The 57,671-nt window shown below is 66.6% G+C and carries 51 protein-coding genes and 1 pseudogene (1 of these 52 cut by a window edge); 19 read left to right on the top strand and 33 right to left on the bottom strand.

Annotation, left to right across the window (positions count from 1 at the left end; genetic code table 11):
• The first annotated feature begins 530 nt into the window (after positions 1-530).
• Entirely contained in the window at positions 531-1,649 is a 1,119-nt protein-coding gene (locus AC069I_RS17845) for an erythromycin esterase family protein (RefSeq protein WP_478265867.1), read from the top strand.
• A 175-nt stretch (positions 1,650-1,824) separates the two neighbouring features.
• Here the strand turns inward: AC069I_RS17845 and AC069I_RS17850 are convergent, their stop codons facing one another.
• Together AC069I_RS17850 and AC069I_RS17855 are read right to left on the bottom strand one after the other, a co-directional pair.
• Entirely contained in the window at positions 1,825-4,794 is a 2,970-nt protein-coding gene (locus AC069I_RS17850; protein WP_478225957.1) for an AfsR/SARP family transcriptional regulator, read from the bottom strand.
• Between the two features lie 86 nt (positions 4,795-4,880).
• On the bottom strand, positions 4,881-5,591 hold the full coding sequence (locus AC069I_RS17855; RefSeq protein WP_478225956.1) for a DJ-1/PfpI family protein: 711 nt from the start codon (positions 5,589-5,591) through the stop codon (positions 4,881-4,883).
• Positions 5,592-5,689: 98 nt separating this feature from the next.
• Between AC069I_RS17855 and AC069I_RS17860 the strand changes: the two genes are divergently transcribed.
• Positions 5,690-6,667, top strand: coding sequence for a GlxA family transcriptional regulator (locus AC069I_RS17860; RefSeq protein ID WP_478225955.1), 978 nt, complete (start codon positions 5,690-5,692; stop codon positions 6,665-6,667).
• A gap of 41 nt (positions 6,668-6,708) precedes the next feature.
• Positions 6,709-8,115: a YibE/F family protein gene (locus tag AC069I_RS17865; protein WP_478265868.1), complete on the top strand. Its 1,407-nt coding sequence runs from the start codon at positions 6,709-6,711 to the stop codon at positions 8,113-8,115.
• 339 nt (positions 8,116-8,454) lie between these two features.
• Here the strand turns inward: AC069I_RS17865 and AC069I_RS17870 are convergent, their stop codons facing one another.
• A complete protein-coding gene (locus tag AC069I_RS17870) occupies positions 8,455-9,111 on the bottom strand; it encodes a hypothetical protein (protein ID WP_478225953.1) in 657 nt (218 codons plus the stop codon).
• A complete protein-coding gene (locus AC069I_RS17875) occupies positions 9,111-9,719 on the bottom strand; it encodes an MBL fold metallo-hydrolase (RefSeq protein ID WP_478225952.1) in 609 nt (202 codons plus the stop codon). Before AC069I_RS17875 ends, AC069I_RS17870 begins: the two co-directional genes overlap by 1 nt.
• Positions 9,720-9,875: 156 nt before the next feature.
• Here AC069I_RS17875 and AC069I_RS17880 point away from each other — a divergent pair, with 156 nt between their 5' ends.
• Positions 9,876-10,733, top strand: a complete 858-nt coding sequence (locus AC069I_RS17880; RefSeq protein WP_478225951.1) for a peptidylprolyl isomerase — start codon at positions 9,876-9,878, stop codon at positions 10,731-10,733.
• Between the two features lies 1 nt (position 10,734).
• The gene (locus AC069I_RS17885; protein ID WP_478265869.1) at positions 10,735-11,520 is read left to right on the top strand and encodes an aminotransferase class IV family protein; all 786 of its coding nucleotides are present in this window, start codon (positions 10,735-10,737) and stop codon (positions 11,518-11,520) included.
• A gap of 87 nt (positions 11,521-11,607) precedes the next feature.
• On the opposite strand, the gene AC069I_RS17890 is transcribed toward AC069I_RS17885, so the two are convergent.
• The 9 genes from AC069I_RS17890 to ruvC all read right to left on the bottom strand — a co-directional run bounded on the left by AC069I_RS17890 (position 11,608) and on the right by ruvC (position 21,391).
• Entirely contained in the window at positions 11,608-12,387 is a 780-nt protein-coding gene (locus AC069I_RS17890) for an enoyl-CoA hydratase/isomerase family protein (RefSeq protein ID WP_478265870.1), read from the bottom strand.
• Between the two features lie 30 nt (positions 12,388-12,417).
• Positions 12,418-14,748 carry a RelA/SpoT family protein gene (locus tag AC069I_RS17895; RefSeq protein WP_478225948.1) on the bottom strand — a complete coding sequence of 777 codons (2,331 nt, stop codon included), beginning with the start codon at positions 14,746-14,748 and terminating at the stop codon, positions 12,418-12,420.
• A 78-nt stretch (positions 14,749-14,826) separates the two neighbouring features.
• Positions 14,827-15,345: an adenine phosphoribosyltransferase gene (locus AC069I_RS17900; protein ID WP_478225947.1), complete on the bottom strand. Its 519-nt coding sequence runs from the start codon at positions 15,343-15,345 to the stop codon at positions 14,827-14,829.
• Between the two features lie 107 nt (positions 15,346-15,452).
• Positions 15,453-16,595: a protein translocase subunit SecF gene (gene secF, locus AC069I_RS17905; protein ID WP_478226161.1), complete on the bottom strand. Its 1,143-nt coding sequence runs from the start codon at positions 16,593-16,595 to the stop codon at positions 15,453-15,455.
• A 56-nt stretch (positions 16,596-16,651) separates the two neighbouring features.
• On the bottom strand, positions 16,652-18,349 hold the full coding sequence (gene secD, locus AC069I_RS17910; protein WP_478225946.1) for a protein translocase subunit SecD: 1,698 nt from the start codon (positions 18,347-18,349) through the stop codon (positions 16,652-16,654).
• Between the two features lie 232 nt (positions 18,350-18,581).
• On the bottom strand, positions 18,582-18,980 hold the full coding sequence (gene yajC, locus AC069I_RS17915) for a preprotein translocase subunit YajC (RefSeq protein ID WP_340681465.1): 399 nt from the start codon (positions 18,978-18,980) through the stop codon (positions 18,582-18,584).
• A 145-nt stretch (positions 18,981-19,125) separates the two neighbouring features.
• The gene (gene ruvB, locus AC069I_RS17920) at positions 19,126-20,202 is read right to left on the bottom strand and encodes a Holliday junction branch migration DNA helicase RuvB (RefSeq protein WP_478225944.1); all 1,077 of its coding nucleotides are present in this window, start codon (positions 20,200-20,202) and stop codon (positions 19,126-19,128) included.
• Between the two features lie 8 nt (positions 20,203-20,210).
• Positions 20,211-20,810, bottom strand: coding sequence for a Holliday junction branch migration protein RuvA (gene ruvA, locus AC069I_RS17925; RefSeq protein ID WP_125683140.1), 600 nt, complete (start codon positions 20,808-20,810; stop codon positions 20,211-20,213).
• Positions 20,807-21,391 (bottom strand): crossover junction endodeoxyribonuclease RuvC, encoded by a 585-nt coding sequence (gene ruvC / locus AC069I_RS17930; protein WP_340681463.1) that lies wholly within the window; start codon positions 21,389-21,391, stop codon positions 20,807-20,809. The genes ruvA and ruvC overlap by 4 nt, the downstream gene beginning before the upstream one ends.
• 78 nt (positions 21,392-21,469) lie before the next feature.
• Here ruvC and AC069I_RS17935 point away from each other — a divergent pair, with 78 nt between their 5' ends.
• Positions 21,470-21,922 (top strand): cupin domain-containing protein, encoded by a 453-nt coding sequence (locus tag AC069I_RS17935; RefSeq protein ID WP_478225943.1) that lies wholly within the window; start codon positions 21,470-21,472, stop codon positions 21,920-21,922.
• Positions 21,923-22,004: 82 nt separating this feature from the next.
• Here the strand turns inward: AC069I_RS17935 and AC069I_RS17940 are convergent, their stop codons facing one another.
• From AC069I_RS17940 to AC069I_RS17960, 5 genes are all read right to left on the bottom strand, one after another.
• Entirely contained in the window at positions 22,005-22,535 is a 531-nt protein-coding gene (locus tag AC069I_RS17940; protein ID WP_478225942.1) for a DUF4262 domain-containing protein, read from the bottom strand.
• 67 nt (positions 22,536-22,602) lie between these two features.
• A complete protein-coding gene (locus AC069I_RS17945; protein WP_470226705.1) occupies positions 22,603-23,352 on the bottom strand; it encodes a YebC/PmpR family DNA-binding transcriptional regulator in 750 nt (249 codons plus the stop codon).
• 51 nt (positions 23,353-23,403) lie between these two features.
• Positions 23,404-24,033 carry a pyridoxal 5'-phosphate synthase glutaminase subunit PdxT gene (gene pdxT, locus AC069I_RS17950; protein WP_478265871.1) on the bottom strand — a complete coding sequence of 210 codons (630 nt, stop codon included), beginning with the start codon at positions 24,031-24,033 and terminating at the stop codon, positions 23,404-23,406.
• 54 nt (positions 24,034-24,087) lie between these two features.
• Entirely contained in the window at positions 24,088-24,408 is a 321-nt protein-coding gene (locus AC069I_RS17955; RefSeq protein ID WP_478225941.1) for an AzlD domain-containing protein, read from the bottom strand.
• Positions 24,408-25,121, bottom strand: a complete 714-nt coding sequence (locus tag AC069I_RS17960) for an AzlC family ABC transporter permease (RefSeq protein ID WP_478225940.1) — start codon at positions 25,119-25,121, stop codon at positions 24,408-24,410. Before AC069I_RS17960 ends, AC069I_RS17955 begins: the two co-directional genes overlap by 1 nt.
• Positions 25,122-25,189: 68 nt before the next feature.
• Here AC069I_RS17960 and AC069I_RS17965 point away from each other — a divergent pair, with 68 nt between their 5' ends.
• On the top strand, positions 25,190-25,756 hold the full coding sequence (locus AC069I_RS17965) for a helix-turn-helix domain-containing protein (protein ID WP_034308044.1): 567 nt from the start codon (positions 25,190-25,192) through the stop codon (positions 25,754-25,756).
• On the opposite strand, the gene AC069I_RS17970 is transcribed toward AC069I_RS17965, so the two are convergent.
• Complete coding sequence (locus tag AC069I_RS17970; RefSeq protein WP_478265872.1) at positions 25,757-27,133, bottom strand: APC family permease; 1,377 nt, start codon at positions 27,131-27,133, stop codon at positions 25,757-25,759. It lies immediately after the preceding gene.
• Positions 27,134-27,275: 142 nt separating this feature from the next.
• On the opposite strand from AC069I_RS17970, the gene AC069I_RS17975 reads away from it, so the two are divergent.
• Both AC069I_RS17975 and AC069I_RS17980 read left to right on the top strand, forming a co-directional pair.
• Entirely contained in the window at positions 27,276-27,887 is a 612-nt protein-coding gene (locus tag AC069I_RS17975) for a TetR/AcrR family transcriptional regulator (RefSeq protein ID WP_478225938.1), read from the top strand.
• Positions 27,884-28,954: a DmpA family aminopeptidase gene (locus tag AC069I_RS17980; RefSeq protein ID WP_478265873.1), complete on the top strand. Its 1,071-nt coding sequence runs from the start codon at positions 27,884-27,886 to the stop codon at positions 28,952-28,954. Before AC069I_RS17975 ends, AC069I_RS17980 begins: the two co-directional genes overlap by 4 nt.
• A gap of 309 nt (positions 28,955-29,263) precedes the next feature.
• Here AC069I_RS17980 and AC069I_RS17985 read toward each other — a convergent pair whose 3' ends face one another.
• From AC069I_RS17985 to AC069I_RS17995, 3 genes are all read right to left on the bottom strand, one after another.
• Positions 29,264-31,936, bottom strand: coding sequence for an AfsR/SARP family transcriptional regulator (locus AC069I_RS17985; protein WP_478265874.1), 2,673 nt, complete (start codon positions 31,934-31,936; stop codon positions 29,264-29,266).
• Between the two features lie 88 nt (positions 31,937-32,024).
• Positions 32,025-32,525, bottom strand: coding sequence for a peptidase inhibitor family I36 protein (locus AC069I_RS17990; protein ID WP_478265875.1), 501 nt, complete (start codon positions 32,523-32,525; stop codon positions 32,025-32,027).
• 123 nt (positions 32,526-32,648) lie between these two features.
• Positions 32,649-33,065, bottom strand: a complete 417-nt coding sequence (locus AC069I_RS17995; protein WP_478265876.1) for a DUF6892 domain-containing protein — start codon at positions 33,063-33,065, stop codon at positions 32,649-32,651.
• 384 nt (positions 33,066-33,449) lie between these two features.
• Here AC069I_RS17995 and AC069I_RS18000 point away from each other — a divergent pair, with 384 nt between their 5' ends.
• From AC069I_RS18000 to AC069I_RS18030, 7 genes and pseudogenes are all read left to right on the top strand, one after another.
• Complete coding sequence (locus tag AC069I_RS18000) at positions 33,450-34,658, top strand: 3,4-dihydroxy-2-butanone-4-phosphate synthase (protein WP_478265877.1); 1,209 nt, start codon at positions 33,450-33,452, stop codon at positions 34,656-34,658.
• Entirely contained in the window at positions 34,658-35,083 is a 426-nt protein-coding gene (locus AC069I_RS18005) for a PaaI family thioesterase (protein ID WP_478225932.1), read from the top strand. The genes AC069I_RS18000 and AC069I_RS18005 overlap by 1 nt, the downstream gene beginning before the upstream one ends.
• Before the next feature lie 1,639 nt (positions 35,084-36,722).
• A complete protein-coding gene (locus AC069I_RS18010) occupies positions 36,723-39,101 on the top strand; it encodes a DNA topoisomerase (RefSeq protein ID WP_478265878.1) in 2,379 nt (792 codons plus the stop codon).
• 92 nt (positions 39,102-39,193) lie between these two features.
• A complete protein-coding gene (locus tag AC069I_RS18015; protein WP_478265879.1) occupies positions 39,194-40,093 on the top strand; it encodes a hypothetical protein in 900 nt (299 codons plus the stop codon).
• A 51-nt stretch (positions 40,094-40,144) separates the two neighbouring features.
• Complete coding sequence (locus AC069I_RS18020) at positions 40,145-42,403, top strand: glutathione S-transferase family protein (RefSeq protein ID WP_478265880.1); 2,259 nt, start codon at positions 40,145-40,147, stop codon at positions 42,401-42,403.
• On the top strand, positions 42,400-45,555 hold the full coding sequence (locus tag AC069I_RS18025; protein WP_478265881.1) for a hypothetical protein: 3,156 nt from the start codon (positions 42,400-42,402) through the stop codon (positions 45,553-45,555). Before AC069I_RS18020 ends, AC069I_RS18025 begins: the two co-directional genes overlap by 4 nt.
• A gap of 27 nt (positions 45,556-45,582) precedes the next feature.
• A pseudogene (locus tag AC069I_RS18030) lies at positions 45,583-46,176 on the top strand (RNA polymerase sigma factor); the annotation flags it as partial.
• A 202-nt stretch (positions 46,177-46,378) separates the two neighbouring features.
• Here AC069I_RS18030 and AC069I_RS18035 read toward each other — a convergent pair.
• Together AC069I_RS18035 and AC069I_RS18040 are read right to left on the bottom strand one after the other, a co-directional pair.
• Positions 46,379-46,933: a hypothetical protein gene (locus tag AC069I_RS18035; RefSeq protein ID WP_478265882.1), complete on the bottom strand. Its 555-nt coding sequence runs from the start codon at positions 46,931-46,933 to the stop codon at positions 46,379-46,381.
• A gap of 136 nt (positions 46,934-47,069) precedes the next feature.
• Entirely contained in the window at positions 47,070-47,666 is a 597-nt protein-coding gene (locus AC069I_RS18040; protein ID WP_478265883.1) for a hypothetical protein, read from the bottom strand.
• A 271-nt stretch (positions 47,667-47,937) separates the two neighbouring features.
• Between AC069I_RS18040 and AC069I_RS18045 the strand changes: the two genes are divergently transcribed.
• Both AC069I_RS18045 and AC069I_RS18050 read left to right on the top strand, forming a co-directional pair.
• Entirely contained in the window at positions 47,938-48,135 is a 198-nt protein-coding gene (locus AC069I_RS18045; protein WP_478265884.1) for a hypothetical protein, read from the top strand.
• Between the two features lie 34 nt (positions 48,136-48,169).
• Positions 48,170-49,753, top strand: a complete 1,584-nt coding sequence (locus tag AC069I_RS18050) for a recombinase family protein (protein WP_478265885.1) — start codon at positions 48,170-48,172, stop codon at positions 49,751-49,753.
• A gap of 6 nt (positions 49,754-49,759) precedes the next feature.
• On the opposite strand, the gene AC069I_RS18055 is transcribed toward AC069I_RS18050, so the two are convergent.
• The 8 genes from AC069I_RS18055 to AC069I_RS18090 all read right to left on the bottom strand — a co-directional run bounded on the left by AC069I_RS18055 (position 49,760) and on the right by AC069I_RS18090 (position 56,308).
• Positions 49,760-50,335: a DUF4238 domain-containing protein gene (locus AC069I_RS18055; RefSeq protein ID WP_478266125.1), complete on the bottom strand. Its 576-nt coding sequence runs from the start codon at positions 50,333-50,335 to the stop codon at positions 49,760-49,762.
• Between the two features lie 39 nt (positions 50,336-50,374).
• Positions 50,375-51,907 carry a hypothetical protein gene (locus AC069I_RS18060; protein ID WP_478265886.1) on the bottom strand — a complete coding sequence of 511 codons (1,533 nt, stop codon included), beginning with the start codon at positions 51,905-51,907 and terminating at the stop codon, positions 50,375-50,377.
• Positions 51,908-52,001: 94 nt separating this feature from the next.
• The gene (locus AC069I_RS18065) at positions 52,002-52,169 is read right to left on the bottom strand and encodes a hypothetical protein (protein ID WP_478265887.1); all 168 of its coding nucleotides are present in this window, start codon (positions 52,167-52,169) and stop codon (positions 52,002-52,004) included.
• Positions 52,170-52,179: 10 nt separating this feature from the next.
• On the bottom strand, positions 52,180-53,016 hold the full coding sequence (locus tag AC069I_RS18070) for a hypothetical protein (protein ID WP_478265888.1): 837 nt from the start codon (positions 53,014-53,016) through the stop codon (positions 52,180-52,182).
• Between the two features lie 374 nt (positions 53,017-53,390).
• Entirely contained in the window at positions 53,391-54,311 is a 921-nt protein-coding gene (locus AC069I_RS18075; protein ID WP_478265889.1) for a hypothetical protein, read from the bottom strand.
• A 125-nt stretch (positions 54,312-54,436) separates the two neighbouring features.
• The gene (locus AC069I_RS18080; protein ID WP_478265890.1) at positions 54,437-54,850 is read right to left on the bottom strand and encodes an Imm1 family immunity protein; all 414 of its coding nucleotides are present in this window, start codon (positions 54,848-54,850) and stop codon (positions 54,437-54,439) included.
• Between the two features lie 283 nt (positions 54,851-55,133).
• On the bottom strand, positions 55,134-55,556 hold the full coding sequence (locus AC069I_RS18085) for an Imm1 family immunity protein (RefSeq protein ID WP_478265891.1): 423 nt from the start codon (positions 55,554-55,556) through the stop codon (positions 55,134-55,136).
• The gene (locus AC069I_RS18090; RefSeq protein WP_478265892.1) at positions 55,550-56,308 is read right to left on the bottom strand and encodes a DddA-like double-stranded DNA deaminase toxin; all 759 of its coding nucleotides are present in this window, start codon (positions 56,306-56,308) and stop codon (positions 55,550-55,552) included. The genes AC069I_RS18085 and AC069I_RS18090 overlap by 7 nt, the downstream gene beginning before the upstream one ends.
• 100 nt (positions 56,309-56,408) lie before the next feature.
• Between AC069I_RS18090 and AC069I_RS18095 the strand changes: the two genes are divergently transcribed.
• Positions 56,409-56,963 (top strand): hypothetical protein, encoded by a 555-nt coding sequence (locus AC069I_RS18095; RefSeq protein WP_478265893.1) that lies wholly within the window; start codon positions 56,409-56,411, stop codon positions 56,961-56,963.
• A gap of 316 nt (positions 56,964-57,279) precedes the next feature.
• On the opposite strand, the gene AC069I_RS18100 is transcribed toward AC069I_RS18095, so the two are convergent.
• Positions 57,280-57,671, bottom strand: the 3' portion of a protein-coding gene (locus AC069I_RS18100; RefSeq protein WP_478265894.1) for a GIY-YIG nuclease family protein. 235 nt of this gene lie beyond the right edge of the window; only the last 392 of its 627 coding nucleotides appear in the window; its start codon lies beyond the right edge, outside the window; the stop codon is at positions 57,280-57,282.

Here is a 57,671-nt window from a genome sequence, read left to right on the forward strand (position 1 = left end):
GAGGGTCCTTGTAGGCTGGGGGTGGGGGGGGGGGGGGGTGGGGGGTTTTTTGGGTTCCAACCCAAAACCCCCCCCCACGACCCCCTCGTGAACGCAGTCGGCTCCCGTCGGCCAGGACAACCGAGCGCGTGACCTGCGGCAACCCTCACCGCTTACGACCAAGACCCCCATCCACGATCAACTTAAGCCACGTGACATTGCGCTCTAACCGTCCTTGCCACTCACGGCAGTGACCCTCCACGTTCCGGCGCCCTAGGTACCTGACGGACCCCTTCATGTATTGCGGAAGGCGCGAAGGTCGAGTTTCCTCGGCTGAGCCGAGGGAAGGGGCCATTCACGCGCCGCTGGGCGCAGGTGGGGCGAACGTGACGATCGTCGAGTCCGTGAAGGCCTCCTTCCCAACTTTCAGGGTAGGGAAGGAGGCCTTCACGGACAGACATCCTGACGCCACGTTTGAAGCTTCTGAGACAGATCACCAGGAGAGAGCGACCGAAGTTTCAACCGAAGAATCAACGATACGCTTGAATCTCATGAGTCAAGACATCCGAGACTTCGTGACCCCCTCCTGCGACCTGCTCGCCCTGGGCGAGCCGACGCACGCGACCCCGGTCTTCGCGGACGTCCGCAACGCGCTGTTCGCCCAGCTGGTCGACCGCGGCTTCCGCTCGATCGTCCTCGAAACGGATCGCGTGGCCGCGCTCGTCGCGAACGACTTCGTCCGGAATGGCACCGGAACCCTCGACCTCGCGATGAGCGAAGGCTTCTCGCACGTCTTCGGCACTGTGGAGGCGAATAGGCGACTGATCGCCTGGATGCGCGAGTTCAACGAAAACCGGCCGCCCGAGGAGCGGCTTTCGTTCCACGGCTTCGACACCCAGACCGAGAACACTTCCGCGCCCAGCCCGCGGCCCTACCTCGAGTACGCCCGCGATTTCCTTGGCTTCGACATGGACATCGCGGGCCCGGCGGGCGACGACGAACGCTGGGGCCGCACGGAAGCCGTCATGGACGCGGCTTCGTCGCCCGGTGCCACGGCCGACGCCTACCGGCTGCGCGCGATCGCGGCCGACCTGCTCGCCGCGCTCCGCTCCCGGAAACCGGAACCGGTCACGGACGACTGGTCGCGGGCGGAGATCCACCTCATGGCGGGCATCGATCTGCTGCGCTATCACCGGCAATGCGCCGAACCGCTGGAGCCGCACGAGCGCTACGCGCCCCTCGTCGCGACCAGGGACGCCATCATGGCGCGGAACCTGCTGGACATCCGCGCCGCCGAAGCCTGCCGAGGCCGGACGCTGGTCTTCGCCCACAATCTGCACCTGCGCCGCCAGGCGAGCACGATGCGGGTGGCGGGGACGGAGACCACCTGGTTCCCCGCCGGTGCGCTGGTGGCTCCGCTGCTCGGTGACCGCTACGTCTTCGTCGCGACGAGCCTCGGCCGAAGCGAGGCCATAGCGCTTGAAGAGCCGGAGCCCGATACCTACGAAGGGTTCCTTCAGAAGCACGTCACCACGGACTGGGGCCTGCTCACCGCATCCGAAGTCCCGCCCGCGAGCGTCCGGACCGACCCCACCCCGCGGCAGGGTTACTTCCCGCTCGACCAAGGGATCCTGAACGACGCGGACGCGATTCTGCACGTCCGGTCCTAGCAGTCGAACCGGGTGACGCCTCCTGCCCTCGGAAGGCGTCACCCGGCCACGAGTACGCGCCGCCACCCCCAGTGCCGCTAATCCGGGGCGGCGCGAAGTCCGCTCACTTGAGCCGGAGTCAACACTTCGGTGCCATAACTTCGCCAAACGCCGCGGCCGGCGGTCGCCCCCCGGGCTAGGCCGAGGTCGCCCCGAAGCGGATCTTCGTCAAGGCTTCACGAGCCCGGTCCCGCTGGCGTCCGCTCTGATCCACGGCGGAAAGGTCCTTGAGCGCGCGCAATTCCCACACCGGGAAGCCCAGTTCCCGGAACAGCCCCGCCGCGGTCCGGAGCCCTTCGGCGGCTTCGGTCGCGACGCCTTCGTCGGCCCGCAGACGCCCGAAGCTGAGCAGGGCGTATCCACCGCCCCGGCGGTCTCCGAGGTCACGGAAGGTGCTCATCGCCAGGCTCAGGTGCTCGGCGGCGCGGCCGTGTTCACCCGCCAGGCGTAGCGATTCGCCGAAGCTCCGGTGCGTATAGGCGGCGGCATGCCGGTGCCCGACGTATTCGAACAGCTCCAGCGACCGCGAGAGGCATCGTTCGCTCTCCCCCGCGTCACCGGTCTTCGCGTGGAGATCGCCGAGGCTTCGGAGGACGTGCGCCTCCCAATGGCGTTCACGCGAGCTGCGCGTGCCGATCAGCGCGCTCGTCAGCAGCTCGCCTGCCTCGTCCATGCGGCCGTTCCGGCGCAGGACGTCGGCGTACCGCTTGGCGGACCTGTCGTGCTGCCGCCCGTCCTCACAATGGAGCGCGAGCAGCAGGCTCGCGTCGAAACATTCCTTCGCCCGGCGGAATTCGCCGAGGTCGTCCCACAGCGAGCCGAACTGGGCCGACGCCGTCGCCTGCCCGGCGAGGTCACCGCAATCCCGCAACAGGTCCAATGCCTCTCGCAGCGCGCGGACCGCCGCGCCAGTCCGCCCGGAGTCCGCGTCGACGTCGGCGAGCGCGATGAGCGCGGCCCCGGTGCCCGGATGGTCACCCACGGAGCGGAACCTGCCCTCCGCCAACGAGAAACAGGTCCGCGCCCGCGCCAGATCCCCCGCGTCGGCGTGGGCGTGCCCGAGCTTGAGCAGTTTCCCCGCCTCCGCGGGGAGATCGACACGATCACGCACGATGCCGAACCCGAGCCACGCCGGAGATCCGCCCTTCCTCGGGCCGACTAGATCGCTGTAGGCGTCGGCCAGCCGCATGGCCAGCTCGGTCCAACCGTGGTTCTTCGCGGTTCGGACGGCGAGCGCGAGGTTCGCGGATTCCACGTCACGCCAGCCGATCGGGTCGGCCGCGACGCGGTCCGAAACCGCCGCCGGGACGTCCGCTCGCCGAGACGGCGGGTACTTGGCGCCGAGGGCGGCGGAAGCGTGTTCGGCCGACGCCGCCATGACCGTCAGCGCGCGTCGGAGGGCTCCCGGATCCGGCGGTTCCCGGAGCGCGAGCCGGATCAGGCCCGGTAGCCGGTACCGGAGGACGCCCATTCGATCGGGCTCGGCCTGCAGCAGGTGGTCGTCCACCAGTTCATCGAGCAGTTCGGCCGCCTCGACGGCCGAACGGCCGAGCATGGCGGCCGCGAACCAGCCTGCGAACTCGGTGGCACCGGGGAAACCGAGTAATCGCAAGGATTCCCGCTGTCGTGGCGACAGCTCGGCGAGAGCGTCGGCGAGCACCGGCCGGACGGCGAGATCACCGGCGGCGAGTTCGTCGAGACGCAGGCGCTCGTTCTCCAGGCGCGCCGCGCACTCGACGACGCTCAGCCTCGGCCGCTGCAGCAGCTTCATTCCCGCGGCCCGCACCGCCAGCGCGAGACCGTCGCAGCAGGCCAGCACCCGGCGGACGGCTTCGGGTTCAGCGGACAACCGGGCCTCTCCGGCGATCGCGCCGAGCAGGTCCCGTGACTCCGCGTCGGGCAGCGCGCCGACTTCGACGGGCCTGGCGCCGACGAGCCCGGCCAGCCGCCGCCGCGTCGTGACGATCGCCGCGCAGCCGGGGCCGCTCGGCAGCAGCGGCCGCACCTCGGCCTCGGACCGGCAGTTCTCGAGGATCACCAGCAGCCGCCGGTCCGCGGTGTGGCTCTGCCACAACGAGATCCGCCCCGCCCGGTCGGCGGGGATCTCCGCTTCGGCGAGGCCGAGCGCGCGGAGGAACCCGGCGAGCACGTCGCCGGTTTCACGCAAATCGGCGACGAGCTGACCGTCCGGGAACCGCTTGCGCACCCGCCACGCGACTTGGACGGCCAGCGCGCTCTTCCCCGACCCCGCCGCGCCATGGAGCACGACCGGCGCCGGACCGCGCAGCGCGCGTCCCACGTCCGCCAGTTCCCTGGTCCTGCCGGTGAAATCCGGCGTCGCCGACGGCAGACGGCACGGCGCGCCGCCGCCCGCGGACCAGCCGGTGCCCGCGATCCGGCGACGGACCGCGAGCAGGTCCTCCCCCGGCGAGACACCGGCGTGTTCCCACAACGCCTGACGGCACCGGTCGAGGGCGGCCAGCGCCGCGTCCCGCCGCCCGAGCCCGTGCAGCGCCTCGGCCAGCCATCCGGCCAGGCGCTCGTCACCCGGCCGGGTGGCCAGTTCGGGTCCCAGCCGGTCGGCGACCGCTTTGTGGTCACCGGCCGCCAGTTCCAGCTCCACGAGCTTGCCCAGTACCGAACACCGCTGGTCCTCGAGCCACAGCCGGTGCGCCTCCACCAGCGGGCCGGCCGGAACGTCGGCGAAGGCCCGGCCACGCCACAACCCCAGCGCCCGTTCGAGCAACACCCTGCGCTCGGCACCGGTCGCCTTCGCGGCCGCGGCGGTCAGTTCGGAGAATGCCGTGACGTCCAGCTCCCCGTCCGAGACGGTCAGCCGGTAGCCGCTCCGGCCGGACCGCAGCCGCTGCCGGACGTCGTCCACCGGCACGCCGGGCGACAACGCCTTGCGCAGCTTGGAGACCGCCATCTGCACGACCGCGGCGGCACTCGACGGCGGTCCCTGCGGCCAGAGTTCGTCCACGAGGGTGTCCCGGTGGACGAACTCGTTCGGCCTGGCCAGGAGCACCGCGAGCACCCGGCGGGGCTGAGCCGCCGAAGGCAGCGGGACCGAGGCCGCGAGCGGGCCGAGCACCTTGAACTCCACGAACCACCTATCACCTGGACGGATGACCCAGAATGTAACCCGGCGCCGTCCCCGTGACAGCGACTTCTCACCCGGATGGCCGCCTTCTACTTTCCGGTGTGCGCGAGCAGCCTGTCCCGCAACGCGGGCTCGTCCGCGAGTGCCTCGTTCACCGTGTGCTCCAGAAGAGGCTTGAGATCCCCGTACGGCCGCTTAGACCAGTCCAGCGGCCCCTGTGGCGGCTCCGGGTCGTACTCGATGACGAACTGGATCGTCCGGGCGATCTCGGCGCCGACGAGCCGCTCGACCAGGTGCAGCGCGAGGTCGATTCCCGCCGACACCCCGGCGGCGGTGATCACGTTCCCGTCCTCGACCCAGCGCTCGGCGACGGGCTCCGCGCCGAAAGCGCCCAGCAGTTCACGGAACATCCAGTGCGTCGCGGCTTTGCGGCCCTTCAGCAGTCCGGCCTGCCCCAGCAGCAGCGATCCCGTGCACACCGAGGTCACGAGTTCCGCGTTCGCCGCGGCGGTCCGCAGGTACCCGACCAGTTTCTCGTCGGCGAGCGCCTTCAGCGTCGGCGCGGCGCCACCGGGCACGAGCAGCGCGTACGGCGACGGGACTTCGTCGTAGGTGTGGGTCGCCACGAGCTTCAGCGGGTTGTCGGTGGTGACCGCGTCCTTCGTCTCACCGACCACGACCGTCCGGTACTCCTGTGCCGTGCTCGCCATCCCGTCCAGCACGGTCAGCGGCCCGACCATGTCCAGCGGGGTCATCCCCGGGTACACCACGAACGCGATCGTCTTCTTGTCGTCTGTCATGGGACAACGGTGTCGCAGGCGCGGGACCGCGGCGGCCCGGATGTCCGGATTCCTGCGAACAACGTCCGACGGCCGGGCACTACTGGTAGCGTTCGATCATGCCGGGTTCACCCAGACGAGTGTTGATCGTCGGTTACAGCAACGCCGAGTTGCTCGACATCGCCGGTCCGTCGGACGTCCTGGACGCCGCGACCAAACTCGGCGGCAAGCCGGGGTACGAGATCATGCTCGCGAGCGTCGACGGGCGCGGTATCCGCTGCGAATCCGGGCTGACGCTGCAGGCCCAGCACCGGCTCGACCAGGTGACCGGCGAACTGGACACGCTGATCGTCGCGGGCGGCACCGGGCACGAGGCGGCCGCCGCCGACCAGAGGGTCGTCACCCATGTCCGCAGGCTCGCGCAGCAGAGCCGTCGCGTCGCTTCGGTGTGCACCGGCGCCACGGTCCTCGCCGCGTGCGGGCTGCTCAACGGGCGGCGCGCCACCACGCACTGGCGGTTCGCGAACCGGCTCGCGACGAGCTACCCGCAGGTGAACGTGGATCCGGTGCCGCTGTACGTGCGCGACGGCAACGTCTACACGGCGGCGGGGGTCACCAGCGGGATCGACCTCACCCTCGCGTTCGTCGAGGCCGACCACGGCCCGAGCGTGGCCAGGGAGGTCGCCCGCATGCTGGTGACCTACCTGCAGCGGCCGGGCAACCAGGCGCAGGTGAGCATGTTCCTGTCCGGCCCGCCGCCCGAGAACCGGCTCGTCCGCGACATCACCGCGTACGTGGCGGAGCACCTGGCCGACGATCTCGGCACCGCCGTCCTCGCCGAACGGGCCGGGATCAGCACCCGGCAGCTGACCAGGCTCTTCGACGCCCACCTGAGCACCACGCCCAGCAGGTACGTGCGGGCGGCGAGGACCGAAAACGCCGCGAAACTCTTGTGCGGCACCGAACTCCCGCTGACGTCGATCGCGAGGCGATGTGGTTTCGGTTCGACCGAGACACTGCGCCAGGCCTTCCTCGATCACTTCGACACCCCGCCTTCGGCCTATCGCCGTGTCCACCTTCGGCAGGCGTTCGGCTAGGCCGTGTGCGGCGCGCGGCGCGGACTGTGGAGGATATCCGGGTGAACCGCCGCGACCTCTCCGACGACGACACCGGCCCGATTCGCCGGGTAACGGACACCCAGTCCGATCGTTCGCCCGGAACGTCCCGTTCGCCGCGCCGGACTCCCCCGCCCGAGGGGGCGCGGCACTCCCGTCCCCCGGCACAGCGGCCGCGTCAGGCGGAATCGGGCAGACGTCGCGCCCCGGAACCGAAGCCCGAACCGGTCGGTCACGGGCATTCGCACGGCCACGGGCCGGCGGCACCCGCGTCGCACCGGGTCCGGCTCCTGCTGATGTGGCTGCTGATCCCGCTCGCCGTCGCCACCGCCGTCGGCATGATCGTGCTCTACCCGTGGGGCGAGGATCCGGCGAAAAGCGTCTTCCCCCAGGGAACCCCGGTGGACGCGACGGTCGCCAAGACGATCACCGGCCCGTGTCTCGCCGAAGGGCAGGTGCAGGTCGGCGAACCGCCGCCGGACGCGAAGCCGTGTCTCACCAGTGAGCTGACGATGACCGACGGCCCCGGGGCCGGGAAGTCGTTGAAGCTGACGCTTCCCATCGAGCCGAGCACACCGCGGTTCGCCGCGGGCGACGAGGTGGTGCTGTCCTACAACGGCGGCGACGTCGCGAACCCGGCGTCATTCCAGATCGTCGATTTCCAGCGCGGTACGCCGTTGCTGCTGCTCGCCGGGCTGTTCGCGCTCGCGGTGATCGTGCTGGGCCGGTGGCGGGGTCTCGCGGCGCTGGTGGCGCTGGGGCTGAGCTTTTTGGTGCTCGCGTTCTTCGTGCTGCCGTCGATCCTCGCCGGGGAAAGCCCGCTGCTGGTGGCGATCGCGGGCGCGGGCGCGATCATGTTCGTCGCGCTGTACCTGACGCACGGGCTGTCCGCGAGAACCTCGGTGGCGGTGCTGGGCACCTTGGTGAGCCTGGTCCTGATCGGTGTCCTGTCCGCGATCTTCTCGGCCGCGGCGTCGCTGACCGGGCTCGACGACAGCACCTCGCAGCTGATCGGGTCGCTCGGGCACGGGATCGACGCGCGTGGTCTGCTGCTGGCGGGCGTCGTGATCGGCGCGCTCGGCGTGCTGGACGACGTCACGGTGACGCAGACGAGCGCGGTGTGGGAGCTCCGGCGGGCGAATCCGTCGCTCGGCTGGCGTGAGCTGTACGGCGCGGGCCTGCGGATCGGGCGCGACCACGTCGGCTCGGCGGTCAACACGCTCGTGATGGCGTACGCGGGGGCGGCGCTGCCGGTGCTGCTGTACACGTCGCTTTCCGGAGTCGGGCTCGGCTCGATCCTCGGCGCGGAGAACATCGCGCAGGAGATCATCAGGACGCTGGCCGGAAGTGTCGGCATCGTCGCGGCGGTCCCGGTCACCACCGTGCTGGCGGCGCTGATCGCCTCGCGGGAGCCCCAAGAGTCCCTGTAACCACAAGCGCGAGCCCGCCGCGCGATCACGGGCCGGAGTCGGGTACGAAGAGGCCGCACCCGAGGTTCGCCGCGTGATCGGAGGGGCCATGTTCGACGTTTTCGGCGCTGCGTTCGCCGTCCCCAGACAGCTGACCGCCGTCGCACGGCGCGTGCTCGTCTCGACGCGGAAGCCGTCGAGGCGGTGCCCAAGATCGCCGCCGCGGGCGAGTTGCCGGAGATCGTCTACCAGCTGGAGGAGATCAAGGTGCGGCTGGAGACCCGCACCGAAGCCTCGTGAGTGGTAAGGACGGTTCTAACCGTCCTCACCACTCACGAGGCCGAACGTCTCCCGCGAACTTCAGTCCAGCGTCGCCACGAACCGGCTGACCGCCTCCATCGTGAACCGCTGGATGTACTTCCCGGCGGGCGCCGCCGAGGCGAGCCGGTAGAGCGGCCGCTCCGCCGCCGCGTCCCCGCGCGCCTCCGATTTCAGCTGGGCCACCAGCAGTTCGGAGAACACCAGGCCGTTCGCCTCGGTGTTGTTCAGCAGCGCGTTCGCCAGCTTGCGCAGCTGCAGGATGCCCAGTTCCCGGCCGCCCGCACCGGAATAGACGGCCAGGTCGACCTTCGCGACCTTGCGACGCTTGCCGGCGTTGACCAGCAGGCTGACCGTCCGGGTGCCGCGCACGTCGCTGATCACCAGGTCGATGCGCTCGGCCGCGGTCAGGTCGATCCGCCGCACACCCCAGGTCCGCACGATGAGCGTGTCGCTTTCGAGCCAGACGCGGCGGCGCAGGTTGTAGAACATGACGTAGAGCAGCGGTACCGCGATCACGCCGGCGACCACCAGCCCGGCGATCTCACCGCCGATCAGTCCCGCGATCCCGCCGAACGCGGCCGCGAAGATCACGACGCCGGCGACGCTGGAGCAGCCGCGCCTGCGGCGCAGCTTGGGGTCGTCGTGGAACAGCGGGAGACGTTCGGGGGTCTCCGGGGTCCCGGTCGGCTCGGTCATCACACGCCCGTCCCGGCCAGGAACGGGTTCCCCGCCCGCTCCTGCCCGATCGTGGTAGCCGGGCCGTGGCCCGGGAGGACGACGGTGTCGTCGGGCATCGTCATCACCTTGGCGCCGAGCGATCGCACGAGTTCGGCGCCGTCCCCGGCGGACCGGCCGATCGAACCGGCGAACAGGCTGTCCCCGGTGAGCACGATCCGGCCGCCCTCGGCGGAGGTCAGCCCGAACACCACCGAACCGGCGGTGTGCCCCGGTGTACCGGAGACCGTGATCTCCAGTCCGGCCAGCCCGAGCGGGCCATCGGCGAGTGGCACGATCCCGTCCTTCCGTTCTCCGGCGTCCCGGCCCAGGAGTGGCCGGTCCGCCTCGTGCAGATAGAGAGGTATTCCGTGGCGCGCACCGATCTCGTCCGCCGAAGCGACGTGATCGGGGTGGCCGTGGGTGGCGAGCATCGCGACCGGCGTCAGGCCGTGCGTGGAAAGCGCGGCCTCGAGCGGTTCGACGACGTCCTCCCCGGGATCGACGATCACGCACTCCCCGCCGCCTTCAGGGGCGAGCAGGTAGCAGTTGGCTTCGAGGGGGCCTGCCGGAAAACCGACAACCAGCACGAAACGCCTCCTCAGTTCTTCCGCCGAACAGGTGACAGGATGGCCCTGATCACGATCAAGTAAGCCTAGCGGCCCCTGTACGGGGGCCTCACAGGCTGTGCCAATAGACTCCCGCTACCTCAGACGTGTGACATCGAGTGGAAACCGGGAGGGCGGGTGCCGACCAACCAGCAGCGCCGCGAAGCCGCGAAGCGCAAGCTCGAGCGACAGATCGTGCGACGGGCCGAACAGGCCAAGCGGCGCAGGATCGTCGGCTCGGTAGCGGTCGTCGGTGTCGTCGCCATCGTGGCGGGCGCGGTGTGGTGGATCGTCAGCAGCAACAGTGGTGACGATGCCGCCTCCGACGCTTCCCCCAGCTCGGCTCCTCCGACCCCCGAGGTCACTATCCCCACGGAGCGCACTCCGATGCCGAAGCGGCCGACGCCGCTGGCGAACCCGGTGGCCTGTGACTACAAGGACGACACCAGCAAGCCGGCTTCGAAGAAGGTGAACAAGCCGGAAGGCAAGGACGTCTCCTCGAACGGCACGGTGAACGTCGTGCTGAAGAGCACCGCGGGCGACATCCCGCTGACGCTCGACCGGGCGCTCGCCCCGTGTGCCGTGCAGAGCTTCATCAGCCTCTCGCAGCAGGGCTACTTCAACGACACCAAGTGCCACCGGCTCGGCACCACCGGCCTGCAGATGCTGCAGTGCGGTGACCCCGAGGCCAGCGGCATGGGCGGCCCGGGCTACACCATGCCGGACGAGGCGTTCAAGGAGATCAAGTACGGCCGCGGCATCCTCGCGATGGCGAAGACGCAGCAGCCGAACTCCGGTGGCAGCCAGTTCTTCATGGTCTACGGCGAGGCCGAACTGTCCCCGGACTACTCGGTCTTCGGCAGCATCTCCGACGAAGGCCTGAAGGTGCTCGACAAGGTCGCCAAGGCGGGCGCGAACGCGCAGGCCGGCAACGGCGACGGCACCGGCCCGCCCAACACCGAGGTCAAGTTCACCGGCGTCACGGTCAACGCCTGACGTGAAGCTGGAAGTCAACGGCGCTCCCGCCCGGTCGGAAGACCTGGCGGGAGCGTTCGGCTATGGCCACTTCACCGCGATGCAGGTCCGCGGCGGCAAGGTCCGCGGTCTGGACGTCCACCTTCGCCGTCTCGCGACGAGTACGCGGCGCATGTTCGCCCACGACCTCGACACCGAGGCGGTGCGCGGGTACGTACGGCAGGCCATCCGGGGTGAAGACGCGTTGTCCGTGCGGGTGCTGATCTTCTCCCGGGCGTTGGACTGGTCCGATCCCGGCGCGCCGGCGGCACCGGATGTCCTCGTCCGGATCGGGCCGCCCCGAGAGCACGAGATGACACCGTTGCGCCTGCGGTCCGTGCGCTACGAGCGGGTGCTCCCGGAGGTCAAACACGTCGGTACGTTCGGACTGCTCCACCACACGCGCGAGGCGAAGCTGGCGGGATACGACGACGCGCTGTTCGTCGACTACCAGGGCCGGGTCAGCGAGGCGTCGATCTGGAACGTCGGTCTCCTCGAAGGCGGCACTGTGGTCTGGCCGCAGGCACCGGTGCTCGACGGCATCAGCCAGCAACTCGTGCGTCGCGGCCTCGAGCACAACGGGATCCCCCAGGAGATCCGCGACGTCCGCCCCGCCGATCTGCCGGGGTTCGACGCCATGTTCTTGACCAACTCGGAGTCGATCGGCTGGCCGGTGGCATCGGTGGACGACGTCGTGCTGCCGTTCGCGCCGGAGACCGGCCGGATCCTCGCCGAAGCGTACGAAAGCAATCCCTGGGACGAGATCTAGCTCGCCCCGGATTCGGGTCCGTGAAGGCCTCCTTGCCTACCCTGAAGGTAGTGAAGGAGGCCTTCACGGCGAAGCGGCTCGGATCGCTCAGCGGTAGGTGAACTTCGGCGGCCGCCGCGCCAGAAACGCGGCCACTCCCTCTGCGTAGTCCTCGCCGTGCAGGGCACCGAGCCGGATCTCGTCGACCTCGGTATCGGATTCCTGCTGTCCCGCCACGATCTTCTCGATGATCCGGTTCATCCCGCGCACCGACGCCTGCGAACGCGACGCCAGCGTGTCGACGAACTTCCCGGTCGCGGCCTCCAGCTCATCGGCCGGGAAGACGTCGTTCAGCAGCCCGATCTCCCGCGCCCGCCGCGCGTCGACGAGTTCACCCGAGAGCAGGAAGTACTTCGCGTGCGCCGGGCCGACCAGTGAGACCAGCTGCCGGGTCGAGTCGAAGTGGTAGACGATCCCGAGCTTCGCTGGCGTGATGCCGAAGCGCGCGCCCTCGGCGGCGAAGCGGAAGTCGCAGGCGACCGAGATCTGGCATCCGCCGCCGATGCAGTTGCCCTGGATCATGGCGACGGTCGGCTTCCGCGACGCCGTCAGCGCCGCCACCGCGCCGTCGACGGCCTTGTCGTAGGTCTCGGCCGCGTCGGCGGTGGATCGCAGCTCCTGGAACTCGCTGATGTCCGCGCCCGCCGAGAAGTGCGCGCCCGCGCCGGTCAGCACGAGGACCTTGATCGCCGGGTCCGCCTCCACCCGCGCCACCACGTCCGGGATCGCCGACCACATCCCGTAGGTGATCGCGTTCATCTTCTCCGGCCTGGTGAACGTCAGCCGCGCGACCTCGCCGTCGCGAGTGAACTCGAACCCGTCAGTCATGTTCCGAACCTAACCGGATGCCGCGGGCGATCACGAAGCCGAAGTGACCCGATACACGTCGTAAACGCCTTCGACACCTCGGACCACCTTCAGCACGTGTCCGAGGTGCTTCGGGTCGCCCATCTCGAACGAGAACCGGCTGACCGCCACCCTGTCGCGTGACGTCGTGACCGACGCGGACAGGATGTTGACCTTCTCGTCCGCGAGCACCTTCGTGACGTCCGAGAGCAGGCGGTGCCGGTCCAGCGCCTCGACCTGGATCGCGACGAGGAATACCGAGGACGCCGACGGCGCCCACTCGACCTCGACGAGCCGTTCCGGCTGAGCCCGCAGGTCGTCGGCGTTGGTGCAGTCGGTCCGGTGCACGCTGACACCGCCACCGCGGGTGACGAAACCGAGGATCTCGTCACCGGGCACCGGCGTGCAGCAGCGGGCGAGCTTCGCCCAGACGTCGCTGGCGCCCTTCACCACGACACCGACGTCGTTCGAACCGCGGCGGCGGGTGACCGTGGACGGTGTCGCGCGCTCGGCGAGTTCCTCCTCCGCCTCGTCGACCCCGCCGATGAGCGCGACGAGCCGCTGCACGACGTGCTTCGCGCTGGTGTGGCCCTCGCCGACGGCCGCGTACAGCGAACTGATGTCGGGATGCCGCAGTTCAGTGGCGACCGCGCCCATCGACTCGGCGGAGACCAGCCGCTGGATCGGGAGGCCGACCTTGCGGACCTCCTTGGTGATGGCCTCCTTGCCGCCTTCGATCGCCTCGTCGCGGCGTTCCTTGGCGAACCACTGCCGGATCTTCGCGCGGGCCTTGGGCGAGCCGGCGAACTGCAGCCAGTCGCGGCTCGGACCCGCCGTCTCGGCCTTCGAGGTGAAGATCTCGATGACCTCGCCGTTCTCCAGCTTGCGCTCGAGGGCGACGAGCCTGCCGTTGACGCGGGCCCCGATGCAGCGATGCCCGACCTCGGTGTGCACGGCGTAGGCGAAGTCGACCGGCGTCGAATCGACCGGCAGCGTGATCACGTCACCCTTGGGCGTGAACACGAAGATCTCGCGCGAGGCGAGCTCGTAACGCAGTGACTCGAGGAAGTCCCCCGGGTCCGCCGCTTCACGCTGCCAGTCGAGGAGCTGGCGCATCCACGCCATCTCGTCGACATCCATGGCGTTCCCGTTGTGGGTGCCCTTGGTTTCCTTGTACCGCCAGTGCGCGGCGATGCCGTATTCGGCGGTGCGGTGCATCTCGTAGGTCCGGATCTGGACTTCCAGCGGTTTGCCGTCCGGCCCGATCACCGTGGTGTGCAACGACTGGTACACACCGAACCGAGGCTGCGCGATGTAGTCCTTGAACCGGCCGGGGACCGGCTGCCACAGCGCGTGGACGACACCCATCGCGGCGTAGCAGTCGCGGACGTCCTCGACCAGGATGCGCACACCCACCAGGTCGTGGATGTCGTCGAGGTCGCGGCCGCGGACGATCATCTTCTGGTGGATCGAGTAGTAGTGCTTCGGCCTGCCCTCGACCTTGGCGGTGATCCGCGAGCCTTCGAGATTGCCGGTCAGCTCGGTGATCACCGACCGCAGGTACGTGTCGCGCGAAGGCGCGCGATCGGCGACCAGGCGGACGATCTCGTCGTACTTCTTCGGCTGCAGGATGGCGAAGGCCAGATCCTCCAGCTCCCATTTGACCGTCGCCATGCCGAGCCGGTGCGCCAGCGGGGCGAGGACCTCCAGGGTCTCGCGAGCCTTGCGGGCCTGCTTCTCCGGCGGCAGGAAGCGCATCGTGCGCATGTTGTGCAGCCGGTCGGCCAGCTTGATGACCAGCACGCGCGGGTCGCGCGCCATCGCGATGACCATCTTGCGGATGGTCTCGGCCTCGGCGGCCGTGCCGAGCTTGACCTTGTCCAGCTTGGTGACGCCGTCGACGAGCTCGCCGACCTTCTCGCCGAAGTCGGCCTTCAGGCTCTCCAGCGAGTAGCCGGTGTCTTCGACGGTGTCGTGCAGTAGCGCCGCGACCAGCGTCGTGGTGTCCATGCCGAGCTCGGCGAGGATGGTCGCGACCGCGAGCGGATGCGTGATGTACGGGTCGCCGGACTTGCGCCGCTGCTCCCGGTGGAGCTCTTCGGCGACGTCGTAGGCGCGCTGCAGCTGCGCGAGATCCGCGTTCGGATGCAGCTCGCGGTGGATGACGGCGAGCGGTTCGAGAACCTGCTTGACCGGCGCGGCGCGCTGTGCGGTGATCCGGCGGGCGAGGCGGGCGCGGACACGGCGTGTCGCGGACGGCGTCGGCGCTGCCCCCTGTCGCGCCGCACCGTTCTGCTCGGTGCCGTCCTTCGAGGACACCGCGGCATCGAGCTCTTGGCTCACCCGCACCTCCTGCGCTTCGTGCGGCCTTCGGACATCAAGGGTAACCGCTCCCCCTCGCGGCCCACTTGGTGCGCCCGCTCAACACACCCGGAGGGCCTCCACGCGACGTCCCTCAAGCACGGAACGACCACCGAGCGCGCCGAGTTCCATGACCACCGAAACCCCGGTGACCTGCGCCTTCGCGTCCTCCAGCAGTTTGCAGGTGGCCGCGACCGTGCCACCGGTCGCGAGCACGTCGTCGAGGACCGCGACACGCTGGCCGGGCCCGACCACGCCTTCGGGGAGTTCGACGGTCGCGGTGCCGTACTCCAGCGTGTAGCCGACCCTGCCCGCGACCCGGGGCAGCTTGCCGGGCTTGCGGATCAACGCGACGCCGAGACCGCGGGCGTAGCCGACGGCGGCCGCCAGCAGGAACCCGCGCGCTTCCACACCCGCAAGCACGTCGGCGTCGGGATCGACGGTGGCGGCCAAGCCGTCGGTGACGGCCTTGAAGCCCGCCGCGTCGGCGAACAGCGGGCTCAGGTCCCGGAACAGCACGCCGGGTTCGGGGAAGTCCGGCACGTCGGCGATGAGGTCGAGTGCCTTGTCCAGCTCCATGTACTTCCTGCTCTCCTGTCGTGCTTCCGGTCCCTGAACGCTAGGAAAGGTCCTTTCATTGCAAATTTTGCAATGAAAGGACCTTTCCTAGCGTTTGACGGCCGGGACTACCTCTTGCGCTTGCCCGACGGACGGCCCTTGTGGGCCTTCTGGTTCCTGGCGGGGACGCTCGCCGCGGCGGCGTACGCCTTCTCCTTGCGGAGTTCGGCGGCCAAGGCGTCCTCGTCGTTCGGGTCGAAGTCGTCGTCGCGCTCGGCGGCCTTGCGGGCCTGGTTCGCGCGCCGCGAAGCGACCCGATCGGCCTGCTGCCGGTACTTCGGGTCACGCATCTTGAAGTCGACCAGCAGCGGGGTGGCCAGCGCGACCGACGACAGCACGCCGACCACGGTGCCGGTGAGCTGCACGAGCGCGAGCTCCTGCAGGGTGCCGGAACCGAGCAGCAGGTACCCGATCACCAGCAACCCGAGGATCGGCAGCGCCGCGATCAACGACGTGTTGAACGAACGCATCAGCGTCTGGTTCAACGCCAGGTTCGCCGCTTCCGCGTAGGTCCGGCGGGTCAGGCCGAGCAGACCGCGCGTGTTCTCGCGGACCTTGTCGAACACCACCACCGTGTCGTACAGCGAGAACCCGAGGATCGTCAGCAGACCGATCACCGTCGCCGGCGTGACCTCGAAGCCGATCAGCGAGTAGACACCCGCCGTCACCACGATGTCGTTCAGCAGGGTGACCAGTGCCGCGGCCGCCATCCGGGGGTCGAAGTACAACGCCAGGAACAGCGTGACCGCCAGCAGGAAGACTCCGAGCGCGATCAGTGCCTGCCGGGAGATCTCCCCGCCCCAGGACGCGCTGACCGCGCTGTCACTGATCGCCTGGACGCTCGGCTGACCGCTGGATCCGATCGGGCCCAGTTCCTGGAACAGGGCCTGCTTCACCTTGGCGACCTCGGCCGCGTCCAGAGTGTCCGAGCGGAGCTGGATGGTCGACGCGACACCGGTGCCGACCTTCTGCGCCTCGTCGGCCGGCTTGCCCAGCGCGTCGGCGAAGACCTCCTTGGCCCGCTCTTCGGTGATCTGCCCACTCTTGCCGTTGGCGGGCAGCTGGATCTGGGTGCCGCCTTCGAAGTCGATGCCGAAGTTGAAGCCCTTGACCCCCATCGAGGCGATGCACACCAGCACCAGCGCGCCGAAGAAGAGGTACCAGCGCTTGCGGACTCCGACGACGTCGAATACGCCGGTGCCCACGTACATGCGGCGGAAGACGCTCTCGTGCTTGTTATCGGTGGTGTTCTTGTCGTCGACCACGGTCACGCCTCCTTCACGTTCGTACGGCCGGGAACGGCGCGAGCGGCCTTGCGGTCCGAACCCACCTGCTGCACGGCGCCGAGGCCGAGGTTCTTGGGGTTGGACAGGAATTTCGACTTGGACCGGGACACCATCGCGACCAGGGGGTGCGTGACGAGGTAGACGACCACGAGGTCGAGGACCGTCGACATGCCGAGGGTGAACGCGAAGCCCTTCACGTCACCGACGGCCAGCAGGTAGAGGATCGCCGCGGCGAGGAAGCTGACCGCGTCCGCGGCGAGAATCGTGCGCTGGGCTCGGGACCAGCCACGCGGGACCGCGGACCGGAACGTCCTGCCCTCGCGGATCTCGTCCTTGAGCCGTTCGAAGTAGATGACGAACGAGTCCGCGGTGATACCGATCGCGATGATCAGGCCTGCCACGCCGGCGAGGTCGAGGGTGTACCCGATCCACCGCCCCAGCAGCACCAGGACCCCGTACACGATGGTGAACGACAAACCGAGCGACAGGATCGTCAGCAGGCCGAGCAGCCGGTAGTAGAACATGCAGTAGATGAACACGGCCAGCAGGCCGATACCGCCGGCGATCAGGCCCGCCTGCAGCGACGCGAGGCCCAGCGTCGCGGACACCGTCGTCGCGTCCGAGGACTCGAACGAGAGCGGCAGCGAACCGTACTTCAGCACATCCGCCAGGTCCTTCGCCTCGGTCTGACTGAACCGGCCGGTGATCTGGGTCTGGCCGCCGAGGATCGCGGACTGGATGGTCGGCGCGGAGACGACCTGCGTGTCGAGGACGAACGCGGCCTGCTTCTGGACGTTCTTCGAGGTGAAGTCGCCCCAGATCCGGGATCCGTCACCCTTGAAGTTCAGGTTGACGACCCACTGGGAGTTCTGGGTGTCGTAGCCCGAGGAAGCGTCGGAGATCTCGGTTCCGGGCAGGAACTCCGGCTCCAGCAGGTACTTCATGGTGTTCTTGTCACCGCAGGCGACCAGCGGCTTGTCGGTGAGGTCGTTGCCGACCAGCGGGTCCGCGATCTTGGGGTCGCAGTTCAGGGCCGCGAAGGCCTTCTCGGCAGCCGCGGCCTGCTTCGCCTGGTCCGTCGAAAGCAGATCGGGGTTCTGCCGGACGTTCCGGGCTTCCTCGATCTCCCTCTTCGTCTTCTCGTCCGCGTTCTCGTCCGGCTGCTGCTGCGGCGCACCGGCGGCTCCACCGCCACCGTTGGCCGGGCTGCTCGGCGGGGCGCTCGCGCCCGGCGAAGCCGGCGGTGCCGAAGACGGCGTGCCGGAAGCGGGCGGGGCCGACGGCTGCTGGACCGGGGTCACCGGCTGCGACGTCACGACCTTCCGGAAGCCCAGCTTCGCGGTCTTGCCCAGGGTCTTGGCCTGGTCGCCCTGCTCACCGGGGACGGTGATGACGACATTGCTGCCGTCGAGGACGACCTCGGTGCCGCTGACGCCGATACCGTTGACCCGGCGCTCGATGATCGAGCGGGCCTGTTCGAGGGACTCTCGCGGGGGGTCGCCGCCGTCGGGGTTTCGGGCGGAAAGGGTGACCCTCGTGCCGCCTTGCAGATCGATGCCGAGCTTCGGCGTCGGCTTGCCGCTACCGGTGAAGAACACCAGGGCGTACAGCGCCACCACGATCAGGGCGAAGAAGGCGAGATAGCGTCCCGGGCGGAGATGCCCGGCCGGTGCGGCCACTGTGCTTCGGTCTCCTCGGACGGACTGGGTGTTCCCCAATGGACTTGGCTGTTCACCTACCGGACGGGAGTCCGGTGGTACCGCGAACCTGCCTCGATGACGATGCCCGGTGAACGGGCACGACTATGACGACGGACACGCACGCAGCACCGAGACACTACTCGGTGCTGCGTGAGCCCGGCGTTGGCCCCACACCTACGAAAGTCTGGTGTCGGGGATGGCCTTACAACCGCTACTTCTTGCCGTGCTCCAGCGGAGGAGCGACCTGCGCGCCCGACTTCTCCTCGACGCGCTCGTCGTCCTTCGACTCGATGGCCGGCTCCTCGACGACGGCCTCGTCGTCGATCGTGTCTTCGTCGGTCTCGACGACCGGCTCGACCTTCTCGCGGACGGCCTGGCGCAGCCAGGTGGTCACGACGCCCGGAGCGATCTCGAGGTCGATCGTGGTGTCGGCGGAAGCGTCGGCGACAGACGCGTAGAGACCGGAGGTGGTCATCACCCGGTCACCGGGAGCCAGACTCGAGAGCAGCTCCTGCTGCGCTGCCGCCGCCTTCTTCTGCTTACGGGTGCCCATGACGAGCGGAATCGCCACAACGAGCATCAGGAGCAGCGGCAGCAATAACTGGTTCATGATTCTCCATTTCGAGCGGACGCCGCGCGGTGCGCTGTTTTGTCCGGTTTGGCGGGGTGTGCTCTCTCCGAGTGTGCCAGGTGCCAGCGGAAACTCCACCACCACCCGTCGTCACCACGGGCCTCCGACCGCGTGAACGGTCCGGTCAGTCCTGGTCGAACAGGTTCGGTCCGCCCTGCTCGCCGCGTGTGGCACCGGCCGGGACCGGCAGGCCGAGGTGTTCCCACGCGGCCGCTGTGGCGACCCGGCCGCGAGGAGTGCGGGCGAGCATACCGGCGCGGACCAGGTAAGGCTCACACACCTCCTCGACGGTGGTCGGTTCTTCCCCCACAGCGACGGCCAGCGTGGACACGCCGACCGGGCCGCCGCCGAAGGAGCGGACCAGTGCGGTCAGCACCGCGCGGTCGAGCCGGTCGAGGCCGAGTTCGTCGACGTCGTAGACCTCCAGCGCGGCACGCACGACCTTGCGCGTGGCATTCCCGTCCGCGCGGACCTCGGCGTAGTCGCGGACCCGGCGCAGCAACCTGTTCGCGATCCGGGGAGTGCCCCTCGATCGGCGCGCGATCTCGGCGCAGCCATCGCGGTCGATGGGGATCTCCAGGATCGTCGCCGCCCGCCGGACGACGAGTTCGAGTTCGCTGTCGCTGTAGAACTCCATCTGGCCGGTGAAACCGAATCGGTCACGCAGCGGACCGGTCAGCGCACCGGATCGCGTCGTGGCACCGACCAGTGTGAACGGCGCGATCTCCAGCGGGATGCTGGTGGCGCCGGGCCCCTTGCCAACGACGACGTCGACGCGGAAGTCCTCCATCGCGAGGTACAGCATCTCCTCGGCCGGGCGGGCGATGCGGTGGATCTCGTCGATGAACAGGACGTCGCCGGGCGCCAGGTTCGACAGCATCGCGGCCAGGTCGCCCGCGCGTTCCAGCGCTGGTCCGGAGGTGATGCGGATGGCGGCGTTGAGTTCGGCGGCGACGATCATCGCCATACTCGTCTTGCCCAGCCCCGGCGGACCGGAGAGCAGGACGTGATCAGGCGGGACACCCCGGCGTCGCGCGCTTTCCAGGACGAGTTCGAGCTGTTCACGCACCCGTGGCTGGCCGACGAACTCTTCCAGCTTGCGAGGGCGCAGCGTGGTCTCGACCTCGCGTTCGCCGGTCTGCGGCAGCGCCGAAAGCGTCTCGTCGTCGGCGTCGAATTCCGTCACGGCCTCATAGTCCATGTGGCCGGTTACCGCTTACGCCCGAGGGTGGCCAGCGCGGCGCGCAGCACGGACGAGGTCGTGTGGCCTTCGCCCTCGCCGAGCACCTTGTCGACGGCCTGTTCGGCCTGTTTGGCCGGGAACCCGAGACCCGCGAGCGCCTCGACGACCTCGCCCCGCAGCGCGCCGGGCGCGACGACCGCCGGGGAGCCGTCCGTCGGCCCCGCGAGCGCGGTGACCTTGTCCCGGAGTTCGAGCGTGAGCCGCTCGGCGCCCTTGCGGCCGATGCCGGGCACCTGGGTGAGCACGGTGATGTTGCCTTCGACCAGCGCGGAGCGCAGCTTGTCGGGATCGAGGACGGCCAGTGTCGCGAGCGCGAGCCGCGGACCGATCCCGGAGACCGTCTGCAGCAGGCCGAACAGTTCGCGGGCGTCCGCGTCGGCGAAACCGAACAGCGTCAAGGAATCCTCGCGGACCACGAGCGCGGTGTGCAGCATCGCCTCCTCGCCACGGCGAAGCGTCGCGAGGGTGGCGGGGGTGGCCTGCACGGCGAAGCCCACTCCCCCGACCTCGATCACGACGTGGTCAAGACCGATGGAGAGGATTTCACCGCGTACCGAGGAGATCATCGAGCCGCTCCCTGCGTCTTTGCTTGTTTGGCCGCGGCGGCGAGCCTGGCCTTGTGGTTCTTGGCGATCTCGGCGGCCCTGGCCTCGGCTTCGGCGAGCCGGACCCGCATCGGTTCGCGCCACAGATGGCAGATGGCGAGCGCGAGCGCGTCCGCGGCGTCCGCCGGATGCGGTTTGACCTCGAGGCCGAGCAGCCGCATGACCATACCGGTGACCTGCGCCTTGTCCGCGCGGCCGGAGCCCGTGACGGCGGCCTTGACTTCACTTGGGGTGTGGAACACGACCGGCAGCCCGCGTTTGGCCGCGGCGAGCGCGACGACACCGCCCGCCTGCGCGGTGCCCATCGCGGTGCGCACGTTGTGCTGCGCGAAGACCCGCTCGACGGCGACGGCTTCGGGCTTGTAGCGATCCAGCCACCGCTCGACGGCATCGGAAATCCCCAGCAGGCGTACGGAAAGATCGGCGTCCGGCGGGGTGCGCACGACGTCGACGGCCACGGCGCGGACGGTGCGGCCCGTGCCGCCGTCGACCACTCCGAGCCCGCACCTGGTCAGACCGGGGTCGACCCCGAGTACCCGCACGCGTTTCCCTCCGCCGCTCCAGCGAACATCCGTTCGAGGCTGAGGCTACCCGGAGCCACCGCCGGGCAAGATGAGGACATGCCGAGCCTCGACGAGTTCACCGTTCATCTGGGTCTCCAGCCGCTGCCGGTGGAAGGTGGCCGCTGGGCACAGAGTTGGCGCGACGAGACCGCTTCGGCGATCTACTATCTGCTGGCGCCTCCGGAAACGTCGGCGCCGCACCGGCTGGACCGGCTGGAGATCTACGCGCACCACGCCGGGGCGCCGGTGCGGATGCTGCTGTTGTTCCCGGACGGGCGGATCTCGCGGCCGGTGCTGGGGCCGGACGTCGCGGCCGGTCAGCGTCCGCAGGTGGTGGTGCCCGCCGGGGTGTGGCAGGCGTCGGTGAGCACCGGTGAGTGGAGCCTGGTCGGGACGGTGGTGGTACCGCCTTATACGGACGACTGCGTGGAGTTCCGGTCCGCGGCGGCTTTGGCCGCTGAGTGGCAGGAGGCGGCTGAGGATCTGGCGCCCTGGCTGGAGCACCCCTGAAATCCGTGAAGGCCTCCTTCACTACCTTCAGGGTAGGTAAGGAGGCCTTCACGGACTTGCGATCAGCACGCGCAGTGGTGACTCAGGGGCCATCGACGCCCGGCGTCCAGCTCTCCGGGTCACCGGATTCGGTCAGCACCGGCTGGTACCGCGCGAAGCCCTCGGGCGCGTCCGGATGCCACGGGAAGTGCCCGTCCGGTGTGGCGACGATCAGCTGCAGCGCCGGGAAGTCCCCGTCCGGATAGATCAGGAACGCGCTCCCGAAGTACTCGGGATAGTGCCCCTTCGCGACCCGCTCGAAGACCACCGGCGCGCCCTCGAAGAAATCGTCGTACTGCTTGCCGACCTCGAAGATCTCGCCGGCGGCCGCGCGGTCCACGTAGGCGTCGAGCAGGACCGGCCCCATGTTCCCGGGCAATCCGATCACGACCGCTTCCGCGACGTTGTGCAGCGCCCAGGCGCACGCGGTGAAGCAGAAGGCCGCTTCCTCCTCGTCACCTTCGACCGCGATGACCGCGTTCCCTCTCGCCTTCGCCTGCGCCTCGATCCACTGGATGAGTTCGGTTTCTTCGGCAGTGAGGGCGTCGGCTTCGGAGGTCGTCACGCGCGACATTGTGCCCCACGCGAGCGCCCGCACCTAGCCCCGGGACCGATTTTCCGCGGCATGGCGGGAAAATCGATCAGCCGACTTCCGCCATGACCTCGTCCGACACATCGAAGTTCGCGTACACGTTCTGCACGTCGTCGCAATCCTCGAGCGCGTCGATGAGCTTGAAGACCTTCTTCGCGCCCTCGACATCCAGCGGGACACTGACCGACGGCAGGAAGGTGAGATCCGCGGACTCGTACTCGAAACCGGCTTCCTGCAAGGCTTTCCGGACCGGGACGAGGTCGGTCGCCTCGGAGACGATCTCGAAGTTCTCGTCGAGGTCGTTCACCTCCTCGGCACCCGCGTCGAGCACGGCCATGAGAACGTCGTCCTCGGCCGCGTCACCCTTGGGCATGATCACGACGCCCTTGCGGTTGAACATGTAGGCGACCGAGCCCGGGTCGGCGAGCGAGCCGTTGTTCCGGGTGAGCGCGGTCCGCACCTCCATGGCGGCGCGGTTCTTGTTGTCGGTGAGGCATTCGATCAGCACGGCCACCCCGTTCGGGCCGTAGCCCTCGTAGGTGATGGTCTGCCAGTCGGCGCCACCGGCCTCTTCACCGGCGCCGCGTTTGCGGGCGCGCTCGATGTTGTCCTGCGGGACCGAGTTCTTCTTGGCCTTCTGGATGGCGTCGTAGAGCGTCGGGTTGCCGTCCGGGTCGCCACCGCCGGTCCGGGCCGCCACCTCGATGTTCTTGATCAACCGGGCGAAGAGCTTGCCGCGCTTCGCGTCCAGGTTGGCCTTCTTGTGCTTCGTGGTGGCCCACTTGGAGTGGCCGCTCATCTCTCCTCCATCTACTCCTGTGCCCGCCGCTGAGCACAGTGTCGGTTTTGCTTAAGCCTGCCGCACGAGGTCGACGAACAGCCTGTGCACGCGTTCGTCCCCGGTGAGTTCGGGGTGGAACGACGTGGCGAGTACCGCCCCCTGCCGGACCGCGACGATCCTAGCGGCCGCGTCCTCGGAGCCCGGCATTTCGGGGACACTGGCGAGTACCTCGACCCCGTCGCTCGCTTTTTCGACCCATGGGGCGCGGATGAACACAGCGTGCACCGGGCCGCCTTCGATGCCGGTGAAGTCGAGGTCGGCTTCGAAGGAGTCCACCTGCCGCCCGAACGCGTTGCGCCGGACGACCACGTCGAGCCCGCCGAGTTGCCGCTGGTCAGGCCGCCCGTCGAGGGCCTGGCGGGCGAGCAGGATCATCCCGGCGCAGGAGCCGAACGCGGGCATCCCGTCCGCGATGCGCTCGCGCAGCGGCTCCAGCAGTTCGAAGGTCTCCAGCAGCCTCGACATGGTGGTCGACTCGCCACCCGGCAGCACCAGACCGTCCACTTCGGACAGTTCGCTCGCGCGGCGGACCGGCAGCGCACGCGCGCCGGCGCGTTCCACCATCGCGGCGTGCTCCCGCACGTCGCCCTGCAGTGCGAGCACGCCGACCACCGGCCGTGCCCCCGTCGCGATCGCCACCCGACCTCCCGAAAGACCTTCCCCTTAGCTTAGGCGCCTCGGGGAAGGACCAGGTCAGGGGACCCCGGCCAGCCGCAGCAGGGCGGCGGTCGCGGCCGCCGCGACGACGACCAGCGCGAACGGCGCCTTGCGCCAGGCGAGCACGCCGCCGACCAGCACCCCGGCGGGCCGGGCGTAGCCGGCGAACTCGTGTCCCTCGGTGAGCGCGGCGACCGCGACCAGCGCGGCCAGCAGGACGACGGCCGAACGCGCCATCAGCTTCTCGGCCTTGGACGACACGGTGAACCGCGCCTTCAGCACCGGTCCGGCGAACCGGAAGGCGAAGGTCCCGGCGGCGAGCACACCACCGGCGATGATCAGTTCCAGCGGGTCCATCAGTGCACTCCCTCGGGTTCACGCTCGACGGGTTCCTTCGCGGCCACTCCGGCCAGCACGCCGACCAGCGCGAGCAGCACCGGCAGCCCCGCGGGCAGGAACGGCGTCGTGGCCAGCGCGACGGCCACGCCGATGAGCACCGGCAGCCGGGCGGCACGGTCGCGCAGCGACGGCAGGACCAGCGCGAGCAGGACCGCCGGGAAGGCCGCGTCGAGACCGAAGGCGTCGGTGTCGCTGATCGCGGTCCCGGCGTAAGCCCCGGCGAGGACGCCGACGTTCCAGCACACGAACAGCCCGATTCCGCACACCCAGTACGCCGCCTTGCGCCGCTCCTCGTCGCGCTGGGCCAGCGCGAACGCGACCGATTCGTCGATCATCAGGTGGCTGCCGACGATCCTCGACGCCCACCGCTTGCCAAGGACGTCGCCGATCGCGAAGCCGAAGGGCAGATGTCGCGCGTTGGCGAGCAGTCCCGCCGCGACGGCCGCGACCGGGCTGCCGCCGGCGGCGATGATGCCGACGAACATGAACTGCGAGGCGCCCGCGAAGACCAGTACCGAAAGCAGCATCGGCGCCCAGATCGGGAAGCCGGAGCCCACCGCGATGGCGCCGTAGGAGATGCCGACAATGGTGTCGGCGAGGCAGACCAGCCCGATGTCACGGAGAAGATCGCGCCCCAGGACACGAGTGGTTGTTCGCCATATCGAACGCATAGCGTCATACAATGAACGAACGCAGCCGTGTTCGTCAAGGCGAACGCAACGACCAATGGAGCGAACGCATGTCCCCGACCGCGTCCGACGGCGCACCCCTGGACGTCATCGCCATGTCCCTGCGCCGGGAACGCGCCCGCACCGGGCTGTCCCTCACCGAGGTCGCCAAACGCGCCGGCATCGCGAAATCCACACTCTCGCAGCTGGAGTCCGGGACCGGGAACCCGAGCGTCGAGACGATCTGGGCGCTGTGCGTCGCGCTCGACGTCCCGTTCTCCCGTGTGGTCGAACCCGAACGCCCCCGCGTGCAGGTCATCCGCTCGGGAAGCGGGCCGACAGTGTTCGCCGAGCACGCCGACTACGCCTGCACGCTGCTCAGTTCGTGCCCGCCCGGCGCCCGGCGCGACGTGTACCTGATCCGCGCCGAGCCCGGGAAACCGCGACTCTCGGATCCGCATATGAGCGGCATCGTCGAGCACATCGTCCTCAGCGCGGGCCGCGCCAAGGTCGGGCCGCTGGACGAGCCGGTCGAACTGCTGCCCGGCGACTACATCTGCTACCCCGGCGACGTCCCGCACATCTTCGAGGCGCTCGAACCGGGCACGTACGGCGTGGAGATCGCCGAGTACACCTGATCAGGCGGGCTCCTCGGCCTTCTCCTCGGTGACATCGGCGAGCTTCCAGCCGCCCTTCCGCCGCAGAACCAGGACGTAGTACGCGATCGACAGAAGGGCGACGCAGGCCGTGACGATCAGGCTCGGCCGTCCCACCGCCGGGTCGAGCAGGTTCTGGTAGACGACGAACACCAGGACCGCCAGGGCCAGCACCGGCGCGACCGGGAACCACGGCATCCGGTACTCGGCGTGCGCGGTGGCGCCGGTGCGCCTTCCGACGATCGCGCCGAGGCAGAGCGCCGCGTAGACCGCCACGATCGACGTGCTCGTCACCACCAGCAGCAGTTTCGGGTCGACGAAGCAGAGCAGCGCGGCGACCAGTCCGGTGCCGACGGTGGCCACCCACGGCGTCCCGAACTTCGGGTGCACCGCGGCCAGCGCCCGGTTGACCGGCCGGGGCCACGCGCGGTCGCGGCCGCTGCTGAACAGCATCCGCGAGCTGATCAGCACGATCGCCAGCACCGCGTTGATGATCGCGAGCGCGACGGCCAGTCCGAGCACCGTGTCGAGGGTTCCGCCGCCACGCGAATCGATGAAGTAGGACAGCATGTTCCCCGAGGCGAACAGCGCGTTCAGGTCGGGCGCGCCGAGCAGGACCGCGGTCACCGGGACCAGCTCGGCGAGCACGGTGATGCCCAGCGCGAGCAGGATCGCCCGGGCGATCCCCCGCGAGGCGTCCTGCGTCTCCTCGCCGAAGTACACGGCCGAGCCGTAGCCGTTGTAGGCGAAGATCGCGACCGACGTGGCGATCGCGATGGCACCGACGGTGGCCGGACCACCGTCCGAGGCGACCGGATGCGCCAGCAGATCGGCGAACGACCGCGCCGGGTTCAGCAGTCCGAGCGCGCTGACCACGATCAGCGCGAGGATCTCGATCGCCAGGAAGATCCCGGTGACCCAGGCGTTGAGCTTGATGTCGAACACGCCGACGACGGCCGCGACCACGCAGGTCACGGCGGCGATGACCGAACCGGGCACGCCGGGCAGGAGCACGCCGAGGTAGGTGCCGACGCCGAGCGCGATCACCGCGACGATGAGCACCTGCGTGATGATCATCAGACCCAGTACGGCGAACCCTGGCAAGCGGCCGAGAGTGCGGGTGACGATCGCGTACTCGCCGCCCGCCAGCGGGAACGCCGACGCGAGTTCGGCGTAGACGAAGGCCATGAAGACTCCGACCACCGCGGCCGCCACGAAGCTGTAGAAGGCGCCCGTCCCGGCACCGGAGATCACCCCCGGCGCGATGATGAAGACCGACGAAGCGGGACTGATCGCGGAGAGCGTGATGAGCAGCGTGCCGAGGGTGCGCAGACCGCGGCGCAGGGCGGGAGTGGACACGGCCGACCTCCTACAAGGTAGGTTCCTTGAATCTCCTTCGAAAAACCGTTGAGCACGCATCAAAGGCCCTCCACCGTGTGACGTCAAGAGCTGATCGCGCGCAGCTCTTGCGTTTTTCGAACAAGATTCGAAGAATGAACGCATGGCGAGACCGAGCAAGGCAGCGGAGCGGCGTACCGAGTTGATCGAGGTGGCCAGACAGGCCGTCCTCGAACGCGGCGTGCTGAACCTGCGGTTGAGGGACGTCGCCGAGGGCGCGGGCCTGTCGCCGGGTTCGGTCCTGTACTACTTCCCCACCCTCACCGCTCTGCTCCAGGAGGTGCAGCGCGAGGCGGTGGCGCGGTTCTGTTCGGCGAGAGAGCAGGCCGCGGGTGCGAAGACGCCCCCGTCCGGCCGGCTGCTGGCGATGATCCGCAGCGGCCTGCCCACCGGCCCTGACGACGAACTCTGCGTACTCCTCTACGAGTTGGGCACGATCGCCCGCCGTGATCCCGTGTACGCCGCACGGCACATCACGCTCTACGAGCAGCAGGTCCGGATCTACACCGGCATCCTCGAAGCGGGCGCCGCCACCGGCGAGTTCACGCTGACCGCGGACGCGGTGTCGATCGCGCGGAACCTCGTCGCACTGGAAGACGGCTACGGCCTGCACCTCACGCAGGCCGTGCCGACGCTGGAAACCGCCACCGCCGAAGCGATGCTGCTCTCCTACGCCCGCACAGCCACCTCGAACCCCTTGGAGGACCGTCCATGACCCGCGCCCGCGATCTGGGTGTCCCGCTGCCCGGCCGGACCGGCGAGCACAACGCGCTCACCGACGTCCCCGGCGTCGAGATCGGTTTCACGACCCTCGTCGAAGGCGAATCGGTGCGCACCGGCGTCACCGCCGTCCTGCCGCGCGGACGCGAGGATTTCGCCGTGCCGTGCGCGGCCGGGACGTACGCCCTCAACGGCAACGGCGAGATGACCGGCACCGCGTGGCTGGCCGAGACGGGTTCGCTGACCCTGCCGGTGCTGATCACCTCCACGCACGCCGTCGGCGCGTGCCATCGCGGCACGATCGACTGGGTGGTAAGGGAACGGCCCGACGTGGCCGCCGAATGGCTGCTGCCGGTGGTCGCCGAGACCTGGGACGGCTATCTGAACGACAGCACCGCACCGACTATCCACAGTGGACACGCCATCGCCGCGATCGACGCCGCGCGCACGGGTCCGGTCAGCGAAGGTTCTGTCGGCGGCGGTACCGGGATGACCTGTTACGGCTTCAAGGGCGGAACCGGCACGGCCTCCCGCGTCGTGTCCTACGGGGACGACGAGTACACCGTGGGAACGTTGGTACAGGCCAACTTCGGCTCACGTCGCGAACTCACCGTCGCGGGCGAGCACGTCGGCGTGGAACTCGGCGCCGACAACCCGATGGAGGCGGACTGGGCGGCGCCGTCCGGCGCGGGATCGGTGATCGTGATCGTCGGTACCGACGCTCCCCTGCTGCCCGGCCAGTGCACCGCGCTCGCCCGCCGTGTCCCGCTCGGCCTCGCCCGCACCGGCACCGCGGGGTCGCACTTCTCCGGCGATCTCTTCCTGGCGTTCAGCACGGCGAATCCGGGAGCGCTCACCAGCCGGTTCCCCCGGACCGAGGAGGCCGAGTACGAAAGCCTGCGGTTCGTCCCGTGGGGCAGGCTCGACCCGTTCTTCGAGGCCGTGGTGCAGGCGACCGAAGAAGCGGTGCTGAACGCCCTGTTCGCGAACGAGGAGATGACCGGTCACCGCGGCCACCGAGTCCCCGCACTGCCGACGGGGCGGTGGCGCACCACCAATTGACAGGTAAGGCAGACGTGTCGTGATGAAGCCGGCGACAGGACCAGCACTCCAAGAACCTGGCGCGACTTGACTGTCCACAAGGGACACAGAACCAGATCCAGGCGTCCGTTTTGGGCACTTCGCGCAGGGTCGTGAGTGGCAATGAGGGTTCTAACCCGAAACGCCACTCACGACCCCTGCACCGAACTCCGCATAGGGGAATCAATCGGACATTCGGTCGCCAGAGGCTGTCCCCTGTGGACACTCAGGCGAAGAAGCCGTTCACCGCGGAAGCTCGATCACGCCATATTCGCCTTACCGCGCAAATAGCTAGGTCCCGATCAGCACCTTCGCGGGGGCCCGCGCGAGATCCAGCCGGACCCGCGAGGCACAGATCTCGTCGGAAAGCGAGTCCAGCAGTTCCAGCGCGCGGCGCAGGCAGGACATCGCGCTCCGCCGGTCTTCGCGCCGCAAGTACAACTGGCCCCGCCTGCGCAGGATGAGCGCCGTGCGGTGCGGGTCGTTCAGCTCGGCGCACAGCCGTCCGGCTTCGTCCAGCGCCGCCTCCGCCTCGTCGAGCAGGCCGAGCTCCGCGCTCGCGACGGCGTACGAGGTATGGGCGTGCGCCATGCCGAGGACGTCACCGATCTCGCGGAAGAGCGCCAGTGCCCGCCTCGCGGTCGCGCGCGATTCCTCGGGCCGTCCGGCGGCGCGGGCGAGGACGCAGAGTCCGGTCAGCGCCCTGGCCCGCCCGGCGGAGTCGCCGATCCGCTCGCTGATCCGGCAAGACTCGGCGAGCGCCTCACCCGCCGCACTGAAGTCGTCCCGGTACAGGTCGATCTGGCCGATCCCCCTCAGCAGCGCGGCTTCCCCGCGGGCGCACCCCGACTCCCTCGCCGCGGTGAGCGCGCACCGATGGCACCGCGACCATTCCGCATACAGTCCATTGTGGTCGAAGTAAGACCCGGTCACGACGGCGAGTTCCCAGGCGAGCTCGCCCAGTCCGGCATCCGCCGCGTGCGAGACGGCGGCCTCCAGCGCGGGCAGTTCGCATCGGAACCACGAAAGCGGTTCAGTCACCAGCGTTTCGTCGAGCGAGGTCCGGGTCGCGCCGCCGGGCTCGGGCCGCAGAACGCTCCGGGACAACCGATCCGCGGCCTTCTCCGCGAGCCAGAGCCAACCGCCGAGCACCCGCTCGATCGTCTCCGCGCGTACCTGTTCCTGCTCGGCCGCGACCTGCTCGACGGCGAACGCGCGCAAGAGGTCGTGCAGGCGGTAACGGGGTGCGCCGGTGGCCCGCGGAACCGGCTGGACCATATGCCGATGCCGCAGGTCTTCGAGCGCGCGGGACGTCGCCTCTGGCTCGCCGCCGTCCGCCAGCGCCGCCGCCCAGACCGGGAAATCGGCCGAGGGCAGCAGACCGAGTCTTCGGAACTGCCGCTGCCGGTCCGGCGTCAGTTGCCGGTACCCGAGGGACAGGCTGCCGCGGACGGCCAGATCCCCGGTGCGCAGCCAGTCCAGCCGTCGCCGTTCGACGGACAGCTCGCCCGCGACGTCGGCGAGCCGCCAGCCCGCACGGTCGCCGATCCGGCTGCCGGCGATCCGCAAGGCCAGCGGGAGCCCGCCGCAATGGTCGAGAACCTGCCGGGCGGCGACGGGGTCTTCGTCGATCTCGGTGAGCTTCGAGAGCAGGGCCTCCGCGTCCTCCGGTGGCAGGAGACCGACCGGGACCTTGCGGCCGAGTTCGAGTCCGGCCAAGGAGAACCGGCTCGTGACGATCACCGCGCAGCCGCCGGACGCGGGAAGCAACGGGCGCAGCTGCGCCTCGCCGGCTGCGTCGTCCAGGACCAGCAGCACGCGACGGCCGTGGACCAGGCTGCGGAACAGGCAGGCGCATTCGTCGACGTCGGCCGGGATCTCGTCGGCGGGAACGCCGAAGGCACGCAGGAAACCGGCGAGTACGGCTTCCGGCGGCCTCGGCTCGTTCGTGGTCCCGCGCAGGGCCGCGAACAGCCGCCCGTCGGGGTAGTCGTCCGTGACCCGGTGCGCGAGCCGGATCGCCAGCGAAGACTTCCCGACCCCGCCCGCGCCGGTCAGCAGCAGCACGGGCGGGGTGTCGCGGCCGCCGTCCTTGCCCAGTTCCCCAAGCAGGTCCGCGATGAGCGCGTCCCTGCCGACGAAGTCCGGGATCCCCGGCGGCAACTGGCTCGGCACAGCGGGTTCCTGGTACGCGGGATACTCGCGGGTGGCTCTGCCCTGACCCTCACGCAGGATCTCGCACTGCAACGCGCGAATCGACGGCGAAGGCTCGACGCCGAGTTCGTCGACCAGCCTGCGGCGCCATCCGGCGTAGACGTCGAGCGCCTCGGCCACCCGGCCGGCGCGGGCGAGCGCGGTCATCAGCTGCCCGCAGACCCGTTCACGGAACGGGGCCGCGGCGAGCAGGTCACGCAGCCCGGGAACGAGCCTGTCGTGTTCGCCGAGCCCGAGTTCGGCGTCGGCCTTGTCTTCCAGCACCGAAAGGCGCTCTTCCTCCCAGTGCACGACGACCTCGGCCGCCGCCGGGATCCCGGCGAGCACCGGCCCGCGCCAGAGTCCGAGCGCGTCCCGGAACCGTTGGGCCGCCTCGAGATGGCAGCCGCGGGCCAGCAGTCCGCGACCCTGGGCGGTGAGGCAGGTGAACCGGCCGGCGTCGGTCTCCTCTGGCCCCGCGTCGAGAAGATATGCCGCCCCCCTGGTGAGAATCGGCGTTCCACCGGTCGGCGCGCGCAAAGCCCTGCGAAGACCCGATATCAGACCCTGGACCTGAACTTTCGCCGAAATCGGTGGCGTCTCGCCCCAAAGCTCGTCGATTATCCGGTCGAGGGGCACCGGGCGTCCAGCCTCGATCAGCAGGAGCGCGAAGACCCGGCGCGCCTGCGGTGTGCCGAGTGGCAGGTCTGCGCCCTGCCACTCGGCCGCAGGTTCACCGAACAAACGATAGAAATGATTCTTTTCCTTCACCGTTTCTCCCCCAGTATTCGAGACACCCATTCCCGAGAGTGTCACAAATATCCGAGGGTGGCGTCCGGCATTCGAAGGAACGTCCTACTCAGCAGGCACTGGCCGAGGTGTAAATTCTCAACGAACTCGCCTGGTCGTTGTCGGCGTTGCCCACGTACGACGATCGGGCTCCCGCCTGCATGCAGCGACTGGTCCCGCTGCCGATGTTGTAGTACCAGCGGGCGTCGACTCCGCGCCGGTTGTGCCAGGACGACATCTGATCGTTGAATCCGTAATCGACCAGATTCTTCAGCCCCGGGTCCCGGAACTGCAGTCGCCGTCCGCCGAAGTCGCGATGCTCGTACAGGCACACGTAGTTCGCTTGGCAGTTGCTGGCCGCGCTGGGCGACAACGACAGAGTGGTCTCCCCTCCGTTCCAGACGATCTGGTCCCCGACGACCTTCCACCCGGGAGCGAGCTTCGCCGTGTCGATCCCGGCCGACTTCAGGGCGGCCGCCCCGTCCGTCGCGGCCGAAGCGGGAGCCGCGACGAGTGCCGTCGCGATCGCGGCGGCGCCCAAGGCCGCGGAAACGAACCGAAGTTTGCGCATTTGTCCTCCTTGATCCCGGCGTACCCTCCGCACGCCGGGATCAAGGTCCCGTGACCCGCTACCCGATGCTTAAGCGGTCGAAAAGGGAACGCGGTTCATCCGCTTAGATCTGCTGGTGACGCGTCAGACCCAGTCCGCTTCAATGCCGCGGGCGCGCAGCGTCTCCAGCGCCTCGTCGTTGCCCGTGTAGAGCAGGGTCATCGACTTCAGGTGGGGAAAATGCTCGACGTCGGCGAACTCGTCGACTTCGAACAGGGAGTCTTCGCCGTCCCAGTTCGGCGCGATCTCAAGGTAGATCTCGTTGCCGCCGTCCATCTCGATCTCGGTGATCTTCTCCGCGAACTCAGCGGGGACCTCGAGCGCCGCGAAGTAGGCCAAGGCCTCAGGGACCGCCTCGACGCTGCCGGCGTCGTAGGTGAAGCCCTTCTCGGCGGCGTACTGCCCCAGGTCGAACTTCGGCAGGAGTTCCTGGTTGTACATCAGCTCTTGGACGACCGCGAGCTTGAAGTTGGGATCGGTGAACCGGATCGACTGACTCATGTCCGGACCTTATAAGCCGGCCCGTCCGCATGGTCCGAAATCGCCGAATCCCCAGCGCCCGGTGATCACGATCTCGTCCACCTGATCCCCGGCCAGTCCTGGTTGCCCGATGGGGCAAGGTCCGCCCGGTCGGATCGGCGGGACCGCCGGCCAAGCGGCCGCGGCACTGAGGGGCTCGACTCTCCTCGGCCTCGAAACCGATCCTGGCTCCGGCTATGATCGACTCGTGGTGCGATTCCACGGTGCGGCCGTACAGTCGGCCGGTTCCGCCGACGGGGTGGAACGACCCGGCGCGATTCCGGGACCAGGCGGTGACACCCCGCGTCCCTTCGTCCGGCCGTCGCCGGACTTCCCGGGGTACGGCGTCAAATGGGGTGATGATTCATGTTCACTGGGCGAATCGGCGAGCTGGGTGCCGTCGAACAGATCAAGGGCGACGTGCTGCGTGTGCGGGCGCCGAAGAGCGCAAGCCGCGTCCGCGATGGCGGATCGGCATGCGTCAACGGGGTACGGCTCACCGTACGGCCGGTCGACGATGTCTTGGAGGCGGTGCTCTCCGCGGAAACCCGTCACAGGTCGACGTTCGACACGCTCGCGGCCGGGGACGCAGTCAACGTCGAGACGCCGCTTCAGGTCGGCGATCCGCTGGACGGCCATTTGGTACAGGGTTACGTCGACGCCGTCGGCAAAGTGATCCGGATCGACGACGAAGGCGGCTCCCGCCGGATCTGGCTCCGGCCGCCGCAGCGTTTGCTGGACAGGCTGCTCGCGAAGTCCCCGATCGCCCTCGACGGTGTCAGCGTGACCATCGCCGAGGTCCTGCGTGACCGGATCTCGGTCGTGCTGCTCCCGATGACCCGCTCGGCCACCACACTCGGCGATCTGAAAGCCGGAGACCGGGTGAACCTGGAACTCGACCTGGTCGGCCGTTTGGTCGAGAAGGCACCACCTTCGGCTGTGGGTAAGGCTTTGCCCCAGCTGCCGTGGGCCGGTCACGTCGACGGACGCGCCGGTGTGGAGAAGGTGCTGCGCCAGCTCGCCGCCGGTGGCGGTGTCGTCGTGTGGGATCCGGAGACCGAGGGCGAGGGCGACGTGATCTTCGCCGGCGCGCGGCTCCGCCCGGAGTCGTTCACCTTCCTGCTGACCAAGGTCTGCGGCTTTCCGGCGGTGCCGTGCGCGCCGGAAGTGCTGCGGCGCCTCGAGATCGCGCAGATGCCCGGCGAAGGCGACCGGCAGGGAACGGCGTGGTCGATACCGGTCGACCTGGCCACGGGAACAGGAACCGGCGTTTCCGCTGCCGAACGTGCCGCCACCGTGCGGAAGCTGGCCGCCCCGGACGCGACGGCCAAGGACTTCCTGCGTCCTGGACACGTGTTCCCGCTCGCCGCGCGGCCAGGCCTGCTCGCCGAGCGGTCCGGGCACACGGAGGCGACGGTCGCGTTGTGCACCGCCGCCGGCCTTCCCCCGGTCGGCGTGTGCTGCGAAGTGATGAACCCCGACGGCACGATGGCAGGCAGCGCCGACCTCGAAGTCGCGGCACTGCGCTGGGGAATGCCCATGGTGGATTTGGCCGACCTGAAAGCGTGGCTTTGATGACCGCACTGACCCTCGAAGACGCCCGGAAGGGCCTTGCCTCGCAACCGTTCAGCGTTCTTCTCGGGGCCCGGGTTTCCTCATTCGGTAACGGTGCCGCGACCCTGGAACTCGACATCCGCGAGGACCTGTTGCAACAGAACGGATATCTCCACGGCGGCGTACTCGCCTACGCCGCGGACAACGCGATCACCTTCGCGGCCGGGACCACACTGGGTCCGGATGTCCTCACCGGCGGCTTCAGCATCAACTATCTGCGCCCGGCACAAGGAATCCGGCTCGTGGCGGAAGCGCGGGTCCTGCACAGCGGCCGACGGCAGGCCACCTGCCGCTGCGACCTCTACGTGATCAGCCAGGACGGGACCACGACACTCAGTGCCGCGGCACAAGGCAGCGTGCTGACCAGAAACGGCCCCACCCCCTGATACACGCGGGACGGCCCGGCGCTCATCGAGGAGCGCCGGGCCGTCCCGTACAGAAGCCGAGTCTTTACCAGCCACGCTCGGAAAGGCGGTGCGGCTCGGGCACGTCGTCGACGTTGATGCCGTGGTCCAAGATTGACCTTGACCGACTGGTAGTCAGGTGACTCATCAAGGTGCCGGATGCGCCTACCTGTCTCTCTCCGACAGCGCGGGCTATGCCCTGCAAGCACTAGCGCTTTGCGGGCCGTTTGGCCGCGCATGCCGCAGTCAGTGGCCGGTTCCCAGAGCCAGTCGGCTGGCCATCAGATCAACCATGCCCCATCGTTCTGACCCCATTGCCAAGGCTCGTCAACGGCGGCGGCCGAAGGGCTAACACCCCGTAGTTGGTGCAAGGTACTTAGCCGGGTGCCAGTGACAGCTCGACATGTGCCGCCGACATGAGCACGAGGCGGCTCGAAACGGTAGTGACACGTCACATCGGAAAGGCCAGGCAACCCCGGCGTTCTGGTCGACACCCTGAGTCACACCTGCTCCAAGGGTCAGCACCTGGCCCGCGCACCACAGCCTGTCACCCGAATGACCAACCATGCGCATTGATGCACGGTGGACACTTCAGGTCCACACAAGTGAGGCCTAACGCGCTCCCACCGCGAACTGCCTGTGCCCAACACCGGCAGTCCACCTCGGCCCAGCAGCCCGCTTGACCTAGCAAGTTCTGATAGACCCATCCTCCGTATGACGATGGCTATCCCCTGCACCAGCGCCACCACGTCGTCTTCCCCTGCCACCCTGGCCCCTCGATCGACATGTCATGGTGCGGATCGCGGCGGAGAAACGCACTGCGAGGCGTCTTGACTCCAGGTCAATCAGCGGAGCCTCCAACTGAACACACACCCGACGCCTGATCCTCAGATCAACAGGCGTCCAGCCACGTCAGGATCCCACGTCCAGCTGTCTACTACCGCCTGGCAGTCCATCCAGCCGTGCCGTGGCCACCACGTACGCCTGACAGGGCTCGAACAGCACCCGAAGGAGCCCATACTCAGACCACTGATGCCAGCACATCCCGCTTGGCTCTGCGGCGCCCATCCAGCGACCCCTCGGAGCCCAGACCGAGACACCTTCAACGGTGTCGGCCTCTGCACGGCCACACCGGGGCCTTGCAGAGGACTCACCGGAGCTTGCCCGAACAAAGCGTTATACGCCTGCACGTGGAACGACAGGCGTCTCTTGGCCCCGCTCCGAGGCCTGGTGCTCTATCGCACTATCGCCACGCACTCACGGTGCACGTCAGGAAGGCTCACTGGGCAGGCGCTCGAGTCCAAGTCGATCGAGCCGATCGACATTTCGACATGCGACCCCACACCTGGCTCGTGCAGCCACGCCAGCGCGACCGCGAACAGCACAACAACGTCACAGTGGCACCTGACTTCACTCTCTGCCACCTGCGCAACACTGCGAATGCATCTACGTTGCCGGCCGCGGCAGAGGCGTGCGCAAACGTGCAACCGGAAGGGCCGCCGTTCTCCTTGGCTTGCGGCCCGAGGTCTCCACATCCCGGTCCATCGATTGGATCCCGTATCGCCCAATCAGTTGCGATACGATTGACTCGCGATTGATCGATCGTAGAGAAGGAGTCACGATGGTCGTCGGGATCCTGACAGAGAAGCCAAGTGCCGCGCGCCACGTCGCCACTGCCCTCGGCGGAATAAGCGGAACCTACAACGGCGAGCAGTTCGTTGTGACACATGCTCGCGGCCACCTCTACGAGTTCGTTGATCCACACACGATGGTCAACTCCCCCAGCCTGGCCGACAAGTACCAGAAGTGGAACCTCAACAACTTGCCCTGGCAGCCTGCGGACCTCAACTGGAAGCTGAAGCCCGTGAAGGGCTCCGCGGCGGTAGCGCGCGACGTGAGCCGCCAGCTCCAAGGTTGCGCCGAGATCGTCATCGCCACCGACGTGGATCCCACCGGTGAGGGAGGCCTGATCGCCGTGAACGCCGTCCTCGAACTCGGCTTGAAGCCCACGGTCTGGTCGCGCATGTACTTCACCGACGAAACGGTCCCCTCGTTGCAGACGGCGTTCAAGGACCGCAAGACGATTCCCTCGCTGGCGGAGTTCGACGAGTACAAGAAGGCGCGCTATCGCGCACAGTTCGACTTCCTTTCGATGCAGTTCACCCGCATCGCCACCAACATGGCCCGCTCGTCGGGACGCGACACCGTGCTCCGCCAGGGGCGTCTCAAGTCTGCGATGGTCGCGCTAGTCGGTGACCAGCTCGAAGAGCACAACACCTACGTCAAGAAGCCCTTTTTCCAGAACCGGTTCCGCGACGAGAACGATGTCGTCTACACCAACCCCACGGAGCCGCGATTCGCTCAGAAGGCTCAGGTGCCCCAGCTATACGTGCCGTCACCAGTGGTGCTCGCTGGAAGGACGACCAAACGAACTGCACCTCCGAGGCTCCTTGACCTGGCGGCGCTCTCTTCACTGCTGGTCGACAAGGACATCAAGGCGAAACTCGTACTCGCGACGTATCAGAAGATGTACGAGGACCAGGTCGTCTCCTATCCACGTACCGAAGACAAGACCATCACACCCGAGCAGTTCGACCAGCTGACACCCCTGGTCGACAAGATCGCCGGCGTGGTGGGCGTGAGCACGACGCTTCTCACGCACCGCGGCCCCAGGGCGACACATGTGAAGCCCACGGGTGCACATGGCGCCAACCGTCCCGGCCCGAGGGTTCCTGCATCACTCGATGCCATCGAGGGGAAGTACGGCAAGGCAGGCCGTCTGATCTACGAGACGCTCGCGAAAAACTATCTGGCAATGCTCGCCGACGACTACCTCTACGAGCAGCAGAAGGGGCATGTTGGGACATACCCAGATTTCGTCGGCATCGCCAATGTTCCGCTGTCGCTCGGGTGGAAGCGTGTCTTCGACCCGGACGCGGGCGATCCCACGTCTGGAGCCGGCAACAGCGAGTCGTTGAAGGGACTGGGGCGGACCGCGGAGCCTTTCACGTTCGAGGGGGCGAACAAACGACCGGAACATCCGAGTATGCGGTGGTTGATGAAGCAGTTGGAAAAGCGTGACGTCGGTACTGGCGCGACGCGTACGTCGACCTACTCGGAGGTGACTTCGACTACGGCGAAGTATCCGCTACTTGCAGAGAACGGGCGGAAGCTTCTGTTGGCCAGCGCCGGAGAGATGAGCTGGTACTTGCTGCCGGGCACACGGATCGGAGACTTGAGCCTCACCGAGAAGGTCCATGCCGATATGCGCGACATCGCCGCCGGCAAGACCACAGCCGATGAGTGCCTGAAGGTTGTCGCCGACTGGGTCGTTCAGGACATGAACACCATGCGGATGAACGCGACGCGAATGCGTTCGGCACTCGGCCTCCAGACGAGCCCCGTGGCCGCTCGAGCCGAGGGTGTCTGGACCAGGGCGCCTGGTCGCCCGAGGAAGGTCACTTTCAAGAAGATCTGGTCAGGCCATGAGTTCTCCGATGCGGAGATCATGGAGTTGCTGGCTGGGAGAAAGATCTCGTTTCAGGCGACCGATCGCAAGGGAAACCCGTTCGCGGCACACGGGCGGCTCGGCGTCGGCATATTCCGGGGCGCCAGTTTCGTCGGGTTCCAGCTCGAAGCCCCTGATCATCCGACGGCCTGGTGCGGTAGGACGTTCACCCCGGCCGAGGTCCAAGCGCTCGAGTCCGGAGAGTCTCTGGACATCGACGACTTCGTCAGCCCCGAGAGTGGAAAAACGTTCGGATGCTCAGTTAGCTGGGATCGAACGACCAATAAGATCGTGCCTGACTTCGGAAGAGACGACAAGCCTCCTCGATCCTGGTGCCAGGTCACGTTCACCCCCCAGCAGCGACAAGCCCTTGCGGCGGGCGAGACGATCGAGGGCACAGGATTCGCGTCCAAGCGCGGCAGGAAATTCAACGCACGCCTCACCTGGAAAACCGTAAACGGCAGGAAGAAAATTGTCGCCTCGTTCGACTGAAAACTCGAATCGCACAGGAGCCAGGCTCCTGTGGTGAAGACACGACCAGCGGAGGTCCGAGAACAGTATTAGCGGAGTTAGGAGAACAGATTGTGGCGAAGGTGTCCTACAAGGTTCCGACCAGTATCAGCCGGTCCTTTCTGGATCATGAAATTACGTTGAGCAAGGGGGGTTGGGCGGTAAGACCCTCCCCCATCAAGCAGCTGCTCTTCTTCGGAAGTTGCGGACTCGCCCTCCTGTGGGTCACAACCACGACATTCATCTCGAGTGCATCTCCGATCTTCATCACGCTCTTCGTCATCTGGGGTCTCGCTGCGATCGTCTACTTCGGCGGGATGACGAACACCAGACAGCTGCGAGTGATGACCGTGCCCGCCCTGCTGTCCTACGCGCCGACCAAGTCACGGCGCGTGTACACCCGCCGAAGCTCCAACCCATCGGATTTCCACTCGATTGTAGGTATCGACGCCATTCAGCCTGACGGCAGAATCCTTTTTGCTGACGGCAGTGCAGGTCAGGCCTACCTGATAGTCGGCTCAGCCAGTTACTTGCTGTTCGATGCGGACCGCATCATGATTCTCGACAGGGTCGATGCGTTCTGGCGCAAGGTGGACACCTCCTGCCAATGGACGATGATCACCACCAAGGAACCACAACGGATCTACCACCAGGTCGCAGCCCTGGAAAAGCGGAACCAGGAACTGGTGACCCGCGACCCGGATCTTATCGAGCTGCAAAACGAGCAATACGACATCTTGACACAGCACGTGGGTGGAAAGTTCACCTCTATCCACCAGTACCTGGTCCTTAAGGCTAAAAGTGTTGATGCATTACGTCGAGCTCACACTATTCTCCAGGCGGAAGTTGAGGGGTCTGCCCTGATGGTCAAAGAGGCGACAGTTCTTGAAGGCGACGAGGTCCAGTCGATGCTGCGAGTGTTCTATCGCGGATGCGGCGACGACTGGCTGTCGCGCACGGCGTCGCTCGGCTGATAGCTGCACCCACTGCCGGATCGGCGAGGAGCGAAGGACACGATGGTTCGGATGCGGAAAATCCATGCTCAGCTGCGCGGGCCGGGGAAGCTGGCTCCACCAGACCGCACCGGGGCGGACCTGCCGCAGCCGGATCCCACAGGTAGCACGGAGGCCGGTGAAACGTCGACGAAAAGGAAAAGCTGGTGGCAGCGCCGCCAGACCACGAAAAAGCTGGCCGGCAACTTTCAGACGTATCCTCACTTGCTGGCACTCAAGCCGAAGGAGAGATACCTCTTTCGCTCCGACTACTTCCAGGTCGATGGCTCGTTCGCGTGTGTGCTTGCTTATTTCCACGACGACGCCGCGCACGACAACTTCGCGGCCTTCTGGGGCATCGACCGAATCCCGGACGGCCTGGACGACTGTGTCACCGCAGTCGTCCTCGAGCAGGTGCGACGAATGGAGGACAAGTGGGTCGACTCGTTCACCAGGCAGTCCGAGAAGCTCGACAGGTTGGATGCGTTGGAGCAGGAGGAGGCTGGCACGACCTCGTCGCGACGGAAAGCGGCAAAGATTTCCTCTGATCTGGAAGTCACCATTGCCGAAATCCAGGACGGTGCGAGTTACTTATCAGTGCAGGACAGGCTCTTCATCAAGTCCCCGTCTCTTCAAGCTCTCGACGATTCGATCGACCGGATCACCCGGCTTTACGTTGATCGCTTCGGGACACTCAAGGCTGCGCCCTATGCCGGGGAGCAACGCCAGGAACTCTCCAGCCTCTGGAAGGATAACGACAAGAAACGCGGCAAGGGATTCCATTTCACCTCGACCGAGCTAGCCGGGTCGTACTCGCTCGTGACCAACGGTCTCAACGACCGTGGCGGCGAGTATGTCGGCTACATGGTCGGTGACGTGAACAACTCGGCCGTCCTCATGGACGTCAACGCCTTCCACCACCATCTCGTCGTCGCCGATGCAACCTTCAGCGACTACCTCGAGCGTCAGCGCATCTCGAACATGTGGTGCTCTAAGATCTCACAGGCGTGCCTGCTCGGTAATGGCAAGGTCGTCCACCTCGTTCTCGACGGAGCAGATCTCGACAAGCTCGGCCCTGGGTTTGAGCGCATCACCTCTCGCGTCGATCTCAGCGCGGGCGACGTGAACATGTTTGAAATGTTCGGTGAGGAAACGGATGAACTCGCCGTGTTCTCAGCGCACATGGAGAAACTGAAGCTGATGTTCGAGCAACTCTACGAGACGACCGACGGTGCTATCGGATCGATCATCCGCAGCGCGCTCGAGGACACGGCAACAGACTTCTACGTTGAGCAAGGCATGTGGCGTCATAATGCAAAAGAACACCGCGACAGCTTGCGCGTAGTCAACATCCCCCACACACAGGTGCCGCGCCTGCAAATGTTCGTCGCCTATCTAGCGACAGCTCACAAGACCCTGCTCAGTTCCTCGAAGACAGACCCCGACCAACTTCGGGCGTACAACGTGCTCCGCGGCATCGGTAACACGATGCTGAGCACGAATGGCGACCTGTTCAACAACCACACCGCGAACACCGTGGACGCAGTACGGGACTCCCAGCGCGTGCTGTACGACTTCTCACGTCTGCTGCGTCGTGGCATCGGGGTGGCCATGGCACAGTTGGTCAACATCGTCGGCTTCGCGGTCGGCACGCTGGGGCGCGGCGACACCCTCGTCATCCACGGCACCGAACTGATCGACAACCGGGTTAAGGGATACCTGCGGGCGCAGTTCGATCGCATGCACGAACGCGGCAGCCGGGTGGTCTACAGCTACAACGACGTCGACAAGATGCTCGCCGACTCTGATTTCAACACGTTCGACGCCGCCGACTACACCTTGCTCGGCCCGATGCGTGATCGGACGGTGACGGAGTACCAGCGGCAGATGCATCAGCGGATTCCGCCCGATCTGGCCCATCTCATCACCACCAAAGGCGCGAACCTCACCTTTCTCCGCCGAGGCGTGTCCAACGTGGTCTTTCACCTCGACCTGGCGCTGGGAGTCAATCCGCACCGCGAGGCCCAGCGCAGGCAGGTTTGGCGTGAAGCGGCCAAGACCGACGAGACGGCGAGGGTTGACGCAATCATGCGCCGGAAGCCGGTCGCTGGCGCGAACCTCACCAGTATCCGGAAGCCCGCTGTTGGTAAGGGACCGTACGACCGCAATCCGCGCGCACACCGGAATGACAACGCCCCGAGGAAGTCCATCGGAGACGAGGCGACGGGTCCGCAACCCGAGAAGACGATGCCGTCGACACCACTGACGCGAGCGACAGAGGACGCACCATGAACACCCTCACCAGGCCCGTGCCGCCAACACCATACCCAGCCTGGAGCAGCGCCCACCACGGACGTTGCCGTGTACTCGTCGTCGTGCTGCTTGCGATGCTGGTTGCCGTATCCCTGCTGCTGCTCGCGACACCGGCGTCGGCCGACGACAAATCCAACGAGGAGCGCGACAACTACTCGCTCTACCAGCTGGCGTCGAACGCCTCGACGTATTTCAGTCAGGAGAACTCGCCCGAGGGTGAAAGTGACCCTCAAGACCGGATGACCGCCGATTGGCGAACCGTCACAGGAAGGCCGGCGACCGGTGGGGACATGCTCGGCTACGCCGACCCCGAATTCAGTATCGGCGACATCATCGGCTGGCTTTTCGCCGAGATCTCGGGCTCCTCACAAACCGTGGGGTACGGGACACTCAAAGCCGCGGATGGCGACGGTGCTGACATCTACGCGGGCATGCTGGACTACGCCCACTTCGGTGCGACGAACGCCGACCTTGGGCTGGACACGATGTCCTCCGGGATCGGCGGCCAGATCGTGGGCATGATCGGCGGGTCGGTGATCTGGGTGCTGTACGCGCTTGCGCTGGCAGTGGGTACGCTGTTCTTTCTGATCATTCAGCTCCTCAAGATCATCAACCCCTTCCTGTGGTTCTACCAGGCTGTCTCCGCCGTCAACGAAACCTTCGGCAAGGGCATGGTGTGCGCCACCGATGGTTTCGGCGCCGAGACCTGCCATACGGGCGGCGGGGCTCTCGCTGGCCTGCAGAACTGGATCAATGACTGGTATGGCGTGCTTACAAGCCTCGCCTGGGAAGCGCTTATTCCGTTGTTCATCGGAGTCACGATAATCGGTCTGACGCTGTTCAAGAAGATGGACCGGGGTTCGGCGATCAAGAAGCTCCTGGTACGCATCCTCTTCATCGGGGTCGGTTTACCGCTGATCGGCTCGATGTACACCGGCGTGCTCGACAAGTTCGACGACTCGCTTCTGGGCCAGCACTCAGGCCCAACGAGGGTGGTGCTATCGACGTACGTGGACTTCGAGGCCTGGGCCATGAACGACCGTCTAGGGATACCCGACGAGGCGGACATCGCCTGGGACAACGGACAGGCCAGCTCGAACGCGCTGATGTCGGTACGCACTACTGCCCTGGCGATCAACAAGCAGTCACACGGCAGCACCTACGCCGGCATCACTGCCGGGAAGAAGGCCACCGACGCCGAGGCAGCCTGGCGCGAAGGCACAACCAGTGTGGATCGCACGGCGACAGACGACGCCAACGCCGTATTCAGGACGTTCGGGATCATTGGCAACTACATCACGGGCACCGAGGTAGCGGCGTCGGACTTCGAGTCCGGGATCAAAAGTTCCATCACCAAGCTCGACGTCGACACGGATGACAAGAAGGAATGGTTCATTGACAAAAAAGGCTATGGCGATCTAGACGCCTTCGGGGAAGACACCGACTACGGCCCGACTAACCATCCTGTTCTGTCTGTTGGCAACGGCGGCCTGACATCGAGCACACCGGGCGGGAACGTCACGACCTACACGACACCAGGCACGAAGAGCGGCTGCGGTTTCACAGTCTGGACCAACAACGCACCCGCCTCGTGCAACATGTCGGCGCTGTCCATGTACAACTACCTGAACACGGGCTTCGGCACGGACTCGCTCACCATGTACTCGTCGAACAACGCCACGAGCGGATTCACTCGCGAGAACCACATGGCCGTGAGCCAGGTAGGTACAGGGCCAGCGAGCTTCATGTACTGGCAGAACGCAGCGACCGTGCTCGGGTCGATCGCACTCTTGGGTTTCTGGTACGCCATCGGTATGCTCGTCGGCGCGGTGAAGCGCACCTTCAGTCTGGTCGCCGCTGTCCCGTTTGCGACCTTGGGTGCGATCGGGGCGATCAGCAAAGTCATCGTCTACTCGACTGCATTGATCCTTGAAGTGCTGGTCACTTTGTTCATCTACCAGTTCGTCTCCGAGTTCCTGATTTCCATTCCGGATGTCATCGCAGGGCCGATGTCGAACCTCATGGAACCGGGCGGGCTTTTCGGCAGTGCGGTGCTTGGAGGCATCGCCGTGGTGATTCTGACCCTGGTTTCTTCGCTGCTGATCCTCGGCGTGACCTTCGGCCTGCTGCGGGCACGCAAAGTCGTGTTACAGGCCATGGACGAGATAGTCACCAAACTCGTCGACAAATTCCTCGACACGAACACGGCTCCGGTGCCGAACAAGAGCGGGATACTTCCCGCGCTTGCGTCGGGCGCTGGTGCGGGCGCGGGCATGGCACTGGGTAGCAAGCTCGCCTCGGGCCTTGGTAACGGCGGCGCCGGCCGGAAGGTCCCGCGGCCGAGCAAGACCGGCGAGACGGTGCCGTCGATGAACGCCGGTGGTACCAATGGCGATCCGAAGACGTTGACCGCAGCGGCCGAGAGGTTGTCTCTCGGTCCAGGGAGCGACTTGGGCGGTGGCGCGCTTACCGTGCCGGGTCCACACGGGGGTCAGCCTGGCGGAGGCACACCTGGTCATAGCCCGCCGGGTGGAGCCGGCGACGCGAAGGGGCTCCCCGCCAGCGATGTCCCCGAGGGCAGGCCCTTGCTACTCGCCGGCGACGTCGGGAAGACCATGCAATCGGACAAGGAAACGGCCCAGGCGCTGAATCGACGCGGCGGCCTCTCACGATTGGGATACCACTCCGCGCCAGCGCTCGAACCGGGTAGGACCCCCGCTGAGCAGCAACGCTTCCGATCCGGCCCAGCTCCCAGCGTCCAGGATCCCGACCGCATGAGCGGAGGCCAACCGTCAAACAGTGATCAGCCTGCCCCGCCGCGACCGCGCCCGCAAGCACCGTCCGGCGGCGCAGGTTCGACGAGCACACGTCGCCCCGTGCAGAGCACCAAAGGTGGCAACCCCACGCGGGATAGTATCGGGGACAGGCCGACACGCAGCCCAACATCTGCCTCCACCGGCGGTTCGGCGGCCACGCGCCCCATCGACCTGGCCGCCAAACGTCCACTCGGTATTCCGCGAGATCCGTCCCAGCCATCATCCGCACCGCGGTTGGCGAAGAGCCGTCCACGGGTCGTGCCGCAGTCGGACACTGTCTTGCGGAAGGGAAACCAGCAGAAGCCCGACGAGTGACGGCGTCCCTGCGCCCATGGCGCATTCCGTTCCAGTTCCGAGGCCGACGACCTCGTTTCGGAAGCCTTCGCGAAAGTGCTGGACACGCTGCGCGGCGGCAAAGGCCCCGACGCCGCGTTCCGCGCGTACCTGCTGACCGCGCTCCGGCACACCGCCTACGACAAGACGCGCAAGGAAAAGCGCGTCGACCTGAACGAGGACATGTCCGACGTCGGCGTCGCCGTCGGCGAAGCGCTGACCGTCCCCTTCTCCGACACCGCCGTCGCCGGGCTCGAGCGCACGCTCGCCGCGAAGGCGTTCGCCCGGCTGCCCGAGCGGTGGCAGGCGGTGCTATGGCACACCGAGATCGAAAGGCAGACGCCCGCCGAGGTCGCGCCGCTGCTGGGCCTGACCGCGAACGGGGTCTCCGCGCTCGCCTACCGCGCCCGTGAAGGGCTACGGCAACCGTACCTCCAGGCGCACGTTCGTAAGCAAGACAGATTCCCTGTCGAATGCTTCGCGGCAGCAGGGAAGCTTGGCGCTTGGATCCGAGCAGGACTTACCCTGCGGGAGAGCACACGCGTCGCTTCGCATGTAGGCGGCTGCCGGGCGTGCCGTTCGGTCGCCGACGAATTGCGGGAAGAAGCCGCGGCCCGGATGTCCCTTCGATGTCAGTGAGCTCATCTCCCCACGCTGCGCTCACTCCGGACTACCCGGCCGCGCCCTCGGCGGCCACTGGACATTGCACAAGACGAGAGCGTTCCAGCAGACGAAAGAAGTCCCGGGAACCTGGGCTCGCAGGGACTCTCACGACAATTCGGTCACCCGGGTAGGCCGGTACGACTCAGCCGCAGTACCTGGCCAGGGCTGCTTTTCCCCGGTCGCTGTCGCGAGGAACTAGCGTGTCGTTCTCTGTGCCTTTGTGGAAGATGTACTCGAGCGTGATCATGTCAGGCTGAACCAACAGGGTGCCGCTGCCTGCTTTGCTTCCGCTCCCGTCCGATCCGTTGTCGTCATCCCAAATAACCGAGGTGTTCTCATTGACGATCGTGCCGGTTGACTCGACGGTATACATGCCTTCAGTTGACTGACCGCTGCCGACGACGCTGCCAGAGTCGATGTCTGCGAACGCCTTGGTGAGCATCGCGCACTTCTTCCTCTCGCTCGCGGTCAGCGAGAGGTAGGTGATCTTGGTTCCATCGATGACCACGACATTGCCGTGCTGGCCTTCGGCGACGCTGATGTAGGTGCCGGCGGCACGCTCCCCGTTGTCGCCGGTGGCGCTGGTACGGTCGCCAACGTCGCACGCGGTGAGCGTAAGACCGCCTAGAGCGACTAGAGCGGCTACGCCCGCAGACCGTTTCGTGCAACCGCGAACGCCCTGGACCGTGTCCACCATGTCACCCTCCCCAAGAATAGCCAGCAAAGGCCATCGGCGTCGTACCTGACGGACCGTTCGTCGACCTTCCGCACAGGTGTTAAGTATTGCAGATAGCTCTAAGGCCCACACGCATGTTATGCGTACGTCGAGCGGCTCAATGGGGCCTCTTCCTCAAGCCGTCGAAGTGCTGCTCAGCAAGGGCCAGTGCGAGATCGGTCTGGGTGACCTCATATTCGCCATCCCTGATCCGGTCTCGCAACGCTCGAACCGGGCGGCCATCTACCTCGTGCATCACGGGTTCTCCGAGTTCACGAAGCTCTGCCCAGGCGCCCTGCAGCTGATCCAGTAGATGTGCTGACAATCCACGTAGGCGGCGGACGCGGTCCGCAGCCCAACGTACTCGCGAGTCCATGTCCAAGCCTGTCTTGCCTTCGATCCACTCACGTAGCTCGGCGGCGCCGACATCCGCTGGCAGGCCTGTAGCCATCGGCCCCTCTGAGACGGGAAGATCGATGGGAACGTGTGTCAGTAACACCGCAGGAGTCGTGTCAAGTGCATAGGCGAATGCGACGAGCTCGTCAACGCTGACCGATCGCTCTCGGTTCTCCATCTGCCTGATGTCCTCGGCGGAAATCGGATGACCGCGCAACGAAACGAAATGCGACAGCTCGTCGCAACTCAGTTGCCGCAGCTGACGGTGATGGTTGATGGCGTCCGACACGGCAAGAGCGGTCGGTGAGGTCGACGGCATTGACGGATCGTAGACCAGTAGGTGCCAACCCCCTCCGGCCGTGGCGACCATGCCGCTGCAACAGGTTGCCCGTCGCGCCCAACGCGCACGGCAACCCTTCGGCGGACACCTGTCACGTGATCCGAAACACGCCTCCGGCTACAGGTTGAGCGCCCAACCAGGTCCTCAGGCTCACCATTGGGTGCTCTATCGACTGACAATACACTTATCATTGGATAGAGTATTGATACGCATAGGCGCCGAGTGACTGGCCGAAGATCGGGTAGGTATCATGGACATCCAGCATCCGAGCAAGATCGCCGCCTCGGCAGATCCCGTGGCCCGAACCACTCATCCGGCCGAGGGCGATTGCTGGAAAGACTTCTGGGCGAAGCTGGCGACAGCCTGGGCCGCCCTGCCCCCTGAGGCACAACGAGACTGCATCAGCAGCGTCGCCGGGCTTACAGACGATCGCGAGGCCGCTTCCTAGCCGGCATCGACACAACCACGTGACGGAGTGACCAGTGACGCGTTCCAGGCGTACCGGCGGTGGACGCAAGCAGTGGAAGCCGGGAATGCGGGTCCTGCTCTACATCCGGGTATCGAAGATCGGCGACCGAGCTGACACGCTCATCTCCGATGAGGTCCAGGTGGAAGTCTGCCGGAAGTGGGCGGAGCGCGAGGGACTGATTATCGTCGGGGACCCCATCAGCGACCTGGATAAAACCGGTCGAGAGATGACCAAGCGTCAAATCACGCGCAGCATTGACCGTGTCCGACGAGGTGAGGCTGACGGGATTCTCGTCTGGAAGGTAAGCAGGTGGGGACGCAACTTTATTGACTCCATGCTTAACGTTCAGGCACTCCTTGCGGCCGGAGGCTTCATCGCGTCGGCGACAGAGAACCTTGACGACATCGAAACGCCCATGGGGCGCTTTTCGCTAACACAGATGCTCGCTATTGCACAGCTGCAGTCTGACCAGATCGGCGAAACCTGGGTCAATATTCACGACTATCGTAGAAATAGAGGATTACCCCATGACGGAGGTCCTCGCTTTGGCTACATCAAAAACGACGACGTCGGCCGCGACGACGATCCCAGTCTCGTTTATACTGTCGATCCCAAGACGGGGCCATGGTTACACAAATGCTACAACGAGTTTGTAGCGGGCAAGACGATCACCAAACTCGTTTTCGAACTGAATGAAAATGGAATCGTCACATCGGCAGGCAGCCGCTTTACAAGTAGAACCCTCCGCAAGGTCCTCGATTCAGGTTTCGGCGCAGCTCTGATCATCGATCGACGTGACGTTGACCCAAATACCGACAATCCGAATCTCGTAGAATATTACCCAGGCGCACACGAACGGGTAATCTCTGAAGCAACCTGGGATCAATACGTCCAGCGTCGCGCCCGAAATGTCCCGCCGCGCGAAGCAGCCGTGACCACAAAACTCACCGGGATGTTATATTGCGGGACATGCCATCGCAAGATGCGGATATATTGGTCGAAGAAGCGAGGTCGACGCTTCAGAGGGTACGAGTGCGGCCGGGATAAGCACAGCAATCAGACAACTATTTTGTGCCCATCGCCAGTTGCGATTCGCAAATCCGTCGCCGAGGAAACTATGATCGCTTGGCTCATACGTAACACCCAAGAGGAAGACGAGTTCACCAGGGTCCTTGCTCAGCAATCGCAGCGCGAGAAGGCAATGGCGGACGCCGACGCCATGGACACTGAGATCGCGCGACTTAAGGCACGGCGCCAACGGCTGCTTGATGTATTCCTGGATGCCGACGGAAACACTGACGAGCTACAAGCCGAGTTCCGGGAAAAGCGGGATGAGATCACAGCGGAAATCGTCTCTCTCGTAGCCAAGTCGGAAAAATTGCGCACTTCAGGCGCTGCGCCACCGGCCCCGTCTCTAGACGCATTAAATGGTTTGATCGCCATGTGGTCACACGCAGACCCGGGCATGGTGAACGAGGCACTACGCTCGGTCGTTAAGCGGATCTACGTGCATCGCGCGGATACGAAGAAGGACGGTCTCTCCGGACGTCTCGAAGTGATTGGCCTCTGGGCCGACGACCCGTATTCAAGCACCTGAGCGTGTTTATTGGTGCGACCGACAGGGACACTGTGGCCTCACCGGGGTCCCGTTCTGGTCTTCACCGGGACCAACTTGATGCAAACTGGGCCAACACTGTGTCGTGGTCCTTTCCATGTCTTGCCAAAGCCTTATCAAGGTCTCCCCTGGCCCAGTGGATGCATCCCGCATGCCTCTTGATGATCGCAACGGCGCCTTCGAGAGGACCATCAATGGGCCAGAGATGGTCCTGCGCACTGATCGCAGTGCGATGAAGAACCCGAGAACCTCGCGCTGCACCTCGGAGGGCGTGATCACTGTGCTGGCCAGCAAGGACGCGACGACCGAGCCGATGTCCGTTTCGATGAGTCCCATTCCGGTCTCGACGCTGACGTGGTCGGGTGCGCGATCAGGCCAGTGCAAAGTGTGCCCACCGAGTGTCTGAGCGGTCTTCTTCACCGGCGCCCACCGCGGCTCCTCTGTCGTGTCTGCCCGATGGACGAGAAGCCGCTTATTAGTGTCGGCGAATCGCTTGAGCAGGAACTGTGGGACGTAGTGATGGATCCGCGGAACGCTTACGAGCTCCCCATCGTAATTGTGGATCTTCCAGGGGAAGAGCCCTGCTCTTCGTAGTCACGGGCGTCAAGCCTCGCTGAGCCACTGCCGCCACGCGGCAGGATTCGTGCCAGCCTCCAACGGGATTCCCAGCTGGGCCAGGGCACCGGGATAGCAGTCTTCGTAGATGGCGTTGACTGTGGCGGCGTACTCGGCGCGGTGCAGCAGCCACGCCGCGGGCAGCCGGTTAATCCGTAGCGTCTCGCCCCGGTCACCGGTCAGCTCGCCCTCGATGACACCACGGCGCAGCAGGCCTGTGACGAGCTCGGTCCGGTCTCGCATGCGCCGCTCGAACGACTCGATCTCTGTACCGTCGTCTGGGTCCATGTCGAGGAGATCGATGATCCCGGACGATGGCCACAGTGCTTGGACCTTGACCGCGGCGGCCAGCCAGGGCAGGCCAAGAATCCGCGCCGTGTGGACGCGGTGGTTGCCGTCGGAGCCGACACGGTAGAGCGGTCCAGTCCAGCCCGGAGCCATCATCAGGCCGATCGTGGGCGAGAAGAACTTGGCGGTGAACGCGTCGAGGTCGTCGGCATCGAGCAGCCCAGTGGCGATGTCCAGGGGCGACTCGTCCCGGTGCCCGCCGAAGTCACCCCACACCGGATGGCGGGTGCCGACCACCAACCGGGACTGCACCCACATCACCGTATTGGCGAACCCGAGATGATCATGGTTCGCGCCGGGCGCGATCGTGGTGAGCGCCTTGTAGTGACGCAAGCGCTGCGGGTCGGTGGCGTTCAACTGGCAGGCGCGCTCAGCAAGAAGCCCCTCAATATTGGCGCCATACTGACGAAGCGCGTCGCGGGCTTGCTGAGCCGCGGTCACATGCTCGACATAGATCGCGCCACGACGAGCCAAGAGTTCCGACACAGTAGGGCCTTCGGGAGACCGGTCAGCGTTCGTGCCGCTCGATGCCAGCGGCCTCCTGGACTCCGGTGGGTCGAACGTGATGTTCGGTGCTTGATCGTCGAAGAACCAGGACAGCGTGTGGGCCGCCGACGCGGCGGTCGCGGCACTCCCCCAGAACTTCCACGGACCGGTATCGGCCACCTCCGAGTTCGTCGTGGCGACGAACCCGCCGTGCTCGTCGACGTCGACCGTCCACTCCGCGGCATCAGGTGCGGGGGTCCGGCGCATCGAGTCGAGATCGACATCGACCAGGGCGGCCCGATACAGCGCTGATTGCGTCCGGATTTCCTCTATCGAGGCATCTGCTGCCAGCGCGAGCCCGTCCAGGGCGTGTGCCTGGCACATCAGCGCATACGTCGCGTTGATCTGCGAACGAAGGTCCTGTGCCACATTCGTGATGGCCGAGACATCGAACGTGATCTGCTCGGCCTCGAGCAGGGCCACGATCCGGTGCGCATGATCGGACGCGCCCAGCAAGGCGCGCCACAGGTAACCCCAATCCGGCTCGTCGCCGGCGTCCTCGTCGGAGGTTGAGCGTCGTATGTCGCCGCCATGTACTCCCTCGGCGATACGGTGACCGATGGCCTCGCGCTCCTCGTCCTCCAGCAACTGCGCCAGCGCGATGACCAGTCGCCCGAGCGCGGTCACCGAACACCGCCCGACGCACTCGCAGCCTCCATGAGCACGCTCGGCACCGCATCGTCCACGAAAGGCAGCGGCGTGAATCCGAGTTGCCCCACTTTCACGGGTGGCAGCTGTCGACGTCGTCGTGCTCATCCCCGACCGGGAACGGCCGGGCAGGCTCGACCCCAAACTGATCCGGGTACATGACCGCTGACGCCGCCGCGTCGTAGGCCTGATCGAGTCCGGCTCCACTCGTGCCGAGGACGCTCTCCCAGTCGAATCCCATGGCGGCGACTCTATCCGTACTCGTCCAGGATCCGGGCGACACGGGCGTTGACCTCATCCGCCCGGGCGAGGATCGCAGTCTCCTCCTCGGCGGTAATACTGCGCGCCCGGCCGGTGCGCTGAGGCCCGACGTGACAACGCGGCACGTCGGGCCTCTCGATCAGAGTCGCCATCGCCTGCACCAGACCCGACAGCGACGACGGGTGCATCGAGCCGTACCGGTCGACGTAGCCCCACTGGTCGATCGCCGGCAGCAGGTTCGGATGATCGGGCCAGTCAAGCCAGTCCGGGCTCGGGTCGTCGCGCTCATGACGGTGACGTTCCCCCGTCGCTCCGTCCCGGCGGTGGCCCAGTTCCCGGAGCGCCGCCTGCGACCAGCCGTTGTTCGTGCCGATGATGTCCAGCCACGACCACACGGCGCAAGCCGGGCACGACGCTTCTTCGTCAGCCCGTCCGATGCCCGGACGCAGCTTGCTCAGCCGTTGCGCAGTGAGGTCGTGGGCCTGGCCCCGGCTGAGGCCCAGACCGCCCTGATCCGGCGGCGCCAGCAGCACCGCGGCGAACAACAACCTCCGCAACCTCAGCCGCGCGATCCACCCCATGTCGGGGTCGTTGATCCGCGCGGAGCCACCCCGGACGAGCCGCTCGAGCACGGACTCCTCTTCGCGGAACACGGGCGGCCAGCTGGGCGCGGCGGTCCGTGGTGGACGCAGTGCGTCGAGCAGCTTTCGTGACGGCGCCGCCTGCCGGGCGAAGAGGTCAAGCGCCGCGTCGTCTCGGCGGTCGACCGGATGCCCGGTGACAGCGCACCAGTCGAGCCACAGTCCAGGAAGTACCGGATTCGTCACCACTACAGCCTGTCAGCCACGACTCTGGTTCTAGAGCCCAGAGGACTGTGCCCGACCGTTCGGCACGAATGACGCCGCGACCTCGACCAGCCCCGCGGCTCTGCTGTCCAATGCGGCTACGGTCGAGAACAACAGAAGGACCGCGCTGCCTACCTCCGTGAACATCGGCTCTGCGCATGCCTGCAACGGGCCCTAGCGGACGACCACCATCCCGAAACCCGACGCTCCCTCGTCGCCCGCCGAGTAGCCGACCCCGATGCCTGGCATCGACTTCGACCACTCTGCGAACCCTGCCACAACCGGCATCCGGGCTGACAAATCCGGGCGGCCGGAACGGCCACCGCTGAGCTGTCGCGCAACCGAGCGCGCGGCGGCTATGTGTCCGACGCTGTTTCGGTCGCAGCAGGTGGCTGTGGAGTGTACGAAGCTACGACCGTTGCGGCGTCCCACCATCCCTCGGCGTACCGGCGCATGGCATCTGCTGCAAGTTCCGGCAGTGGAATGAGTACTGTGGGATGCACTCGTCCGACCGTATTCATTGAAGTGCCGATCGTATCGACAAAATCGCTGGCGACAATCATGCGGTCATGGAGAACGCCGCGAGACGCGTAACGTAGCTCAACGGGGCGATCGGCAACCCCCGAATCGATCAACGTTGCCATGCTCGCCCGTTCATCTTCTTTTACATTCTCAGAAATAAGAAACCTGCTGACATTGGTCGCCTTTAGCAACGGGGCCAACTGGTCGAGGCGTAGGTATGGGTCGATTACCAGGCAGCTCCCCGCCCGCACCAGCCTGCCGATCAGCTTTGGGTAGGCCAGTTCGTCGTTTGCGCCCAGGACTACTGCTTCAACTGCGTCGTCGCGGTCATCCCTGTATTGGCTCCGTAGAAGTGCTCGACCCAGGGGGGTAAGTCCCAAACTGTCACTTTCAGCTTCAAGCCATCCGAGCCGTAATAGATGGTCGATAAATCCTTCCACTTCGGCAACACCTGAGTACGAGTGCTCGAATGCTCTTTGTAAGAGATCGGCATTCAACTCTTGCCAGGTGGTCGTAGTGCGCAGAAACTTGAGAAAATGTTTACTCTGCTCGTCTGACTCGTCTGGGACGGTCGTCGCCAACAAGTGGTGGAGCTTGCGCTCGACAGCCGATGACGGGCGAGGTTCCCGCTTCGGACGTGGGTTGACTAGCCACTCTTGCACTTCGGCCCTAGAGGGTCGATAACCGCCTCGATTGGCTGTTGCGACGAAAGCCAGCGCCTTAGCTTGATCCTCGTCAAGGACTTTCTGTGTCACTCATTCCCCCCAGAAACGTCGGCTGGCTTTCTTGAACGCTACAGTTCTCATCCAGGCATGGACAACGCAGTCAGCAGTCCGAACTATCCCTCGCTGCAGCACAGACTGGGCTAGCGGGCTCCTCGTCATCGAACTTCCTCCCTACGCACCGCGGCAGGGCGAGCGCCACCCGAAGCCACATAGTCGTGGACTGCGTTACGAACGTCGGGCCACGCGATCTCCGCGTTACTCGACACGACGCGTTCATGCGACTGGTAGTCGTAGGCCACTGGTTCCAACGACGTCGCGCCCGACGTGCTGATCACACTCGCCTCGCCCCGGCCCATGCAGCCGACGAACCCGACCTCGTCCGTGCGCACCCCGAACTGGAGGATCGACCGGTGCTCCTCGCCTTCCCGGGCCAGCTCGGCGATCACGCCCACCGGCGCCTCGATCGCCTCGGCCAGCATCCGGTCCAGCAGAGCGTCCACTTGGGCCGCGTCAGCCAGATCGAACGGCTCACGCTGGCACGGGTCGTACCAGGCTTTCACCACTGCCACGTCGTGCCTCCCTCGTAAGTCTTCGTGAACCCGAGGGTTCCGTGGACCGTCATCGTGCTGTGCTCTGGCAGTACGATGCTCGGCCCGCCCGCCTTCGCTCCGCACAGGGTCCCGGGGCTCCCTGTTGCGGCCATGACGGCAACGGGCCCGCAGGGGGCGAAGTGGATTCGTCGAAGTCCTGGACTCCAGAACTAGCGCACGGGATTCCATAATCCGACCCTGCCATTGCCCACCCGATAGCCGGCGGAGCCGGTCAAGAACACCGAGCGGGAATCAACGATGCCTAGAACGAGACTTCCCGCCACCGCACTGTTGCGGGCCGGGCACCGCCGGAGGCCACGTACTCGTGGACCGCCCGCCGGACGTCCGCCACCGCGATCTCCGCGCTGCTCGGCACTTCGCGCTCATGGCACTGATAGTCGTAGGCGATCATGTCCGGCGATGTGGTTCCGTTGTCGCTGATCGCGCTCGGTTCGCCCTTGCCGCCCATGTAGCCGACGAAGCCGTAGTGTTCCGCGCGGACGCCGAACTGCAGCGCGGTGGACCAGCCGTCGCCCTCTGCGCGTCCGATCTGGGCCATCAGTCCCACCGACTCCTCCGCTGACTCGGACACCATGCGGTCCAGCAGTTCGTCCACCTGTTCCGGTGTGCTGAGCACGAAGCCCGATCCGGGTCCCGGGTCGTAGAACGCTTCCAATGTCACCACGGCGTGGCGCCTCCCCTGTATGTCTTCGTGAACCCGCCGGTCCCGTGAACCGTCAACGTGCTCCCCTTCGGCAACACCACTCCGAGCAGCGCGTCGCAGCTGGCCGGCCCTTCGCACGGAGTGTTGTTGATGACCACCGTGGCTTCGGTGATGCCCTTGTCGCGCATCTCGGCGGCGATCTTGAGTTCCACGTCCGCTGCTACCGTTACCGGCACGTAGGGGCATCCCGCGTCCGCCAAAACCTCGTTGATCTGGTCCGTGTACTTGTCCCGGCCGCTGCTGATCGGCGCCATAGTTTTACCAGGCGCGAACCAGCGTCCCTGCGTCTTGATCCCGCGGCCGCGTGTCACCCGCGGTGGTAACTCCCGCCGCGCCTGCTCGACCAGGTCATCATCTGTCTCGGCGTCCTCGTCCTGGTCACTGGACGAAGTGGCTGGACCAGGAGGAGTGGACTGGCCAGAAGCTCCAGCCGACGTGGACTCCGCCGGCACTCCCAAGTCGCGGAGATATCCGTCGAGCAGATCGGACGACTGCCCTATCTGGGTGGTGACCGTCTCCGAGGCGGACTTCACCTCGGCGTGCAAGCCCGGCAACCTGGTGAAGTCGGGATCAGAGACACCAGCCGCGAGCTCCGACCACTTCACACCAGCTTCTTCAAGCCTCTGGTCAGCGAGCTTGAGAGCGGCGAGAGCCGCCCTCGCCTTGGCGACCGCCGTTCGCACCCCCGCCGCGATCTCCTCAACCAAACCCACGGCCCCTCCCCAGAGCGTCGCCCGACGGGAGGCTACCCCGGAGATCGACACGCGGGACCATTCACGCAGGTCAAGGGCATCATTCGATACCGTCTGCGAGATGACGGACCAGTTCATCGCCGCCCTCGCCGGTGGCGGCCTCACCTTGCTCGGCGTGCTCGTCACTGCCGGGTTGACAAGCCTTCGTGAGCGCAAGAACAGGTCAAACGTCCATCTGTCACGGCTGATCGAGCGTCGCTACGACCTCTACCTCGCCTACTTGAACGTGATGACACGCAATGCCTCGCTTTTCCGAGGAGAGGATGACCCGCGTACGCCGGACGTCAATGACCTTTACGTAGAGCTGGCACGCCTCGAAGAGGACATGCAGGTCTTCGCCAGCGACATGGTCCTCGGCGCGCTTGAGGAGTACCGCGAGTGCATCCGACAACTTCTCTCGTGGAGCGAAGCCACCGCAGAGGAGCGTGCCCGCCTACGGACGCACGAGCGGGCCGTTCACAAACTTGCGCTCACGGCGATTCGTGAAGACCTCGGTGTCGAGTCGTTCGAGCCAAAGTGGCGCAGCCGCCGCGTCCAGCACGTCGCCAAGCGGTTCAGGCGGGAGATGAAGCACGCCACGCTCCTGCCAGGACCGAACGATGCCAACGACTCGTAGCGATCCCGGGCAATGAAAGAGCCCAGGTAGGGGGTCGGAATCACCAGAGGGTGGTGGCCCCCAGACCGCCCCGGTGCTGCCGCGCGTGGCGCCGCACCTTTCGCGAACTCGGTAGCACCCCCGCTGACCGAAACTGTCGGTTCCTCGTCACACGGTACGGCTGCTGGGCCGCGCTACCCTGAGATGATCACGCCCCGGACAGGTCCACCTCGACATCGGCGAAGGTCGTCGTGGCGACCATGGCAAGTACCACAGGTGGGCGCAACAATCCACTCACACCCACAGTGACCACTGCACATGTCCAGCGGCGTCGCGGCTACCGCAGAATGCCCTGGCGTCGTCCAGGTCGTATGTCCGAGTTCACGTAAACGCTCCAGAGGCCGTCCCACAGCCTGACCCCATCGAATTCGGCCTCGAATTCTTCATTCACCTGAAACTCCTCGTCACGGTCATCGTTGTGCACCAACGCACGAATGACAGCCCCGCAGCTCAAACGCAAGGGGACACCAACGACGCCCTCCGGCTCAAGGTCCTCCGCTACCTGCACGGTCAAGTCCATGGTGGTCGGCGCAACACACTTCCCACAGCAGCATTTCTCCACCGGTAGCCGGTCCGCCCGTTCTGCCTGCGCCACCGCGATCGCGAACGGAATGTCGCGGAAGTACTCGCGCCCACCACCGGTTCGATCCCCCAGCTGACCAAGCGCCT

This window comes from Amycolatopsis sp. NPDC043885, assembly GCF_056435685.1.

Bases quoted from the DNA above. Each gene is read 5' to 3' on its own strand.
- ruvB (WP_478225944.1), bottom strand. From the start codon at position 20,202: ATGGACTATGAGGCCGTGACGGAATTCGACGCCGACGACGAGACGCTT.
- AC069I_RS18025 (WP_478265881.1), top strand. From the start codon at position 42,400: ATGAACACCCTCACCAGGCCCGTGCCGCCAACACCATACCCAGCCTGG.
- AC069I_RS17860 (WP_478225955.1), top strand. From the start codon at position 5,690: ATGCCGGGTTCACCCAGACGAGTGTTGATCGTCGGTTACAGCAACGCC.
- AC069I_RS17965 (WP_034308044.1), top strand. From the start codon at position 25,190: ATGTCCCCGACCGCGTCCGACGGCGCACCCCTGGACGTCATCGCCATG.
- ruvA (WP_125683140.1), bottom strand. From the start codon at position 20,810: ATGATCTCCTCGGTACGCGGTGAAATCCTCTCCATCGGTCTTGACCAC.
- AC069I_RS18010 (WP_478265878.1), top strand. From the start codon at position 36,723: ATGGTCGTCGGGATCCTGACAGAGAAGCCAAGTGCCGCGCGCCACGTC.
- AC069I_RS17890 (WP_478265870.1), bottom strand. From the start codon at position 12,387: ATGACTGACGGGTTCGAGTTCACTCGCGACGGCGAGGTCGCGCGGCTG.
- AC069I_RS17945 (WP_470226705.1), bottom strand. From the start codon at position 23,352: ATGAGCGGCCACTCCAAGTGGGCCACCACGAAGCACAAGAAGGCCAAC.
- AC069I_RS17845 (WP_478265867.1), top strand. From the start codon at position 531: ATGAGTCAAGACATCCGAGACTTCGTGACCCCCTCCTGCGACCTGCTC.
- AC069I_RS17960 (WP_478225940.1), bottom strand. From the start codon at position 25,121: ATGCGTTCGATATGGCGAACAACCACTCGTGTCCTGGGGCGCGATCTT.
- AC069I_RS18040 (WP_478265883.1), bottom strand. From the start codon at position 47,666: ATGCCGTCGACCTCACCGACCGCTCTTGCCGTGTCGGACGCCATCAAC.
- AC069I_RS17955 (WP_478225941.1), bottom strand. From the start codon at position 24,408: ATGGACCCGCTGGAACTGATCATCGCCGGTGGTGTGCTCGCCGCCGGG.
- AC069I_RS18020 (WP_478265880.1), top strand. From the start codon at position 40,145: ATGCGGAAAATCCATGCTCAGCTGCGCGGGCCGGGGAAGCTGGCTCCA.
- AC069I_RS18095 (WP_478265893.1), top strand. From the start codon at position 56,409: ATGACGGACCAGTTCATCGCCGCCCTCGCCGGTGGCGGCCTCACCTTG.
- AC069I_RS17995 (WP_478265876.1), bottom strand. From the start codon at position 33,065: ATGAGTCAGTCGATCCGGTTCACCGATCCCAACTTCAAGCTCGCGGTC.
- AC069I_RS17980 (WP_478265873.1), top strand. From the start codon at position 27,884: ATGACCCGCGCCCGCGATCTGGGTGTCCCGCTGCCCGGCCGGACCGGC.
- AC069I_RS18005 (WP_478225932.1), top strand. From the start codon at position 34,658: ATGACCGCACTGACCCTCGAAGACGCCCGGAAGGGCCTTGCCTCGCAA.
- AC069I_RS17975 (WP_478225938.1), top strand. From the start codon at position 27,276: ATGGCGAGACCGAGCAAGGCAGCGGAGCGGCGTACCGAGTTGATCGAG.
- AC069I_RS17990 (WP_478265875.1), bottom strand. From the start codon at position 32,525: ATGCGCAAACTTCGGTTCGTTTCCGCGGCCTTGGGCGCCGCCGCGATC.
- AC069I_RS18065 (WP_478265887.1), bottom strand. From the start codon at position 52,169: ATGGGATTCGACTGGGAGAGCGTCCTCGGCACGAGTGGAGCCGGACTC.
- AC069I_RS17870 (WP_478225953.1), bottom strand. From the start codon at position 9,111: ATGACCGAGCCGACCGGGACCCCGGAGACCCCCGAACGTCTCCCGCTG.
- secF (WP_478226161.1), bottom strand. From the start codon at position 16,595: ATGTACGTGGGCACCGGCGTATTCGACGTCGTCGGAGTCCGCAAGCGC.
- AC069I_RS17940 (WP_478225942.1), bottom strand. From the start codon at position 22,535: ATGTCGCGCGTGACGACCTCCGAAGCCGACGCCCTCACTGCCGAAGAA.
- AC069I_RS17855 (WP_478225956.1), bottom strand. From the start codon at position 5,591: ATGACAGACGACAAGAAGACGATCGCGTTCGTGGTGTACCCGGGGATG.
- AC069I_RS18045 (WP_478265884.1), top strand. From the start codon at position 47,938: ATGGACATCCAGCATCCGAGCAAGATCGCCGCCTCGGCAGATCCCGTG.
- AC069I_RS18000 (WP_478265877.1), top strand. From the start codon at position 33,450: ATGTTCACTGGGCGAATCGGCGAGCTGGGTGCCGTCGAACAGATCAAG.
- yajC (WP_340681465.1), bottom strand. From the start codon at position 18,980: ATGAACCAGTTATTGCTGCCGCTGCTCCTGATGCTCGTTGTGGCGATT.
- AC069I_RS18035 (WP_478265882.1), bottom strand. From the start codon at position 46,933: ATGGTGGACACGGTCCAGGGCGTTCGCGGTTGCACGAAACGGTCTGCG.
- AC069I_RS17935 (WP_478225943.1), top strand. From the start codon at position 21,470: ATGCCGAGCCTCGACGAGTTCACCGTTCATCTGGGTCTCCAGCCGCTG.
- AC069I_RS17900 (WP_478225947.1), bottom strand. From the start codon at position 15,345: ATGGAGCTGGACAAGGCACTCGACCTCATCGCCGACGTGCCGGACTTC.